This window comes from Luteibacter sp. 621, assembly GCF_050435445.1.
Taxonomy (GTDB): domain Bacteria; phylum Pseudomonadota; class Gammaproteobacteria; order Xanthomonadales; family Rhodanobacteraceae; genus Luteibacter.
The window spans coordinates 55,993-112,020 of sequence record NZ_JBNDKI010000017.1 but is presented as its reverse complement, the minus strand read 5'-3'; the positions used below and the strand labels follow the sequence as shown (position 1 = coordinate 112,020).

The window sequence follows — 56,028 nt, the reverse complement described above, 5'->3', positions numbered from 1 at the left end:
GAGCGTGCTTGCACGCGATGGGCCTTGCCGCGAGCACCCATCGCGCGCAAGCGCGCTCCTACAGGTAACGCAGCCGCTTATTCCGGCTTGCCGATGAAATCGGACTTGCCCAGCACCACGCCGACGCCGCGCAGGATCGCGTACGCGGTGGTGCAGTGGAAATACACGTTGGGCAGCACGAAGCCGAGCAGGTAAGCCTGGCCTTTGAAGTGCATCTCGCCCGAGCGCATCTTCAGCACGATGTCGCGGGTTTCGCTGCCGTCGATCTGCTCCGGCGTGAAGCCCTTCAGCATGTCGATCACCTTGGTGATGCGCGCCTGCAGCTGTTCGAACGTGGTTTCGTCGTCGGCCATGGCCGGCGCTTCCTGGCCGGCCAGGCGGAAGCCTGCGCCCTTGGCCATGTCGGTGGCGATCTGCACCTGGCGGATCAGCGGGAACATATCCGGGGTGATGCGGGTATTCAGCAGCACCTCTTCGGCGATGTTGCGTTCCTTCGCATGGTCGGCACCCTTCTTCAGCACGCCGGAAAGGTTGGTCAGCGCGCGGACGAGGACGGGGACGGTGGTCTGGTACATCGTGATGGACATGGAGGTCGGGCTCTTTGGGGTGGGCCGGCCGGCGGCCGGGGCGCGCGTATTGTGCTTGTGTGTTGGCGGCCCGTCGACGGCGTGGGAAGCTACGATGCAGCCATGACCGAACCTGAAGCCCACAAGCCCCCCGAAGAGGAGACCCGCGCGCTACGGCGGGTACGGCGGGCCCAGCGCCTGCTCGACCAGCTCTTTCGCGGCCTCCCGCTCGCATCACGCATGCGCGTGGGCGCCTTCATGGCCTTCAAGGCGGTGCTCGCTTCCACGTTCGCCTATGGCGTCGGCTTCCTGCTGAACCCGGAGGAGGCGTTCTGGGCGGCGATCAGTGCGATCGCCGTGACCCAGCCGCATTACGGCGATACCCAGCATTCCGGGCGCGACCGCGTGCTGGGCACCACGTTTGGCGGCATCGCCGGCATGCTGGGCCTGTGGATCGGCGGCGATGGCGACCTGCTTTCGTTCGCGGTCGCGCTGGGCCTGGTGACACTGGCCTGCTGGACCGCCAACGCGGGCGCGGCCGCGCGCATCGGCGGCATCACCTCGGCCATCGTGCTGCTCGTACCGGCGGCGGGCCCACGCTGGGAGGTGGCTGCGTGGCGCCTGGGTGAGGTGATCTGCGGCACGGCCTGCGCGCTGGCGGTAGGCTGGCTGGTATCGCGCCTGGAACACCGCGTGGAAGAAAAGGCAGAAGGGGAACCCGGTTGAGCCGCAAACATTCCGAACACCACCGGCTGGACCGCCTGGGCTGGCTGCGTGCTGCCGTGCTGGGCGCTAACGACGGCATTCTTTCCACGGCCAGCCTGCTCGTGGGCGTCGCCTCGGCGGAGGCGGCGGCGTCGAACGTCATGATCGCCGGCGTGGCGGGTCTCGTCGCCGGTGCCATGTCGATGGGCGCGGGCGAATACGTGTCCGTGAGTTCGCAAGCGGATAGCGAACGCGCCGAACTGGCGGTCGAGCAGCGTGAACTGCACGAAGACCCCACCGGCGAGCACAAGGAACTCACCGAGATTTACGTGCACCGTGGCCTGGATCGTGAGTTGGCGCACCAGGTGGCGGAGCAGCTGATGGCGCACAACGCGCTGGAAGCGCATGCGCGCGATGAACTGGGCTTGTCGTCGGCGACGGCGGCACGGCCGTTGCAGGCCGCCGCGGCGTCAGCGGTCAGTTTCGCCGTGGGCGCCATCGTGCCGATCATCGCGACCGCGGTGTCACCGCGTGAGCATATGGCGCGGGTGACCGTGGTCGTTTCGTTGCTGGCGCTGGCGGTGTTGGGCGCGGTGTCAGCGCGCCTGGCGGGTGCCGCAGTGTGGCGCGGGGTGGCGCGCATCGTGTTCTGGGGTGCGGCGGCCATGGCGCTTACGGCGCTGGTGGGGCGGGTGTTCGGGGTTGCCGCGTAAGAGCATCGCGCGCAAGCGCGCTCCTACAAGGGCCTGCGCCGGTTGGGTGGGGATCGCTACCCGGCCACGCAGCGGTTGCGCCCACCGTTCTTCGCGGTATACAGCGCCAGGTCGGCGCGCTCAAACACCGCCTGTGGCGTATCGCCGGCACGGAACTGCGCCACGCCGATCGAGGCGGTCACGCGTACCGGCTGGCGGCTGGCGTGAAAGGCAAGGTGCTGGATCTTGCCACGCAGGCGCTCGCACACCTGTAGCGATTCGGCTTCATCGGCGCCATCGAAGATGACGATGAATTCCTCGCCGCCGTAGCGGGCCACGAAATCCACCGGGCGCACGTGCTTCAGCAGCGCCTGTCCAATCACGCGCAACACCGCATCGCCGGCTGTGTGGCCGTAGGTATCGTTCACGCTCTTGAAGTGATCGATATCGATGGCGGCGATGGAAAGCGGACGCGAGGTCGTCAGCCAGCTCTCGTACGCGGCTTCGATCCGCTTCTCATAGGCAAGCCGATTGGGCATGCCGATCATGGTGTCGGTCTGGGCCAGCTCGTGCTCGCGCTCCAGCGAACGCTGCAGCGCATTGCGCTCGGTTTCAAGCTGTTCCACGCGCTGGCGCATCTTCTCGGCGCGCTCGCGGTAGGCGGTAAGGCGCGAGCCCTCGCGGCCGCGGAAATCGCGGAAACACGCCGCGATGGTTTCCAGGCTGGCGTTCACTCGCTCACGCAGCTCATGGGCATCTTCGGCTTCGAGGATCGCCTCGCCGAGCAGGCGCATCTCGTGCGCCACGGAGGCGTCCAGCGCCTGCCCATTGGCCTCGCCGGTGGACTGGTCCGCCAGCTCGCGGGCCATGTACTGGGTCATCTCATCGAGACGGCTGGCCACGTGGCGCAGTACCGCCTGCAGCGCATCGATCTCGCGCTGCATGCCGATCCGCTGCTCGTTGATCATGTCGGCCAGGCGATCGCCGCAGGTCGCCAGGGCGACCAGGTCGCTGGCATCGGCCACGTCGCGGCGCAGGTCGTTGGCGCGGTCGGCCAGCTTCGGCTGGACCACGATACGGTCGACCAGGCGGTGCAGGGCGGATTGCACGGAGGAACCGTACTCGCCCCGCTGCGGTCGGGTGATCGGGATGGCGCGTTCTTCGGGGCTGCGCAACGGCCGCGTCGCCAGGCCCTCCAGGGCATCGCGCAGGCTGTTCGAAAGGGTTTCCAGCACCATGGCATCGGCCTGCCCGGCCGACAGGGCCGCCGTCAGGCGCTCGATGTGCGGATCGACCTGATCGTGCGCGCCATGCGCGGCGCGGGTAAGGCTTGCTACCAGCTGGCGAAGCACGGACTCCACGGCCCGCCACTGGGCTTCTTCGCGGGTAAGCCGGTCAACGGCCTCGCGGTATTTGCTTTCCCAGAGCTGGTTGTCCAAACGCACGCCCCAACCGTCGCGTGAAGTTTCTCAAGTACGTCGCGCATCATACGATGAAACTTGGATATTTCGATCTGCCTTATGGCGGATCCGCCGGTGCCGCCATCCAGCGGGTTGCCCGCGCCGCGACCACCGCCCCGGCGGCGATCAGCACGGCGGCGAGCAGGAACGCGATGCCCGGGACGTGGACCTGGCGCTCCGGGGCGATCGAGAAGGCGAAGATTTGCGCGAACAGGTAGGGCCCGAAGATCCCGGCGAAGCTGCCCAGGCTGGTAATGGCGCCCTGCAGCCGGCCCTGTTGGTCGGCCGAGACGCACCGGGTCATGATCGATTGCATCGGCGGCCCGGCCAGGCCCCATAGCGACATCAAGGGAATACCGATCAGGAAGACCCAGCCCGTGCTGGCCAGGCCCATCACGGCGAACGCCAGCGTGCCGAAGACCAGGCCGGTGATCAGGATCGGCCGTTCACCGAAGCGGGTGGTGAGCTTGCCGGTCAGGAAGGCCTGCACCGAGCCATCACAGGCCCCGACCAGGGCCAGCACGAAGCCCACCGCCTGCGCCCCCCAGTGGTAGCGGTAATCCGCGTAGAGCACAAAGGTGGTCTGGAGCACGTAGTGCGCCAGATAGAACAGGAACACGACGATGGCCAGGCCGAATACCGTGGGGCTGCACCGCAGCAAGCGCAGCGCACCCAGGGGGTGGGCGGTATGCGGTTCGAAGCGGGCGGCCCGGCGTTCCGGCGGCAGCGATTCGGGCAGGATGAAAAAGCCATACATGAAGTTGGCCAGCGCCAGCCCGGCCGCGACCCAGAACGGCAGGCGCAGGTCGATGCCGCCCAGGAACCCACCCAGGGCCGGCCCGATGATGAAGCCGATGCCGAAGGCGCCGCCGAGCAGGCCGAACGCACCGGCGCGTTTCTCGGGTGGCGTGACATCCGCGATGTAGGCGTTCGCGGTGGTGAAGCTCGCCGCCGTCATGCCGGAAATGATCCGGCCCACGAACAGCAGCCAGAGCGACGGCGCGAGCGCCATCAGCACGAAATCCAGGCCAAGGCCCAGGTTGGAAAGCAGGATGACCGGCCGGCGCCCGAACCGGTCCGACAGGGCACCCTGGATCGGCGACGAGAAAAACTGCACGGCGGCGAACACCGTGCCGAATACACCCACCCACCACGCCGCGTTGCTCAGCGTGCCGCCGGTCATCGTTTCGATGAGGTGCGGCAGCACGGGAATGATGATGCCGAAGGCGAGGATATCGATCAGCACCGTGACGAACACGAACGCCACGGCCGCCCGCCGCACGGGCTGCGGCAAAGGCGTGTGCACACCATCAGACATAGCCAAGCGCCTTCAACCTTGGCGCCACGATTGGCACGGTCATCATGGTGCTGGCGACCGCCATCAGCAGCAGGGCGGTGAATGTTTCGCTGGTGATCATGTGCTTATCGAGAAGTACGTTGACGAAAATGATCATGATGAGTGCCTTGGTCTGCAACAGCCAACCGACCAGCCATGCATCACCACGCTTCCAGCCGAGGAGCTTGCCCGCGATGCCCACGCCAGCGAGCTTGCCGAGCACCGAGGCCACCAGCAGCACGGCAGCCGCGACGAACACGGCGGTGCCACCGATGTTCCAGTTCGTGCGCAGGCCAGTCGAGAGAAAATAGATCGGCATGATCACAAGCAGGACGTTGTGGCGCAGCCCATCCAGCCGTTCCAGGTTGAACCAGTCGCGTTCCATTACCGCACCGGCAAGGAACGCACCCACCATGAAGTGCAGGCCGCACCAGTCGGCGCCGTAAGCAACCGCGGCAAGCCACACCAGGCTGACGTAGTAGCGATCGGATTCCTTTAGCCGTTCCATCAAGGCGCGGAACGCCCATGCGGCTATCGCGAAAATGGCGAGGAAGGCAGCCTGATGGCCAACCCGTTTCCAGTCCAGCAGCAGGATGGCCAGCACGGCCCAGATCGCGATGTCGTCGAGGCTCGCATAGCGCAGCACGCGCTGCCCTAGCGGTGAGCGCAGGATATCGAGCTTTTCCATCAGAAGGATAAGGATGGGCAACGCGGTAACCGCGCATGCCATGCCGATACCGAGCACGAACTGCCACGGTTGCGTGCTCTCGCCCATCCACCCGCCACGCCACGCCATGAGCCCCAGCGCCGCGAGGCAGCCGGCGGCCAGTGGTACGCCCAGTGCGAGCGCGGCCGTGGTGCCGCACTCCTTACGCTGGCGCCACACCTCGCGCAGGTCGAGTTCAATGCCGGCGATCATGACAAACAACATGACAGCCCACCACGCGATGCCGTTCAGCGCGCCGATGACCGGCGGCGCGAACACCGTGGCGTAATAATCGGGAAACGCTTTGCCGAGCACGCCCGGCCCGAGCAGGATGCCGGTGAGAATCTGGACCACCACCAGCGGTGCCCAGTAATCGGTGCGGAACACGCGCCAGATGAGGTACGGCACGCCAAGGATGATCACCATCGCGATCAGGAATAGTTCGGTCGTGCTCATTGGTCCTCCCCAGGATCGGGTGAGGGTAGCGGACCGTGGCCCGCGCGCCAATCGGGCCTAGCGTGGCGGCTGGGCGAGCTCGCGGGCGTTGAGGAAGCCGTCATGGTTGGCGTCCAGCTTATGGAACTGCTGGATCAGGTTGCGCTGGAACTCGTCCAGGTGGATGGGACGCGCCCCCGGGCGCATCGGCCCGTCGTTCGCATCGATCACGCCATCGCCGTTGACGTCCATGCGCATGAAGCCCTGGCTCATGTAGCGGACGTACTCGGCTTCATCCACCTTGCCGTCGCCGTTGGTGTCCATGCGCTGCAGGTATTCCTTCGGCGTGCGGGGGAAATCCTGCGCAGCGGCGCTCATGGCGGTAACTAGCGCGAGGGCGGCCAGCAGGCCGGGGTAGCGTCGAAACATCTATGCCTTCCGGGGTGTTTGTCGCGGTGGGTGGAGCGGCGTACTCTCGGAGAACTGTGTCCAGCCTGGGAAACTTCCATGATCTACGAGAGCATTCTCGACACGATTGGCCGCACGCCGATCGTGCGCCTGCACCGCGTGGCCCCGCCGCACGTGAGTCTGTACGCCAAGGTCGAATCGTTCAATCCCGGTGGCTCGGTGAAGGACCGCCTGGCCATCGCCGTGATCCTGGATGCCGAGCAGAAGCGGCTGCTGAAGCCCGGTGATACCGTGATCGAGGCTACCTCGGGCAACACCGGCGTCGCGCTGGCCATGGTTTGCGCCGCCAAGGGTTACAAGTTCGTGGCAACGATGGCCGACTCGTTCTCCATCGAACGGCGCAAGCTGATGCGCGCTTACGGTGCCAAGGTGATCCTCACCCCGGCCGCCGAGCGTGGCAGTGGCATGGTCCGCAAGGCCGAGGAACTGGCCGCGAAGCACGGCTGGTTCCTGCCCCGTCAGTTCGAAAACCCGGCCAACCCCGCCTACCACCGCAGCACCACCGCCGCCGAGATCCTCCAGGACTTCGCCGGCCGCCGGCTCGATGCGTTCGTGACCGGCTGGGGCACGGGCGGGACCCTCACCGGTGTGGGCGAGGTACTGAAGGTGGCACGGCCCGAGGTCAAGATCGTGACCTGCGAGCCCACCGCCGCGCCGCTCCTGCAGGATAAGCCGTGGTCGCCGCACAAGATCCAGGGCTGGACCCCGGATTTCGTGCCCGGCGTGCTGAACCGGAAGATCTTCGACCATGACATCCCGGTGGACGAGACCGTGGCCCGCGATACCGCGCGCCGCCTCGCCGCGGAAGAGGGCCTGTTCGTGGGCGTATCGGCCGGCGCCACCGTGGCCGCGGCATTGGAATTCGCCAAGGGCGCGGCCGAAGGCAGCGTCATCCTGGCCATGCTCCCGGATACCGGCGAGCGCTACCTCTCCACGTTCCTGTTCGAGGGCGTGAACGAGGGCACCGACGAGGAGTGGCTCAATAGCCTGGGCTAGGCCGCATGTCCCGCTACCGCGCGCATGCCCTGCACTTGTAGGAGCGGGGGGGGGGGGGGGGGGGGGGGGGGGGGGGGGCGCCGCGCCCCCCCCCCCCCCCCCCCCCCCCCCCCCCCCCCCCCCGCTCCTACATGGCGTTAGCTGAACCGGTGACGGCAAACGAACATCCCGCACGCACCACCATCACATCGTTTTCGGCACGGTGGATTCCTCAGCAAGCCCAAGGAGACCACCCCCATGACCCTATTCCGCAAAAGCCTCACGGCGGAACTTGGTGGCCGCGCCCAGCGCCTGGCAGGCGCCATCACCCATGACCGCACCCGGGAGCTCACCGGTGCGGCGCGGCAGTATGCCGGACACGCTGGCATCGTCGCGTCACGCGTGGGCACGCAGGCATCAAAAGCGGTGTCTCGCGCAGGTACGCAAGCCTCGGGTGCTGTTTCACGTGCCGGTAAGCAGGCCAGCCGCGCTGCGTTGCTCGCAGGTAAGCAGGTGCGCAACCACCCCCGGACATCGATTGCCATCGGCGCCGGCCTGGGCGTGGCAGCGTTAACCGCAGCATGGCTGCTGCGCCGCCACGATCTGAAACAGCGCGCGTCGCTGGAACACGACGAACACGACCCCACGCGCTACCGCGCAACGAATACGTCAGGCGATGCGCTGGACGGATCGGGTGAAGACAACCCGGTACCGGGTGAAACCGGCCTGTACTGACGACGACTTCCTTTGTAGAGGGATTCCTACACGACATCGGGTAGTTGTCTGATTCGGTCGCATGCGCGTAGTCCTTACGATACGCGCATGAAAACCTTTGAACCCCGCCCTTTTCCCTTTGGTCTCGGCATCTATTCGTTCTGGGATGCCGCGCGCTATATCGGCGCAACACCGCGCGATCTTCGCCGGTGGATTCGAGCCTATACCCCACAGCCGAAGGAAGGCGGCCCCGTGCCACTGTGGAATTCCGAGCTGCTCACGTGGCGTCGAAAAGGTCTTAGCTTCCGCGACCTGGTCGAGCTTCGGTTCGTTCGCGCCATGCGTAGTGCAGGGGCCACGTTGCCGGTCATACGTCGCACGCTGGAATTGGGGCGTGCGCAATTACGGGTGCCATATCCGCTTTCATGTGATGGCTTCCGAAGTCTCGGAAAGCAAATCTTCCGCGAAGCGCTCGCTGTCGAAGGCGTCAGCCTCACACGATTGGACGAAGATGCCCGGCGGCGCGTCCTCAGCCTGGTATCAGGAGCAACGCTTCGCCGAGGCCTGGAAGTGGGTGGCGATGGCCAGATCACGCGTTGGTTTCCCGTGGCGCGCAGCCAGGTCATCGTGCTGGATCCTAATAGGCGCGCCGGGGATCCCATCCTTACGGAATCCGGTGTCCCGACCATCGCCATTGCCACAGCGTTTAAGGCGGACAAGGAAGACGCCAAGTTCGTTGCGTGGCAGTACGAGATCACTGAGGCGGAGGTGCGTGCGGCCGTGCGCTTCGAGAAACGGGCCTGTGCGTTGTGAAGGCTCAGATTGACGAGAACATCGCGCCAGCACTCGCTCGCGCCCTGGATTGCCTCGTTGAGGACATCGGACACCAGGTTGTCCATGTCACGAGCATGCACGAGCGAGGGACCGCCGATACGTGGATTCTCTCGAAGGCGTGCTTGTTCGGCGTCGATGTTCATGTGTCCCACGACTACCATCACAAAAGCCAGGACGAGCGAGACGCCATCACGGAAGGCAATCTAATCGTTTTCGTGCTTTCAAAAAGTTGGTCGCCACACACGTTCTTCGAGAAGGCTTCGCGCCTTGTCCACTGGTGGCCCAGGTTGATAAATGCGTGCTCTACGCTCCGTAGGCCCGGCATCTATATCGTGCCATGGCGCTCGGAGAGCCGGCGATTTGAGCGCGTGGGCTAGGGCCCAGTCGCCTCACCGCCCGGCTCTCCGATGCCCCATCAGGCGACCTCAGCCCGCCGGCGCAGCACGGCCAACGGCTGTGCCCAAACCGCACCGGGGCGGCGCTTGCTGGTCACAAGCGTCAGTTCCGAAGGCTGGAACACGTTGACGTTATGCGTGGCCGGCGTGGTCAGGATGTACTGGGCGCGGGTGCTCTTGAGGAACGCGCCGACCTTGTCGATGTTGAAGATATCGAGGTGGGCGAACGGTTCATCGATAAACACGAAGCCGCCGGGGCGGTCTTCGTCGCGCATGAGCGCCACGAGCAACAGCAGTGACTTCATCACCTGCTGGCCGCCCGAGGCCTCGCCATCGTCCATGCCGATCCAGCCCTTCTTGTCGAACTCGAAACGCACGGTGAGCGCGGCCGAGGCGAGGGCGAGATCGTCGTTGTTGAGTTCGGGCAGGTCCACGTCCACGCCGATACCGGCCAGGTCGGCCAGTACCTTCAGGTTCCTGGCGTAACGCTTGACCGTGTTGCGGAGCACCTGGATGTAGGCGCCGCGTGCTTCGTGGGTGATGCGGCTGGCGCGTTCCAGGTGCAGGCGGCGCTTTTCGAGGTCACGCTTGAGGCCATCGTGATCCGTACCCAGCTTCTCGCGCAGCGCCAGCACGCTGGCATCCTGTTCCCAGTGGCCTTCTTCCAGGCGGCGCTCCACGCGATCAAGCTCACGGCGCACGGCGGCCGGTGATTCGAAGCGCTCGCGCAAGGCAGCGATGGCGGCCCGCGTCCGGTGGGCGAGCGCCACGTGTTTGCGCTTGGCGCGAAACGCCTTCAACCGATCGACCTGTTCGCCGCGCGACTGATGATACTGGCGCACCGCATCGGCTAGCTGGTTCTGCACGCTGCGCTGTTCGCGCGCGGCATTGTCGCGGCCGTTCGAGGTCTTCAGGCGTTTCTCGCGCACGCCTTCGTAGTACTGCTCGGCGGCGGCGTGGCTATCGGCGGTGCGCTGCACATCTTCCTGCAGGCGCGGCTGTTGCTCGCGGGCCTCGTTGAATTCTTCCGCACGGTCGGCCAGCTGGCTGCTGGCGTTGGCGCCACGCAGGATGCTTTCGGCATCGCCCGCCTGGGCGGAGGATGTCTTGCGCTCATCGGCGATGTCGCGCAGGCGGCCTTCGATCTCGCGCAGCTTGGCCTCGCCATCGCGTAGCTGGCGCTCGCGTGCGGAAGCGCCGAAGTACATGTCATCCACGCCAAGGTGGCGGCCGCCGCGGCGCTCGCGGAAGTAGCCCTGCGGCGTGATCCAGTCCTGGTCGCGGGCGAGCTTCGAGCCTTCCGGCACGTCTTCCACGCGCTGGATGCGATCGAGGTTGCGCAGCAGCCAGTCCGGCGCGGCGGCAGAGAAGGTGACCACCTCATGCAGCGAGCCAGCGACGGGCTTTTCGGCCGGCGCGCGGTCGGCGACCACGAAGTGCTTGTAGCGCATCGATTCGCCAAGCTTCCACGCTTTCTCACGATCGCGCGGATCATCCAGCAGCACCACGTGGCGGTAACCGGCGAGCACGGCCTCCACGGCCGGTTGCCAGCGCGCCTGGGTGATCTCGACGATCTCACTGAGCATGCTGTGGCGAATGCCGGCCTCATCGAGCGCGCGGCGGAAGCCTGCTTCGAATTCGGGTGTATAGCGGCGGCCGCTGCGCCACGCGGAAAGCTTGTTGGTGAGCGTGCCCAGTTCCTGGCGCAGGCCCGCTTCTTCGTTCTGCAACGCGTGCAGGCGGGCGCGAGCGTCACGGGCGATATCCGCCAGGCGCTCGTGGTCGGTGCCATTTTGGGCAGCCACCATTTCGCGCAGGCGATTCTCCTGGCGGATAACCAGATCATTCTGGGCCAGCGCCGCGCGTGCGGCATCGAGGCTCTTCTGCGTGGACTGGCGGGCGATATCCGCCTCATGCTGTTCACCACGCAGTTGTTCGCCACCGGCGTCGAAGTCGGCCAGCTGGCGGTTGAGCTCCGCATCGCGCTGTTCGAGTTCGCTGACACGGCGTTTCACGCCGTTCAGGGCAGGGCGGGCGCCACGAACGCTGGCGGCCAGTTCGGCGAACTCCGTGCGCGGCAGCACTTCGGCCACGAGCGACACGCGGTCGTCTTTCAGGTGATTCCATTCCTGGTAGGAGCGGGCGCGTGCTTCGGCTTCCTGCAGGCTCACGCCGATCAGTGAGAGCTGGTGTTCCAGGCCGTGCTGTTCGCGGTCGGCCTCGGCCTGGTCGTTGCGGGCGCGCTGGTAATCATCGAGCACGGCCTTGTCGCCGAACACGTCGAACACCAGGTCGAGCAGGGCTTTCGGGGGCAACTGGCACAACTTGTCCGTCGCGCCCTGTTCCAGGGTGAGCACGCGGCGGATCGCCTGCGACAGGCCGGCGCCTTCCAGGCGTACGCGGTACTCGCGCAGGCCCAGGAAATCGTTGCGCGCTTCGATCTCCTCCACGCTCACGTCGCCGCCGAGCACGGCGTACTGGCGGGTCCACTCGCCACCCTTTTTCTGGATGCGGCAGGCCAGGGTGACCTCGCGATCCATCAGCGGGAAGAACGGGCGCTCGCCGTTCGGGCCGGGAATGTTGCCGACGCGGGCGCGCAGCCACGCAAACGGCTTGCCGTTGTGGCGCAGGTAGCTCTTGTAGTCGCGGTTGCCCGCGCAATCGATCGTCAGCAGCGTGCGCAAGGCATCGAGCAGCGTGGTCTTGCCCGAGCCGTTCGGGCCCACCACGGTGACGATGTTGGTATCGAGCGGCAGGCTAAAGCGCTGCCAGTAATCCCAGTGGACGACTTCGAGGCTGCGGAAATCAAACATCGGCGGTGCCCTCGGCATCGGATTCGGCGTCGGTGTCGTAGAGCGGCTCGTCGTCGGCGGCATTCGCGGGCGCGTTAGCGGCGCGCGTGGCGGCATCGGCAAGCAGATCGCCAAGCGCGCCATCCAGGATGCGTCGCGCGGTGCGTTCGTAATCGAACGCCAGGTCGAGCAGCGGGCCTTCGGCCACTTCACCCTTGCGGCGCACGATGAAGCCCAGGCGGTTGAGTGTGCCCAGGTTGAAGTTCACGCGGGTCTTGCCGCCCAGCTTCTCGGCGAAATCCGCCAGCAGCGTGCGCTCGGCGATCACCGGCGAAAGGGTCGGGTCGCGCGGGATGGGCTTTTCCTCGGCGAACATCTGGCCCTGCGACGCCTTGGCCTCGACCTCCTGGCGTTCGACCTGGCGCTGGCGCTTGGGCAGCACGATCAGCGCCCAGATGACCACCAGCAGCGCGACGCCATCGCGATCGAGCTGCATGGTGTTGGAGATCCAGCTATCGCTGCCGCCGAACACGGCGCGCTCGCTGCGCCGGGTCACGGCCAGGCCGATGTACGCGGCGTAGGGGTGCTCGCGCAGTTCCAGGCCCACCGCTTCAAGGCGGCGATCCAGGTCTTCGCGGAAAGCCTCGTCGAGCAGCGCCTTGCGCGCCTGCGCGTCATCGCGCGGCAGCCAGCGTTGCGCGAGCAGGCGGGTCACCAGGCTGGCGGTTTCATCATGCATCGGGGGTGTCCTTCGCGAGTTCGCGCGGGCGCAGGCGGCCGGCGCTCACCAGGGCGATCTGGGGCAATTCGGGGTCGATCAGCACGGGCTCGATCTCGAGCGCGAGCGGCAGGCGGGCGAGGTCGGCGGTGCCGCCCTCCAGCGCCGCGGATTCGGGGTCGCCAAGCAGGCCCAGTAGCGAGAGGCGGTAAGCCGAGAGTGCGTAGTCGGTGCCGATCAGCGTTTCGGCCAGTTCGCGTGGCGCGGTGATCGCTGCCAGCTCGGCGTGCCAGTCTTCAAGGAACCGCAGGTCTTCCTCGCCCATGGGCAGGTCGGCCGTTTCGGGCGGCTCCTCGGCGCCGGGCAGCGTGGTGACCTCGGCGGCCAGCCGCTCGCGTTCCAGCAATTCGTATTCGGCCACATCCAGCGCGATCTGGTCGTGCAGGAATGGTGCGGGCAGGGGGAGTGAAAGCTGGCCGTCCTCGAAGGCGGCGAGCGTGTCGATATCCTGCGCGCGCAGCCAGCCGACAAGGTCGGACGACGACAGCCCGGTCCGGCCCAGGTGCACGCGGTGCTGGTCGATTTTGTTCAGTTCGCGCTGGAACACGCCGGCCTGGCGCAACAGGCCGCTTTGCGCGCGGCCCACGGCCTGGGCCAGGCGGTGGGCGACCGGCTCCAGTTCATCGCCTTCGGTGATGGCGGCGACGATCTCGGTGCCTTTTTCCACCCACGTCCATACCGAATCCAGGCGCTCGGCAGCGCGGCGGATGCGATGCTCGGAGCCGGACAGCACGGCGCGGTCGAAGTCTTCCTTCAGCTCGGTCAGGCGCGACAGCAGGTGGCCCAGTTCATCGACCGATACGCGGCCCACGGCCTGGCCTGCCGCGAGCTGCGCGGTGAGGTAGCCCAGGCCATCATCGTCGTCGTTCTCGAACTCCAGCATGGTGGCCAGCGCACCCAGCGCCTTGCGGCCGACCGGGCCCACGCGGTAGCGCAGGGTTTCCGTGTCGTACACGAGCAGGTCGTGGTCTTTCAGGCGCTGGACGACGGTCTCGAGTTTGACCGGATCGACGAACGTGAGGTGGTCGCGGATCTCCTGCGGCGTCCACTCCGTGGCGTGCGTACGCGCGCCGAGTGTGCGCAGGACCAGCAGGCGCAGCAGTACCTGCGCCTCGCTGCCGTGGAACAGGGCGGAAAACGCGCGCAGCAACCCGCGGCCGCGAAGCAGCGGGAAGACAGTGGGAAGGTCCTCGGCGACGACGCCGTCGCGGAAGAGATCCTGCAGGCGTTCGTCGTGGACGGTGGTATCGACTGGCCCGTTCAAGGTCAGCGACGGTCGACGCCAACGAAACGGAGGAATTCGCCGCGAGTACGCGGATCCTCTCGGAAGCTGCCGAGCATCTGGCTGGTCACCATCGAGACGCCGCGCTTGTGCACGCCACGCGTGGTCATGCATTCGTGGCTGGCATCGATCACCACGCCGACACCGCGCGGGCGCAGCGTGTCTTCAATGCAGTGGGCGATCTGAGCGGTGAGCTTTTCCTGCACCTGGAAGCGGCGGGCGAAGCCATCGACCACGCGGGCCAGCTTGCTAATACCCACGACGCGATCGGTCGGCACGTAGCCCACGTGGGCGCGGCCGATGATCGGGGCCATGTGGTGCTCGCAATGGCTCTCAAACTCGATATCGCGCAGCACGATCATCTCGTCGTAGCCTTCCACTTCCTTGAAGGTGCGGCGCAGGTACTCGGCCGGATCCTCGTCGTAGCCCTTGAACCAATCCGAGTAGGCCTTGACCACGCGCTTGGGCGTATCGAGCAGGCCTTCTCGCTTCGGGTCTTCACCGGCCCACAGCAACAGGGTACGAACGGCCTCCTCGGCCTGCTCGCGGCTGACCGGACGGGACTGGGAATCGTCGCTCATCGGGGCGGGTTCCTTAATGCGGGTACAAACCGCCATTGTAACGTGCCGCAGGCCCCCGGTGCCCCTGTAGGAGCGCGCTTGCGCGCGATCCAGGCCGCCTCAGTCTTCGGTCTCGCCCTCAGCTTCACCTTCATCGGCCCCAGGCGCCAGATCAAGCAGGCGCTGGGTCTCATCGCCGCCCAGGGTCTCCACGCCGCGCAGCTTGCGCTCGATGGCCCGGGTGCGGATGCCGGCGCTATCGATGCTGTTGCGCACGGTATCCAGCTGTTTGCGGGTCTTTTCCAGCACCACGCCGAACTTGCCGAACTCGTTCTTCACCGCCCCCAGCACCTGCCAGACCTCGGATGAGCGCTTCTCGATGGCGAGCGTACGGAAGCCCATCTGCAGGCTGTTGAGCAGGGCGGTAAGGGTGGTCGGCCCGGCCACGGTAACGCGGTGGTCGCGCTGGAGCTGGTCGGACAGGCCAGGGCGGCGGATCACCTCGGCGTACAGGCCTTCGGTGGGCAGGAACAGGATGGCGAAATCGGTGGTGTGCGGCGGCGCCACGTACTTGCTGCGGATGCGCTTGGCTTCCTCGCGCACGCGCAGTTCAAGCGCCTTGCCGGCGCTGATCACGCCTTCGGCATCCGCGGCGTCCTGGGCTTCCAGCAGGCGCTGGTAATCCTCCACCGGGTACTTGGCATCGATGGGCAGCCACACGGGCGTGCCATCCTCGGCGCCCGGCAGGCGGATCGCGAACTCCACACGCTCGGCCGAGCCGGGCACGGTGGCCACGTTCGAGTCGTACTGTTCGGCCACCAGGATCTGCTCAAGCAGGGCGCCCAGTTGCACTTCGCCGAAGGTGCCGCGGGTCTTCACGTTGGTGAGGACGCGCTTGAGGTCGCCCACGCCGGCGGCGAGTGCCTGCATTTCACCCAGGCCGCGCTGCACCGCCTCCAGCCGTTCGGAAACCAGCTGGAAGGACTGGCCCAGGCGCGTTTCCAGCGTGGACTGGAGCTTCTCATCGACCGTGGCGCGCATCTGCTCAAGCTTGGCGGCGTTGTCCTGCTGGATCGCGGCCAGGCGTGTTTCCAGCGTGCCGCGCATGTCGGCCATGCGCTTTTCGTTGTCGGCGGTGAGCGCAGTGAAGCGCTGGTCGAGCAGTTCGCCGAAGTGCTTGAGGGCGAGCGCGGATTCCTCGCGGGTCTTGCGGGCATCGTCGGCCATGCCCTGGCGCAGTGACTGCAGGCCCAGGTCGGTGCGCTCGGTGAGCTGGTCCAGGCGGCGGCCAAAGCCTTCGATGCGCTCGTGCTGGTGCGTGGCGGCCGCCTGCAGCTGATCCTGCACGTGGCCACGGAACTGGCCGAAGCTTTCGCCCAGTTCGCCGCGGCCGGCGCGCTGTTCATCGCGCAGCACGCCCTCAAGGCGGCGGGTGTCCTCGCGCAGCGCGTCCAGCTTCGCGGCGCTGCCGTCATCGCGCGGCTTGGCGCGGGAGAGCAGGGTGAACAACAGGGCGAGGCAGGCGATGCCCACCACGAGCAGCGCGAAGAGAAGGATGGTTTCCAGATTCATACCGGGAGATTACCTGTAGGAGCGCGCTTGCGCGCGATCGGGCAGGGCGACGCGGCTGGGGATCGCGTGCAAGCACGCTCTTACCACGAGCCTGCCCCGTAGGAAGGATCCCGTGGGGTGATCTCAGAATTCGCGATTGCCGACGATGACGACATCGGCGCGGCGTTTGGCGAACAGGCCCACGCAGACGATGCCGGTGATCTGGTTGAGCTGGGCTTCGAGCGTGAGCGGATCGGTGATGCGCCAGTTATGCACATCGATGATCCAGTTGCCGTTATCGGTGGTGACGCCATCGCGCCACACCGGGGTGCCGCCCATGGCGGTGATTTCGCGGGCCACCAGGCTGCGCGCCATCGGGATCACCTCGATGGGCAGCGGGAACGTGCCCAGCACGTCCACCTGTTTGGTGGCATCGATGATGCAGACGAACTTGTCGGACGCGGCGGCGACGATCTTTTCGCGGGTGAGCGCGGCACCGCCGCCTTTGATCAGGCACTTGTTGCCATCGCACTCGTCGGCGCCATCCACGTACAGATCCAGGCGGCCAGCAGCGTTAAGGTCCATCACATCGAAGCCCAGCTTGCGCAGGCGATCGCTGGAAGCCTCGGAACTCGATACACACGCCTTGATGACATCGCGGTACTGCGGCAACTCATCAATGAAGAAGTTCACCGTAGAGCCGGTACCCACGCCGATGATCCGGCCCTTGGGGCCGTTGCCGACGTACTTGAACGCGGCAGTCTCGGCGGCAAGGCGCTTCTCGTTGTCCTGGCTCATGCTTTTTCCAGCTTCAGGATGACATCCCAGTCGTGCTTGGCGACGGGCATCACGGATAGACGGTTGCCCTTGCGCACCAGCGGCATATCCGCCAGTTCATCAAGGTTCTTCATTTCATCCAGCGAGATCGTGCGCTTGAGTTTCCGTTCGAACTTTACGTCGACCAGCATCCAGCGCGGTTCTTCGCGCTTGCTCTTCTCGTCGTAGTACTTCGATTTCGGATTGAACTGGCTTTCATCCGGATACGCGGGCGAGGCCACGGTGGCAATACCTACGATGCCGGGGACATCGGTGTTCGAGTGATAGAAGAAGATCTTGTCGCCGACCTTCATGCCATCGCGCATGAAGTTCCGTGCCTGGTAGTTACGCACCCCATCCCAGGGTTCAACGCCCTTGCGTTGCAAGTCGTCGATGGAAAACGCGTCCGGCTCGGACTTCATAAGCCAATACTTCATTCCGCGCCTTCGGTGCAGTCGATCAGTTCTTTTTCGGTGGCGATGTAATCGAGCTTGATATCCCATTCCGCCGTTTCGATGCCAGGCAGCTCCTGGAAGGAGTAGCCGACACCGATCAGCAGCGGCTGCGCGGGGCGCTTTTGCCCGCGCAGGAACTCGAAGCTGCGATCGTAGTAGCCGCCGCCAAAGCCCAGGCGGTTGCCCTTGCGGTCGAAACCCAGCAGCGGCACCAGCACCAGGTCGAGCTTGTCGGCCTCGATGATGTGCGACGCGGCTTTGGGTTCCGGGATGCCCAATTCGTTCGATTCCACATCCTCGCCCGTGGTCCACGGGGCGAAGGTCAGGCGCTTCTTGCCTGCTGTCTTGGTGACAATGGGCAGGTAGAAGGTCTGCCCACGGTCGCCCAGCGGCCCAATGGCCACATTCAGCGGCAACTCGCCGCCCGTGGCCCAGTAGCCGGCCACGTGCTTGTCGGTAAGGAATTCGGGGAGTTGTTCCAGCGAATGGCGCAGGCCAGCCGCCGCAGCGACCCGCTCGGCGGGCTTCAGCTCGCGGCGGCGCTGGACAAGATCGGCCCGCAGTTCACGTCTCTCGGGGAGCTTTGACATGGTCGTTCAGCCGAACGGCACGGTCCTGGGCGCCCGTGAGCCGCCACGCCCGGTGCCGCGGGCAAGGCGCTGACCGGCCCCTGGGGGCCGGCCGGCAAAAGAAAGAGGCGTTCTCCGCGATGCCGCTGCGCACCAAACGACCTTGATCCAAAGGATCAGGTGGGAGAGCCACACGGTCTCAAGGCTTTCCGTACGAAGGCGGACATGCGCAACAACCGTGTAAGGCCGACCCGGGGTCGTATGTAGGAACAAGGCAAATGTAAAGTGCGCTGGCGAACATCGCAGGGAACGCCCACGCCTATTTTACCGATGCGTCGAGCAGACCATCAAGTTTTTTGCGAAGCGCGGCCAGCCCGTCGGTCAGGGACTGTTCCTGCGTGTTGTGCTGCCCACGCAAGGTGAGCAGTTCGTGGGCGATGCTCACGGCGGCCAGGACGGCGATGCGGTCGAAACCAGGCACCTTCGCACTGGACTTGAGTGCACGCATCTTGTCGTCCAGGTAGCGCCCGGCCGCCAGCAGGCCTTCACGCTCGTCGGGCGCGCAGGCAATGTGGAATTCACGGTCGAGGAACCGCAGGGCAACGGGTTCGGAGGCGGGTGCGTTCATACTTGGATTCAACCCGTGTTCTCCAGCGCCTTCAGGCGCTGGATCATGGCTTCGACGCGGCTGCGGGCCTGCTCGTTACGCGCCATGAGGCTGGCACGCTCGTTCGCCAGTTGCTCCTGGCTGTGACGCAGGCTGCGGTTTTCTTCCGTCAGGCGACGGACAGTATCGACGAGCCGGTCGAGCGTGGCGCTCAGGGCTTCCAATTCAGTCTTGAAGGCATCCGGGTTCGTCATGCGCGGACTATAACAGGGCTTCGCGGGTTGTCAGCAGGCCGTGAAGGTGAATTCGGCCACGACCCCACTGGCCGGGTGCATTAGACTTAAAGCCGATCCTTGAGGAGTACCCGCCATGTCGGCTAACCAGACCGTTGACCCCGAAGACATCGCCGAGTTGATCGGGCGCTGCAAGCTCGCCACCACGGTCAGCGAGTTCCACGGTTCGCTGGTGGGTTACATCAGCGCGGGTGGCAGCTTCCCTGCCGGTAACGTGCTGGATGCACTGCAGATCGAGCCGGATCCGGCGCCGAATGCCGATGAGCTGGCCATGCTGGGCCGGCTGCGCCACCAGACCGAAGAGTGGATGGCGGATACCGACCTGAGCTTCATGCCGTGGGTGCCCGATGACGAGTCGCCGCTGCACGAGCGCGTGGAAGGCCTGGCCGACTGGACCCGCGGCTTCCTGGGCGGCTTTGGCCTGGGTGGCACGCCCGAGGCCGCCAAGGGCCTGAGTGAAGATGCCCGCGAGATCCTCCGCGATATGGCGACCATCGCTTCGACCGAAGTCACCCTCGACGATGATGTGGATGGCGACGAAGATTCGCTGATTGAATTGGAAGAATACGTGCGGGTGGGCGCACTTACGCTGCATGCGGAGATGGCTGCCCGCCAGGAACCGGCGAGCGATACCCGGCATTGATCTCGGCGGCTGAATACGCCCGGCGTCGCCGGGAACTCATGCGCATGGCGGGCGAGGATGCGGTGCTTATCCTCGCCGCGGCCCCAGAACGCATGCGCAACGCCGATGCGCCCTGGCCGTACCGGCAGGATTCCGATTTCCATTACCTCACCGGCTTCGACGAGCCCGAGGCCGTGCTGGCCCTGCTGCCCGGCCGCGCCCACGGCGAAACCGTGTTGTTCTGCCGTGAACGCGATGCGGAGCGCGAACGTTGGGATGGCGAGCGCATGGGCACGGATCGTGCTGCGCGCGAACTAAAGCTGGATGACGCGTTTCCGATCGATGACATCGACGACATCCTGCCCGGCATGATCGAGGGCAGGGCACGGGTGTACTGCCATTTCGGCCAGGAGCCGGATTTCGATTCCCGCCTGCTCGGCTGGATGCGCCGCCTGCGCACCGCGCGTGGCGGTGGCGTCGTGCCGAAGGACCTGGTCGCGCTGAGCCACCTGCTGCACGACTTGCGCCTGTTCAAGTCACGCGATGAGCTGGCGTTGATGCGCCGCTCGGCTGAAGTGGCCGGCGCCGCGCATGTGGCCGCCATGGCCATGGCGCGCCCGGGCGTGGCTGAATATGAGATCGAAGGCGAGATCCTGCGCACCATCCGCAGCCGCGGCGCGGTGCCGGCGTTCCCGCCCACCATCGCCGGCGGCGCGAACGCCTGCATCATGCATTACCAGGCGAACCGGGCCACGCTGAAGGCGGGCGACCTGTTGCTGGTCGATGCCGGCGCGGAGGTGGATTGCTACGCCTCGGATATCACCCGTACCTACCCGGTGGATGGCACGTTCCGGCCCGAGCAGCGGGCGCTTTATGACATCGTCCACGAGGCCCAGCTTGCCGCGATCGATGCCGTGCGGCCGGGCCGCGCCTTTGCCGATTCCCACCGCGAGGCCGTGCGGGTGATCGCCACCGGGCTATGCGCCCTTGGCCTGCTCAAGGGGGGTGTGGAACGGGTGATCGCCGATGGCACCTACAAGGCTTACTTTCCCAGCAAGACCGGCCACTGGCTGGGCCTGGACGTGCACGACGTGGGCGATTACCGCATCGACGGCGAGCCGCGTGTGCTGGAAGAGGGCATGGTGCTGACCGTGGAACCGGGCGTGTACATCCCGCCCAACGATAAATCCGTACCCGAGCGCTGGCGCGGCATCGGCATCCGCATCGAGGATGACATCGCGGTGACCAAGGGCGCCCCCGAGGTCATGACCGCGATGGTGCCCAAGACCTTCCCCTAAGTAGCCCATGCCCCGTAGGAGCGCGCTTGCGCGCGAAAAGCCGACGGAGCGGTGACGCCGAGCCGCGAGGCAGTGTGCATCGCGCGCAAGCGCGCTCCTACAGTTGCGGGTGCTGGTCTTTCTGGTAGTGCGCTTCGTCATCGGCATGCACCTCGAACCACATGGCATTGAGGATGGCGAAGGTGCAGGCGAGGCCGAGGCCAAGGATCCACGCGAAATACCACATGGCTGGTTATCCCCTTAGTACATGTTGTGCGACTTGCGCACGTGGTCGAGGCTGACACGGCCGCGCATGACGCGGAACACCCACGTCGTGTACAGGATGATGATCGGCAGGAACACGATGGCCAGGCACATCATGAGGAACAAGGTGCCCTGGCTCGATGACGCATCCCACACCGTGAGGCTTGAGCGCGGATCCACCGAGGATGGCATCAGGAACGGGAACAGGGCGAAGCCCGCCGCCGCGATGGTGCCGGCCACGGAAAGGCAACTGCTGAAGAAGCCCAGGAAGCCCTGGCGGGCGACGAACAGTTGCACGCCCAGCGCACCGACGAATGCCACGACCGGTGCAATCCAGAAAGCCGGATGGGCCATGTACCCGGCGAACCACGACGCCCCCACGGCCACCTGCTTCGCCATGGGGTTCGAGACGCCGTCGGTCACCACCGGCCCCGCGACCGCGTAGCCGGGCAGGCCGTAGGCCAGCCAGATGCCGGCCAGCACGAACAGCACCACATAGATGAGTGACGTGATCCGCGCCACCGTGACCGCACGCGCCGCAATCGATTCATCGGCCTTCATCGCTACCCAGGCCGCGCCGTGGGTGAGCAGCATGCTCAGGCTCACCAGACCACACAACAGCGCGAACGGCCGGAACAGTTCGAAGAACGTGCCTTCCCAGGTCATCCGCAGGTCGGCGTCGTAGTGGAACGGCAGGCCAAGGAACAGATTGCCGAAGGCCACGCCGCAAACCGTCATCACGATCACACCCGAGGCGACCAGTCCGTAATCCCAGGCGCGAGTCCACGTAGGGTTCTCTACCTTCTCGCGGAAGTTGAAACCCACAGGGCGGATGATGAAGGCCAGCAGCAGCACGAACATCGCGACGTACAGTCCTGAGAACGATGCCGCGTAAAGCAAGGGCCACGCGGCGAACACGGCACCACCGCCCAGGATGAACCACACCTGGTTGCCTTCCCACGTGGGCTCGATCGTCTCCAGCAGGACATGGCGTTCGTGCTCGTCGCGGCCCAGCACACGCAGCAACGCAGCCACGCCGAAGTCGAACCCATCCATGATGGCGAACGCCGCAAGCAGCACGCCGATCAGGGCCCACCAGATAACGCGAAGGATCTCGTAATCAAGCATGACACGTGCTCCTTCAGGCGGTCTGGGTGGTCGTGGGAAGCGGAGCAGGCGAGGGCGGCCACATGCCCAGGCCGTCAGGGCCCTTCTTTGCAAACTTCACCATCAGGTAGCCATCGATCACCGCCAGCGCGGTATAGAACAGCACGAAGCCGCCGAGTGATATCCACACCTGGCCCGGCGTAAGCGACGACGCACCCAGTGCGGTGGGCAGCACGCCTTCGATCGCCCACGGCTGGCGGCCGTACTCGGCGACGATCCAGCCCAGTTCCGCGGCGACCCAGGGCAAGGGCAAGCTCCACAACGCCACGCGCAGGAAGTTCTTTCCTTCGAGCCGGCGCTTGCTTGCGCGCAAGAACGCATAGGCGAACAACCCGATGAACCAGAACCCGCACGCCACCATCAGCCGGAACGACCAGAACAGCACAGGCACGTTGGGGATCGTGCTCTCCGCCGCGCGTTCGATATCTGCCGGCGTGGCTTTGCGCGGGTCATCCATAAACCGCTTCAGCAGCAGCGCGTAGCCCATGTCCTTATCGTGCGCGGCAAGGATCGCCTTGGCCTGCGCATCGTCCTTGTTTTCGCGCAACACCAACATCGCGTCGTAGGCCTTGATGCCATCGGCAATACGTACCTTGGCATCATCCACCAGCGAGTCGATGCCGAGGATCGGTTCATCGATCGAGCGCGTGCCGATCAGGCCCATGAGCCAGGGTACCCGGATGGCCGCATGGGTTTCGCGTTTGGCTACATCGGGAAAGCCCACCAGGGTGAACGACGCGGGCGCGGGTTCGGTTTCCCACATGGCCTCGATCGCGGCCATCTTCATCTTCTGGTTCTCTGACACGGTGTAGCCGGATTCATCGCCCAGCACGACCACCGACAGCGAGGCGGCCAGGCCAAAGCTGGCAGCCACGGTCATCGAGCGCTTGGCGAACTCCACGTTGCGCCCACGCAGCAGGTACCAGGCGCTGATGGAGAGCACGAACATCGCGCCCATCGTGTAGCCGGCGCTTACCGTATGCACGAACTTCGCCTGGGCTACCGGGTTCAGCACCACATCGCTGAACTTCGTGACCTCCATGCGCATGGTCTGCGCGTTGAACGCTGCGCCTACCGGGTTCTGCATCCAGCCGTTGGCGATCAGGATCCATAGTGCCGAAAGCGACGTGCCAAGCGCCATGAACCACGTGGCAATCATGTGTTTCAGCGGCGTGGTGCGTTCCCAGCCGAAGAAGAACACGCCCACCAGCGTGGATTCGAGGAAGAACGCCATCATCCCTTCGATCGCCAGCGGCGCGCCGAAGATATCGCCCACGTAATGCGAGTAGTACGCCCAGTTCGTACCGAACTGGAACTCCATGGTGACGCCGGTGGCGACACCCATGGCGAAGTTGATGCCGAACAACACGCCCCAGAACTGGGTCATGCGTTTCCATATTTCGCGCCGGGTCATCACGTACACGCTCTCCATGATGGCGAGCATGAAGGCCATGCCTAGCGTGAGCGGTACGAACAGGAAGTGGTAAAGCGCCGTCAGCGCGAACTGCAGGCGTGACAGGCCGACGACTTCGGGGTCGACGATCATGGCGGGGTTTCCTGGGTGGATGCGGAAGCGGGGGCCAGTACGCGGCCAACGCCGTCGGGCGAGACATCGGCGCGGGGCAGGGGGCGGATGGCGATGTACCAGATGAGCATCAGCAGGGCGAGCTTGGCGACGACGATGACCGACAGCTCAAGGGCGAGCCTTGGCAGTGGCTTGTCGCGCCATCGGGGGCGCCTTGGTGGAACGTCGACATCCATGGGTGCGACTCCAGCGATAGCGTTGGAACATCTGCCGGCAGCTTATGCCTGGGCATTCGTTCGCGATCGATGGCCGATTGTCGCAGCGGCCTGACCGCGCTTACTTCGCTTGCTTCCCCTGTGTACAGCATACGCCAGGTTGGGCGTGGATAAAGGGCGCCCGGGCGCGTTTACCGCCGTCTGGCAGGCGGCGGCCGCTCCAGATGCACCGCTTCGGCATGCGGCCATGTGCCGCGCCGTGGGTTGCCGGTTTAGTGGGGGGTGATGCGTGTCCTATCGCGTGCAAGCACGCTCCTACCAAGGCAGCGGGATGGCTGTCTGTAGGAGCGGGCTTGCTCGCGATAGGCCCTACGGCAGCTGCGCGAACGCGTCGCGGGTCATGTTTTCCGGCTCGCCCGTGGTGCACACCACGTCATCCTCAATGCGGATGCCGCCGTACTTGCGGAACGCATCGACCTTGTCCCAGTTGATGTCAGCCGCGACAGGCTTGTTCTTCAGTTCGGCCAGGAGCATGTCGATGAAATACAGGCCCGGTTCGATCGTCACGACCATGCCCGGTTCGAGGTTGCGGGTGAGGCGCAGGTACGGGTGGCCTTCCGGCTTGGCGATGGTGCCGCCGGCATCGGAGGCGTGGAAACCCGCCACATCGTGCACCTGCATGCCGATGCCATGGCCCAGGCCATGCGGGAAGAACGCCGAGGAAACACCCGATTCCACCGCGCTTTCCGCGCTCATGCGGATGAAGCCGTGTTCGCGCAGCACGCCGGCAATGACGTGATGGGCGTGCACATGCAGCTCGGGATAGTTCTGCCCCGCACGCACCTTCGCCACGAACGAGCGTTCCGCGGCGTCCATCGAATCGACGAGCGCCTGGAACTCACCGGCGTCCTTGCCCGCATAGGTGCGCGTGATATCGCTGGCATACCCGGAGGCGCTGGCGCCCGCATCGATCAGGAACGAACGGTGCTCGGCCGGTGGCACACGGCCGAAATGCGTGTAATGCAGGATGGCCGCATGCTCGTTGAGGCACACGATACTCGCGTAAGGCAGCTCGGCATCGGTCTGGCCCACCGCAGCCAGGTAGGCCTGGTGGATGCCCAGTTCGCTCGCGCCGTCGCGGAACGCCTTCTCGGCCGCGCGGTGGCCACGCACGCCACGGCGGCTGGCTTCGCGCATCAGTTCCAGTTCGTACGGTGTCTTGTAGGCGCGGTGGTAGTGCAGGTAATCGGTCACGGCCGACGGGTTGTTCGGCTGCACCTCGTTCACGCCGCAATATTGGTCGCCGATGATCGCGCTACGCGACTGCAGCGGCAGTTCGGCGATGGCATCGGCCGCCTTGCGCACGGTGACGATATCGAAGTGGTCCACCCAGTATCCGGTCGGTGCTTCCGGCACCACATGCCAGTAATCGTGCGGCTGCAGGAACACCAGCTTGGGCTTCTGGCCCGGGGTGTACACCAGCCAGCTACCCGGGGCATCGATCAGCGGAAGCCAGTGCTTGAAGTGCGGGTTCACCGTGAACGGGTAGTCCAGGTCATCCATGAACTTGGTGATCGGGCGGCCGGCCGGGACAACGAGGTGGTCGAAACCGCCGCGGGCGAGCGCGACATCGGTGCGTTCACGCAGGGTGGCAAGGTGCTGCGGATAGAGCGCGGCCAGCGCGTCGTTCATCGTGGATCTCCGGCGATTGTGGGGTGGGGCAACCACGTATGGTGCGCCTCCCGGCGCCACTAGCCAACCCCATGGGTTCGCCACGCCCGGGTGGTTCAGGCGGCGGAGTACACCACCGTGTAATCGCTGGCCAGGTCACCCAGTCGCAGGCGCAGGGCCAGCGCGGGGTGGCTGCCCCCATCGATCAGCGAGCGCATGTGTACGCCGTGCAGGCTGATCGCGAAATGGCCCACCGCGAAGTCGTGCGTGGGGGATGCCCAGTGGGTCAGCGGCGTCCAGGTCGAGCAGGCAGGGCAGGCGACGAAGGCCGAGTCGGGCGAATCGCACCACACGGCGAGCGCCTCTTCGAGCGCGTCGCTGCCCTCGCTACCCGGCGAAAGCAGCTCGCGGCAGTGCGGGCAGCGGATGGTGAAGCTGCCATCGTAGCGGCAGAAAATGCCGTTCTCCGGGCCGCCATCCACCATCAATGCGCGCTGGCCATCGTCTATCCAGTGGTGGCCGCTGGCGTGCAGGCCAATCGCAAAAACGCCGGTATCGGCCATGAGCTGGTGGTCCACCACCTTGAATGGCGTGTCCATGCCCGGGTCTACCACCGGGGAAATGGTGCCGTCGCCGATCAGCTTCAGGTACAGGCTAGTGGCGGCCGCGGCGGCATCGTCGCGTTCGAGCGTGGTATCAACAAGCAGGGTCGTCGGGTGGTTCATCGTGGCGATGGTGACCCCTTGCGGGCATGGCGGTAAAGCGCCACCGATGGCCGCCGTTCAGTCGGCCGGCGGCCCGATCCATTCATCGATGGCACGCACGTCATCCTCGCTGCCGGAGATGATGCGGTAGCCCGACCAGAACTGGCCGGCCGAAGCCGCCGGCTCGTGCCACTGTTCCTGGATGCCGATCACTACCGCGTGCTCGCGATGCTGGGCATCGGGCAGGTTGAACGTGACCTGGTGCACCGCGCCGGCACGCGGCTCACGCGTGCCGAGCAGCATCATGCCGGTGGCCGAAAGGTTGCCCAGCTGGCCCAGCACCGCATCGTTCATCACATCGACCACGGGCATGGGCGAGGTGGCGCGCTTGCGCGGGGCGCGGCGCTGTTCGAATTCACTCTTCATGCGTGGCCCGCCATCCGTTCATTCATGCGCTCGCGGCGCAGGGCCCGTGCGACGGCCTGCCACGCGCGATCGATCAGCGGTACGCGTTCATCGCGCCATTCGCGCGCTTCACCGGCGGACACCATGCGGGCCAGGCGGGTCAGGTCGATATCATCGGTACGGGTGCCCCGCTGGTTCACGAACAGGCAGCGCCCGGTGGCGGGCGAGAACCACGCAAGTTTGCGCCGCACGATCTCGCCATCGGCCTGGGTGAATTCAAACCAGGTGCCAAAGCGCAGGCTGGCAAAGCTGTCGTAGACGGCGCGCGCGGCGGCATCCAGCGGCGTCGGCTCCACCGGTGCCACAGGTTCACCATGGGCGGTACCTTCGCCCAGGCGCGGGCGCTGCTTCAGGCGCATGGCCACGTCGGTCGCGGTCGGCGTATCGTCGCTCTGGCGTTCCTGGGTGGGCTCGAACAGGCCGGCGGCCACCTGCGCAGCCTCCGAGGGGTGCATGCCCAGGTGCTCGAGGCCGCGCTCCACTTCCTGGCGCAGCTTCTGTTTGTCAGCGACCGGGCGGCGGCCCAGCAACTGGTCGGTCACGCCCAGGCAATGCAGGTAAGCCTCACCGGTCTCACCGCCACGCAGGATGTGCAGCGCCAGCACGTCGGCCCAGGTGCGCTCGAGCAGGATGCGCAGCACGCCGCGCGGGGTGCTTCCAGCCACCATGCGCTCGCTCATCACTTCGCTGGCGCGCTGGCGAGCGCGCTCCAGCCGGTCACGGCCTTCCATCGCCTCGATCTGCCGGCGTTCGGCCACGTGGGCCTTGCGGGTCAGCTGGGCGATCTGGGTTTCGATATCGGCGCGCCATGCCGGGTCAATCACCTGCGCCGCGCTGGCATCCACCACCAGGCGTTCAAGGCGATCGAGCAGGGCGGTATCGGGCTCGCCCTCGGCCGGATCCAGCCAGTGGTGCGCGGCCTCGCTAACGGTGTTGAGCAACTGGCGCGCGGGGTGTTCAGGCTGGTCGAAGAAGCCGCGATCGTTCACGGCGGCGCGCAGCATGGGCCATTGCAGGCCACCCAGCACGCGGCGGCCGGCGCTGGCAGCGCCCATCTGCTGGCCCAGGTTCTGGAACAGCATGGCGGTGAGTTCCACCGTATCGCCTTGCTCGATGGTCAGCTCGGCCAGCGGGGAGCCTGCGGGGCGGCCGCGGTTGAGCTGGGTCAGCAATTCATCGCGCAGGGCGCCGGCGGTGCGGATCTCCCGCTGCGCGGCATCGGTCACGTCGCTGACGTGGCCTTGCAGGGCGAGCAGCGCGGTTTGCAACTCGTCATCGGACGCCAGGCGGCCTGGGGCAAACCCGGCGCCACGGCCGGTCTGGGCCCGCTGGGACAGCAACTGGCGCAGGCTTTCGAGCACGCCGATGTTGCCTTCGGGTGTCGCGCCACCGCTGCCGGCTCCGCCGCTGCCGCCACCGGTACCGGTGGTGCCTGCGCCCATGCCCGCCTCGCCGGTACCGCCTTCGCCAGGCCGTGCGCGACGATCGCCAGCCGGTGCGCTGCTAACGCGCACGTTCGGGTAAACCCGGAAACCCGGCAGGATGCCGCGCGTCCGGTAATGTTCGTTGAGTGCCCCGTAAAACGCTTCGCTATGGCCGAGCACGCGGGTATCCACGGCCTGGAACAGGATGAGCCGGTGCTGAGGGGTCAGCGGCATGTTTTCCATGGCCGCCTGCAAGGCAGCGGTCAACGCCCGTGGCCCAGCCGGCAAGGCCTCGCCCTCGAGCGGGGGCGTACCTGCGAGTACCGCCAGGCGGTAACCCAGTTCGAACAGGCTGCTGGCGCTGCGTGCCTCGGCGCGCGCGGCCATGCTGGCCAGCGCATCGCTCTGTTCCTGTTCTTCCGGATCCACCAGGCTGAGGTTAAGCCCGGTGTAATCACTGGTGGCCGTCTGCCCCGTGGGCTCGCCCAGGTGGCGAAAGCGCTCGGAAAGGTGGGATGCAAAGCGGTTGCGGAATGCCGGGCCTTCACGCTGGACGATGCCGCGGCTTTCGAAGCAATCCTGCTGTTCCAGGTGGTTACGGCTGCTTTCCGCCACGGCGAACATGCGCTGGTCGAAATCACGCAGGGCTTCGCGCAGCGGCATATCCAGCCACGTCAGGCACAGGGACAGGCCCTGCTGCGCCTCGCGTTCGGCACGCGGCGAAAGGGCGACGGGATGCGGTCCCGTCCGGCCGAACGGCGGCGTGCCAGGATTCATGAGATAGGCCCCTCCCCGGCCTTGGCCGCAAGTTTAGACGGCCGTCTGCCCCGGGCGCCAGCGGGCGTGGGGCGGCATAAGACCTAAGGCGAACGGTGTAGGTCTCAACCTACGTGAGCGGCCGATCAGGCCATGAAGGCTTCGATCACGTCATTAAGGAAGCGCTGGCCCAGCGCCGTGGTGCGCAGGGCGGCCGGGTCGTTATCGATCCAGCCGCGGCGGCGGCATTCGGCCAGGCGCGTGGCGATCGTTTCCAGCGGCAGGCCGGTGCGCTCGGCGAAGTCCGTGAGGGGCACCCCATCGATCAGGCGCAAGGCGTTGAGCATGTATTCGAAGGGCAGGTCATCGCCTGCCACCATGCTATCGCCCCCGATCCGCGTGGGGCCGCCTGCGGCCGAAAGGTAGGCCGCGGGCAGGCGCGATTTCCAGCGGCGGCGTACGCCTTCGGTGCCGCTCACCTTGCCGTGGGCACCGGCACCGATCCCCAGGTAATCGCCAAAGCGCCAGTAATTGAGGTTATGCGCGCAGCGGCGGCCTGGCCGGGCATACGCCGATACCTCGTACTGGCCGTAACCGCCCGCGGCCAGCCGGTCCTGGCAGGCTTCCTGGATCGCCCAGGCGGCGTCGTCATCGGGCAACGGCGGCGGGTTGGCGGCGAAGGCCGTGTTCGGCTCGAGGGTGAGCTGGTAGTGCGAGATATGGGTGGGCCCGAGGGCCATGGCTTTGTCGACGTCATCCAGTGCACCGGCCAGGTCCTGGTCGGGCAGGGCGTACATCAGGTCGATATTGATGTTATCGATGCCGGCATCCTGGGCCTGGCGCACCGCATCGGCCGCCTCGTGCGCCGAGTGGATGCGGCCCAGGCGGTGGAGCTTGTCGTTGTCGAAGCTCTGCACGCCGAACGAAATGCGGTTCACCCCGGCGGCCAGGTAACCATCGAAACGGCCATGCTCCACGGTGCCCGGGTTCGTCTCCAGGGTCACTTCGGCGTCCTCGACGAACGGCAAGCGTTTGCGCGCGCCATCGAGGAAGCGGCCGATCAGTTCCGGGGTGAACAGGCTGGGTGTGCCGCCGCCGAAAAACACCGTTTCGATCCGGCGGCCGGCGATCGCCGCCTCGAAGTCGCGCAGGTCTGCGTCCATGTCCGCCAGCAAGGTATCCACGTAGGTGGCGTACTCGGGCGTGCCACGCACGCCATGCGAGTTAAAATCGCAGTACGGGCATTTGCGCACGCACCACGGCATGTGCACATACAGGGACAGCGGCGGCGACAGCGTGCTCATGCGAGTTCGGCGAAGCGCGCCTTCAGCACGTCCAGCGCCTGGCCACGGTGGCTGAGGCGGTTCTTCAGGGCCGGCTCGATCTCGGCGGCGCCCAGGTCCGAGCCATCGGGAAGGAACAGCGGGTCGTAGCCGAAGCCGCCCGCGCCGCGCGGCGCCTCGAGAATGCGCCCGTGCCAGCGGCCTTCGGCGATCAGCGGCGCCGGATCGTCCGCGTGGCGTAGCAGCACCAGTACGGCGATGAAGTACGCCGTACGCTTTTCCATCGGCACGCTATCCAGTTCGCGCAGGAGCTTGGCGTTATTCGCCGCGCTATCGCCGTGCACGCCCGAATAACGGGCGGCATACAGGCCCGGTGCGCCGTTCAGCGCATCCACGCAGATGCCCGAATCGTCAGCCAGCGCGGGCAGGCCCGTGGCACGCGCCGCGTGGCGCGCTTTGATCAGCGCGTTCTCGACGAAGGTAAGGCCCGTTTCATCGGCATCGCTCACGCCCAGCGTGGTTTGCGGCACCAGTTGCACGCCAGTACCCGCGAGCAGTTGTTCCAGCTCCACCACCTTGCCGGCGTTACCCGAGGCCAGGACGATGCGCATTACAGGCCTTCCGAGAACGCGGGTGCGTAATTCACGCGGCCGGCATAACCCGCCAGGCCATCGATGGTGAGCGGCAGCACCTGGAAGGCGTTGCCGCCCTCGAAGGCATCGTGCAGCGCGTGCGCCGAGGCCTTGGTGAAGCCGAACTTGGCGTAATACGCCGGCGAGCCCAGCACGAACACGGCGCGGGCATCGGCCACGAAGCAGGCGCCGATGCCTTCTTCGATCAGGGCATGCCCGACACCCTGGCGCTGGTGATCCGGGTGCACGGCGATGGGGGCGAGACCAAGGGCCTTGCCGTCGTCACCGGTCTCGACCGTAAGCGGCGAGAACAGGACATGGCCGATCACGGCATCGTCTGCATCCACGGCGACCAGCGAGATCGTGGCGTGGCCAGCCTCGACCAGGCGGCGCACGAGGTCACCCTCGTTGGGCCGGCCGAAGGCCGCGTGGTGCACGGCGACGATCGCGTCCAGGTCGCCGGCGGTCGCCGCACGGACGTCGGCGGTCACGGCGTGGACTCCAGCGCGGCACGCTGTGCCAGCACCAGCTCGTTGATGCCCTTGGTGGCCAGGTCGAGCAGGGCGTTCATTTCGTCGCGGCGGAAGGCGTGGCCTTCGGCCGTGCCCTGTACCTCGATGAAACCGCCACCGTCGTTCATCACCACGTTCATGTCGGTATCGCAGTTGGAATCTTCAGCGTAATCAAGATCCAGCACCGGCACACCCTTGTAGACGCCCACCGAAACGGCGGCGATGGCGCCCATGATCGGGTCGCGCTTGATCGCGTTGCGCTTGAGCAGGGTGCCCACGGCATCGACCAGGGCCACGTAGGCGCCGGTGATCGCGGCGGTACGGGTGCCGCCATCGGCCTGGATCACGTCGCAATCCAGGGTGATCACGCGCTCACCCAGGGCGGCGCGGTCCACGCAGGCACGCAGCGAGCGGCCGATCAGGCGCTGGATTTCCATGGTGCGGCCACCCTGGCCGCCGCGCGCGGCTTCGCGCTGGGTGCGGTCGGTGGTAGCGCGGGGCAGCATGCCGTACTCGGCCGTGACCCAGCCTTCGCCCTTGCCGCGCAGCCACGGTGGCACGCGTTCTTCCACCGAGGCGGTGCACAGCACCTTGGTATCGCCAAAGCTTACGAGCACGGAGCCCTCGGCATGGCGGGTGTAGTGGCGCTCGATGGTGACGGGTCGCAGCTGGTCGGCAGCGCGGCCGCTCGGTCGGGAAAAGGTCATGGAAAGGCCTGGGTTGGGCGCGGGCGGTGGGTCAGTTTACCATTGCCACCTTTCCTTCACGCGCGAGCGAGCCCCCATGATCCGTAGCATGACCGCCTACGCCTCCGCCGAGAGCGCGGGCCCGTCCGGCACGCTCACCTGCGAGCTGCGCACCGTGAACCACCGCTACCTCGAGATCAGCCCCCGCCTGCCCGAGGATCTGCGCAGCTTTGAAAGCGCCCTGCGTGAGCGCATCGCCGGCCGCCTTTCCCGCGGCAAGGTGGATGTGACCGTGCGCTTGCGCACCGAGCAGGGCAGTGCCGAAGGCCTGCGCATCAACGGCCAGATCCTGTCCCGGCTCTCCGAGCTGGCGCTGGACCTGGAGCACCGCTTTCCGCGGATGAACATTGAGTTCACCGAACTGCTGCGTTTCCCGGGCGTGCTGCAGCAGCCCGAAGCCGATGCCGATGCCCTGCAGGCGGCGCTGCTCGATGTGGTCGACCGCGCGCTGGATGCGCTTTCCGATACGCGTGGCCGCGAAGGCACCAAGCTGGGCGAGATCCTGCGCGAGCGCCTGGATGGCATCGAGAAGATCGTCGGCGATGTACGTGGCTGGCTGCCGGAAATCCGCACGGCGCTCCGCGCCCGCCTGGAAACCCGCCTGGCCGATGTGCGCCAGCCGGTGGAGCCGGGCCGCCTGGAGCAGGAACTGGTCCTTCAGATCACCCGCATCGACGTGGATGAAGAGCTCGACCGCCTCACCACCCACATCAGCGAAGCCCGCCGCGTGCTGGCGCTGAAGGAACCGGTGGGCCGCCGCCTCGATTTCCTCATGCAGGAATTCAACCGCGAGGCAAACACGCTGGGCTCGAAGTCCGTGGATTCGCGGACGACCAATGCTGCCGTTGAGCTCAAGGTGTTGATCGAGCAGATGCGCGAGCAGGTGCAGAACATCGAATAACAGGCAAGGGAGTTCCGGATGTCCCGCTACCACTGTGCAATCGTCGTGGCTGCAGCCATGGCGGCTATGTCCGCGATGGCGTCACCACAGGGTGATGATACGAAGCAAGCGGTGCTGACCCAGCAAGCGCTGGAGCGCACCGTTACCGCGTTGGATACCCGGTTCTTCGGCGCGTTCAATACGTGCGACCAGCCCGGCCAGCTCGACGAACACGCCGCAATGATCGATCCGAACCTCGAGTTCTATCACGACAACGGCGGCGTGACCTGGACCCGCAAGGAGTACATGGAGCGAACCCGCCAGAATGTATGCGGCCATTTCCGCCGCAAGCTGGTGCCCGGCACGTTGCAGGTTTATCCGATCAAGGATTTTGGCGCGATCGAAGAGGGCGAGCAGGATTTCTGCGACTTGAAGACCGATGAATGTTTCGGTGCGGCACACTTCATGCTCGTCTGGCACCGGACGGCAAGTGGCTGGCAGGTCACGCGCGCGTTTAGTTATGGGCATCACGCGCTTGGGAAATAGCCGCGCCTGGCGTCAGCCCCCTCGAATGCGTTTGCCGACGATCCCATAAAGTGCCTCGGACAATGCGACCGGATCGGCATGGTCCGCGAGCAGGTGCACGTCCGCCTGCTCCGGCGGTTCGTAGGGTGAATCAATGCCAGTGAAGTTCTTGATGTCCCCCGCGCGAGCCTTCCTGTAGAGGCCCTTCGGATCGCGGGCCTCGCACGTATCGAGCGAGGCATCGACGAACACCTCCAGGAATTCCCCTTCACCGAAGCGTTCGCGGGCGAACTGGCGTTCGTTGCGGAACGGTGAGATGGCGCAGACCAGCACGATGAGCCCGGCATCGGTCATAAGGTGGGCGACCTCGGCGAGGCGGCGGATGTTCTCCACGCGCGCCTCGGGCGTAAAGCCAAGGTCGCTGTTCAGGCCGTGGCGGACGTTGTCGCCATCGAGCATGTACGTGTGGAAGCCGGCATCGGCCAGCCGGCGTTCCACCAGGTTGGCGATGGTGGACTTGCCGGAGCCGGAAAGGCCCGTCAGCCATATACACAGCGGGCGCTGCCCCTTGGCGGCGGAACGCAGCTGTTTGTCCACATCCACCTGCTGCCAGTGGACGTTGGCGGAGCGGCGCAGGCCGAACTGGATCATGCCGCAGCCAACGGTCGCGTTCGTCGCACGGTCGATCAGGATGAACCCGCCCAGTGTGCGGTTGGTCTCGAACGGTTCGAAGGCCAGTGGCGCATCGGTTTCCAGATTGCAGTAAGCGATCTCGTTGAGCTCGAGTCGCGTGGCGGCCAGCTGCGCCTGTGTATCGACATCCACCTTGTGCTTGATGTTGGTCACGCGCGCGTTGACGGTGCTCGCGCCGAGCTTCAGCAAATAGGTGCGGTGGGGGAGAAGGGCTTCCTCGCCCATCCACACCACGTGGCAGGCGAAATGCGACGAGACCTCACAGGGTGCGTTGGCGGCAGCAAGGACATCACCGCGGGAGATGTCCAGCTCGCGGTCGATCGCGACCGTGACGGCCTGGCCGGCTTGCGCGGCCTGGGCAGGTTCACCGGCCACGCAGATGCCCGACACGCGCGCGGTGCGTGTGCCGGGAAGCAGTACGAGGTCGTCGCCGATGGCGAGGGTGCCGCTGGCCACTGTTCCGGCGTAGCCACGTGACTGTGGCCCGGGGCGGCTTACCCACTGCACGGGCATGCGGAATGCGCAGGTCCCGGGGGTGGGTACTGGCGCGGATTCCAGAAGCCTGAGCAGCGGGGGGCCGAGGTACCACGGCATCCGCGATGACGATGATCCGATGTTGTCGCCGTCGATCGCCACGACCGGGAGCGCGTCGATCTGGGTGATGCCCAGGCTTTCCGCCAGGGGAAGGTAGGCCTCGACGATCGCGCCGTACGCGTCGGCCGAAAAGTCCACCAGGTCCATCTTGTTCACGGCCAGGATGACCTTGCGGATCCCCATCAGGGCACACAGGTAGGTATGGCGCCGCGTTTGCGGCAGCAGTCCCTTGCGCGCATCGACGAGAAGCACGGCGAGATCGGCGGTGGAAGCACCGGTTGCCATGTTTCGTGTGTACTGCTCGTGCCCCGGGCAGTCGGCCACGATGAATCCGCGTTTCGGGGTATGGAAATAACGGTACGCAACGTCGATCGTGATGCCCTGCTGGCGCTCGGCGTCCAGTCCATCGGTCAGCAGCGCGAAATCGATGGCGCCACCAGGTACCGATCCGCTCACGGCGCTATCGCGCACAAGGGCAGCCAGCTGGTCATCGGGAACCATGCCGGCATCGAACAACAGGCGGCCGAGCAGGGTGCTCTTCCCGTCATCCACGCTACCGCAGGTGATGAAGCGAAGCAGTCCTCCCGGTGACTGCGTTGCGCCGTTCGCATCCGTCATCAGAAATAGCCTTCCTGTTTCTTGCGCTCCATCGACGCGGCGGGATCGTGGTCGATGATGCGGCCCTGGCGCTCCGACGTGCGCGATACCTGCAATTCGCTGATGATGTCGTCGAGGGTGGCTGCCGTTGACTCCATGGCGCCCGTTAGCGGGTAGTCGCCCAACGTGCGGAACCGGACCATGCGCTCGGTGACGACCTCGCCCTCGCGAAGGGTGAGGCGGTCGTCGTCCACCATGATCAAGGCGCCATCGCGTGCCACGGTGGGGCGCATGCGGGCGAAGTAAAGCGGCACCACGTCGATCCGTTCCCTGCGGATGTACTGCCACACATCCAGCTCGGTCCAGTTGGAGAGCGGGAACACGCGAACGCTCTCACCCTTATGGATCTTGGTGTTGTACAGGTTCCACAATTCGGGGCGCTGGTTGCGCGGATCCCAGCGGTGCTGCGCGGTCCGGAATGAAAACACCCGCTCCTTCGCCCGGGCCTTCTCCTCATCCCGCCGCGCGCCGCCCAGGGCGGCGTCGAAGCCGAAGGTGCCCAGCGCCTGCTTGAGCGCCTCGGTTTTCATGATGTCCGTATGTACCGTGGCACCGTGTGTCAGCGGTGAAATGCCCTGTCGCACGCCATCCTGGTTGATGTGGACGTGCATGTGCACATCAACCTGCGCGGCCACCCGATCGCGGAACGAAATCATCTCGGCGAACTTCCACGTGGTATCGATATGGAGCAGCGGAATGGGTGGAGGCGCTGGCGAAAAGGCCTTACGCATCAGGTGGAGAAGGACCGTCGAATCCTTGCCGATCGAATAGAGCATCACCGGCCGCTGGAACGATGCCGCCACCTCGCGAATGATGTGGATGCCCTCAGCCTCCAGGGCGTCGAGTCGATCGGATCGGGCAGGAGCTATGTCGGGCATGCGAGGGACCGGCTCGGCTGGTGGCCGATCTTAGCACCCGCTCCCGGGAGCGCCATGGGCGGGCGCGATCGCCTCGTGCCCCGGCGGCCGGCGCGGCGCAGCGTGCCGGAGGAGCAATTCTACCTACGCCCATTGCGTAGATCTTCGCTTATCTACGGAGCCCGGCCAGCGGAGCATAAGCGGCCCATCCCACAGGAACATCGCGGCGGCGGTGTCGAGGCGAAGCGTCATGGCAACGAAGGCGGCTAAGAGCGGGCGACCCAATATCCTCGTCATCTGGGGCGATGACATCGGCTGGCAGAATGTCAGCGCGTACGGCATGGGGACCATGGGTTACACCACGCCCAACCTTGATCGCATCGGCCTGGAGGGCATCCGCTTTACCGACCATTACGGCCAGCCATCGTGCACCGCAGGGCGTGCGGCTTTCATTACCGGCCAGTACCCGATTCGCTCGGGCATGGTCACCGTCGGCCAGCCCGGCGATCCCCTGGGCCTGCAACCGCAGTCGCCGTGCCTGGCCGAGGTGTTGCTCGAGGCCGGTTACGCCACGGGGCACTTCGGCAAGAGCCACCTTGGCGACCGCAACGAGCACCTGCCCACCAACCATGGCTTCCAGGAGTTCTTCGGCAACCTCTACCACCTGAATGTCTCGGAGCAGGAAGAGCAGCGCGACTATCAACAGTTTGCGAAGGCCTATGCGGGCAGCGAGGCAGCATACGCAAAGAAGTTCGGCGCCCGCGGCGTGATCCATTCCGTCGCGACGGACAAGGATGACACCAAGGAAGATCCGCGGTTCGGTCGGATCGGCAAACAAAAGATCACCGATACCGGACGCCTGCACAAAGAGCGCATGGAAGACTTCGACGCGGCGGAAGTGATCCCGCGCGCGTTCGAATTCATGAAACATGCGAAGGGCGAGGACAAGCCGTTCTTCGTCTGGCTCAACACCAGCCGCATGCACCTCTATACGCGGCTCAATGATAAGTGGCGCTACGCGGCCGAAACCTTCACCTCCGAAGCTGACCTGCACGGCTCAGGCATGCTGCAGCACGATCACGATATCGGCCTGGTGCTGGACTTTCTCAAGGAGAACGGCCTGGAGGAGAACACCATCGTCTGGTACTCCACCGATAACGGGCCGGAGCACTCGTCGTGGCGCACGGCGCAACCACGCCGTTCCGGGGCGAGAAGATGACGACCTATGAAGGCGGCGTCCGCGTCATTTCCATGCTGCGCTGGCCGGGACAGATTCCGGCCGGCCAGATCCTCAACGGCATCCAGTGTCACCAGGACATGTTCACCGGCCTGGCGGTCGCTGCCGGTGTCACGGATGTCAACGAGAAAGTGAAGCGCGAGAAGAAGCAGTACATCGATGGTGTGGACAATGTCGATTACTGGACGGGCAAGGCGAAGAGCTCCCGGCGAAATCACATCTTCCACTACAACGAAAGCAAGCTCACCGCGATGCGCATGGGGCCATGGAAATGGCATTTCTCCCTCACCGAAGACTACTACGGCAATATTTCGGGGCGCAGCAAGCCGCTGGTGTTCAATATCCGCATGGATCCCTTCGAGTCATACGACAGCACGGATTCCTACGGCCATCTGCTGCAGAAGATCTCCTGGCAGACCGGTCCACTAGGCGAGTTGATGCAGGAGCATCTGAAGACCCTTACGGAATTCCCGCCCGTGCAGGGTGGCAAATCGTTCGATATGTCGAATGTCGTGGAGCAATTCATGAGCCACGGTCACGACTAGGCCCCGAGCTGCCGCGCGCGATGCGCGCGCGTAACGGCAGCGACTGCCCACGGCATGTGTCCCAGGTCATGCCGTGGGCCGTCTGCCCATCCACGTACCCGGAAGTGTTAGCCACGTCACCTTCCTGGAAATTCCCGTAGTTTTCGCAGGCTCGCGCAGCGTGCCTGTAAGCGCAGTGTCATCGACTCTCGCGAAATTAGATCGATTGAAACCGCTGCGAGAATGAAAAGATGCGATTTGCTCGTATGCCTTCCCGCGCCCCGGGAACGGCCCTGCTTGCCTTGGCGATCAGCCTGGCCCTCACCACGCCACACGCCCGGGCGGGTGACACGGAACCGGCAGCACATGCCGACACGATGGACGCGAGCACGCGTGCGGCACGCAAGAAGCCGGCTAACGAGACCACAACGCTGGATGGCGTAAGCGTTGCCGCGACCACGGCGGTGACCGACACGGAACTGGCGAAGAAAAGGAACGCGAGCGTCCTGGTTGATTCGATTGATCGGGACAGCATCCAGGTCCACGCCCAGGACGATTCGGTCGCCCAGCGCCTGCTGCTCGCACCAGGTATCAGCGTCACCCGCGATGAGGACCAGCCGCGCTATATCACCGTGCGCGGAATCGAATCCAACCTCAACAGCACGACGCTGGACGGGCTGACCATGGCGTCGGTGGGCGATGAGGGCGGTGGCGCCCGCTCGATCAACCTGCAGCTGATCCCTAGTGATATCGCCGATCGGATCGACGTCTACAAGACGTTCTCCGCCGAGCAGAACCCCGATGGCATCGGTGGCGCGATCAACCTGGTGAGTAACAGCGCGTTCGATTTCGCGAAGAACACGCTGCACGTGGATGCCAACGTGAACCACCATGATCTGGAGAACGATGGCGGCCACAATGCGCAGCCGAAGACCCGTTCGCTGTTCGGCGATGGCGTGAATGCGAAGTACTCCACCATCTTCGGTTCCGACGATGAGTTTGGTATCACCGTCTCGGCACGCCACCAGGAATACAACGCGAACCAGAACAAGCTCTTCCAGACCTCGCAGTACTTCTATAACGAAGCGGGTGCCAACATCTCCGGCCCCAACGTGGCCAGCGGCTGGAACGGGCTTGCCGCGCCGTACAACATCGCGTACTACGCCGATAACCGCCGGGTGAAGACCTACGGCGGCTCGGTCAAGCTCGAGTGGTGGCCGGCGAACGGCCCGGTGAAAGCCTCGCTCATGGCCTATGGCTACGGCATGGAGGAGCAGCGCACCGAGAACGGCTACGAATTCGATGCCGCCAAGTCGGTGTCAGGCCAGACCGCGACAGCGGGAAGCTCGCCGTTGCAGAGCCTCAACGTCATCTTCGGCAACAAGAACTGGGCCCGCAATAACCGCGGCCTCATCGGCAACGTGGAATGGCGCGGGGACGATTCGATCCTGCGCTTTACGGCTGGCTATACCCGCGACCGGGTGAACGTGGACCAGTCCAATATGAAGCTGACGGCCACGCCCAGCGGCGATCCGACCATGTACTACGGCTCGGACAGCAAGGGCGAGATCTTCAACATGACCTCGCTGGCCGACCCCTCGATCATCACGAACTCACCGTACAAGGTCAGCAGCGCCAACCAGCAGCAGACCACGGGTACCGCCGGCCTCGGCGACGTGCGCCTGGACTTTGCAAAGAACATTGACGCAGGCGCGCAAGGATTCGGCCTCGCCGCGGGTGCAGAGTACAAGCTGATGAACGTGGCGACCGACTACACCCAGCAGATCTACGCCACGGGAAGCACGCTCACCGGTGGCCTGTACAACCCTGGCTGGAACTACCCGAAGGCCATGTACGCGCTCCCGTTCTTCGACCTGCCTGCGTTCCTGGCCAACGGCGGTTGGTCCACCTTGCCGGTGAACCAGGCCTCCTCGCTCTACAGCAGCCAGGCATCCGACTTTGGCTATAAGGAAAAGGTGAAGGACGCTTACCTGTCGCTGCACTACGCCACGCCGGTGGTGGAAGCGGTGCTCGGGGTGCGCTACGACGATACGACCTATGTTGCCGATACCCCAACGATCAATAACGGCGTGGTATCCGGCAAGACGAAGAACGACGGCAGCTACCACTACCCGCTTCCGTCGTTGAACATCACCACGCACATCACCGATGACACCAACGTGCGCGTCAGCCTGAGCCGCACGATCGGCCGGCCCGTGCCCTCGAACATCGCCCAGGCCGAGGTGGAAACGTGCGGTGACGACGCCGAGTGCACCATCTCCCGCGGTAACCCGGGCCTGAAGCCCGAGAAGTCCTTCAATATGGACGCCTCGATCGAGCACTACTTCAACGATGGCAACGCCTACGCGTCGCTGGCATGGTTCAAGAAAAAGATCCAGTCCGATATCGTCAGCGTGAGCGATGAATCGACCGACACCCTTGGGCGCCTGGTCACGATCGTCACGCCGGAAAATGTCGACAAGTCGCAGGTGCAGGGCCTGGAATTTTCACTGGTGAGTCGCGACATGGCCTTCGTCGGCCAGAAGTTCGACGTGCTGTTCAACGCCACCCACATGGATGGCCAGATGAACTACACGAGCGCCAATGGCACGCGCACCCTCTACCAGTTGCTGAACCAGCCGCGAAATATCGCGAACCTGGGCGTAACCTGGCAGGTCCCCGCGCTGCGCAGCCGCCTGACCGTCACCGAGAACTTCACCGATCGCTACCTGATTACCATCGGCGCCAGTCCGTGGCAGGATCGCGGCTTCCGCCAGCGCTACGTTACCGATGCCTCGTGGGACACCACGTTCGACGACCATTGGTCGGCATCGCTCAGCGCCGCCAACCTGTTCGGCAAGGATCAGTACGAAACCGTTGGCGACCACTACCAGTACATGCGCAACCTGAATAACTACGGCCGCACGTACTACCTCCACGTGAAGTACGACCTCAACTGACAGGGCTGCCGATGAACCTCTCACCCCGCCGTGCCCGTGGCCTCGCCGCCGCGATTGCCATGGCCATCACCCTTGCCGCCGGCCCCGCACTGGGCTGGGGCCACCGTGGCCACGCCGTGATCGATCGTACGGCGGTGGAGAGCCTGCCGGCCGATGGCCCGGTGTTCCTGCGCAACTACATCGGCCTGATTGAAGACTCGGCCACGCTGCCCGATGACTGGCGCGACGACGCCACGCCGTTCTCGAAGATGGAAGAAGACCCGAACCACGGCTGGTTCCAGGAGCAGTTCGCCTTCATGAAGCCGATCCCGCGTTCGCGGTTCGAGTTCATCCTGGCGCTGGACAAGGAGCAGAAACGGCTGGCTGCCGAGCATTCGCCCGAGGCGGTGCGCACCAACGTGCGCTGGACCGGCACGCTGCCGTACGCGCTGGTGGAGGTGTATGGCCACCTCGTCACGGGCTTCCGTTCGTACCGCGAGGGCCAGGCCCACGGCGAGGACACCGCGCACATCGAGACCGCCTGCGCCATGTATGTCGCATGGATGGGTCACTACGTGGGCGATGGCGCGCAGCCGCTCCACGTCACCATCCATCACAACGGCTGGCAGGGTCCCGACCCGAAAGACTACACGCGCGACCCGAAAATCCACGGGCGCATGGAAAGCGGCTTCGTCGATGCCATCAACCTCACCGACCAGGACCTGCTCCGCCGCGTACCCGCGGCCAACCCGATCGATGGCGATGTGTTCGATGCGGTGCTCGCGTACCTGTCGAAATCCGGCGACAGCGTGGAGAAGGTGTACCAGCTGGACAAGCGCGGCGCGTGGACTGACCCGAAGGATACCGAGGCGCGCGCACTCATCTACCAGCGCACCGCCGCCGGCGCCACGATGCTGCGCGACCTCGTTGTCCGCGCCTGGCGTGAAAGCGCGCTGCCGCGCGTACCGCATGTGCCCGGCCCCACCGACAGCGCTAACCCGGCCTACAACCCGGAGACGGGCTCGGCACAGGCCGACAGATCTCCGGCATTGCGCTAGGCCGGCGCCTTGCCAATATCCAGCTTGCCCAGCGTGATCGTCACCTGGTTGATCTTGCCGGTATAGGTGAAGGGCAGTGGGTAGGTGAAATCCACGGGCGAGCCGACGTCCATGCCGATGTCGAGCCCTTCGCCCAGCGAGAACTGGATGGGGATGGAGCGTTCGATACGGCGGGTGGCGAGGACCTTGCCACCCGCCTTAAGCGTGAACTCGCCGCCCTTGCCCATGCCGCCGCCGTCGTACGTGAATTCGACGGAGAGCGTCGTGTGCCCGGCGGGTAGCGCCGTCTCGCCGGTGATCGTCGTGCGGTCTATGCTGAGGAAGTTGTAGACGAACGTGGGCGTGCCATCGCGCAGGTACAGCCCGTAGCCGCCTTCCAGGCCGCCGTGGGTCACGATCATGCCGTTCGCATCCTTCGCCGGAACCTCGATATCGGCGGTGATCGTCCACGAGCGGTTGCACATGCGCGGGGACGCCGCATCCGGCAAGCCGATCGTGCCCGGGTAATACGTCATTTCCGTGCGGTGCCCGGTCAGGCTGGGGCGGCCCATCAGCTCGGCGTTCATGCGGATCGTCGCGCGCCAGTCGAGCGGCAGCACGCTGTACTTCGCGGCCTCTACCCACCACATGTCCTGCAACTGCCGCAGTTTCTCCGGGTGTTTCTGCGCCAGGTCGTTGGCCTGGGAGAAATCCTCATCAATGTTGTACAACTCCCACACCGCCTTGTCCGGGTCCCACTCCTGGCGGTTCGGGTCCCACGGCACGAACGACGGGGAAGAGGCCATCCAGCCATCGTGGTACAGGCCGCGGTTGCAGCCCAGTTCGAAGTACTGCGTGCTGCGCGGTGCGGATGCCTTGCCATCCTGCAGCGCGCTGGCGAAGCTCTTGCCTTCGATCGGTTTCTGCGCAATGCCGTTGAGGATCGTCGGCGCCGTGATGCCGCACAGCTCATACAACGTGGGCACGATATCGATTGTGTGCAGGAACTGATCGCGCAATGCGCCTTTCTCAGCGATCTGCGCCGGCCATGAGATGATCATGGGGTTGCGCGTGCCGCCGAAGTGGCTGGCCACCTGCTTGGTCCACTGGAACGGCGTATTCATCGCGTGCGCCCACGCCGAGGGGAAGTGGTTGAAATGGCGCGGGCCGCCCAGTTCGTCGATGGCCTTGATGTTGTCTTCCCATTTTTCCGGAAAGCCATTGAAGAACATGTTCTCGCACAGCGATCCTTCGATGCCGCCTTCGGCACTGGATCCGTTATCGCCGGCAATGTAGATGATGAGGGTGTTGTCGGCGCCAGGCAGTGCCTTGCACGCATCAACCACGCGGCCCATCTCGGCGTCGCAGTGCGCGCCGTAGCCGGCGAACACTTCCATCATGCGCGCGTACAGCCGCTTCTGGTCGGCGTTGAGCGACTCCCACGCGGGCAGCCCCTTCGAACGCGTGGTGAGCTTCGTATCGGCCGGAACTACGCCAAGCTTCTTCTGCCGCTCCAGAGTCTTTTCGCGGTAAGCGTCCCAGCCGTCATCGAACTGGCCTTTGAACTTCTCGATCCATTCCTTAGGCGTGTGGTGCGGCGCGTGCGTGGCACCCGTCGCTACATAAAGAAAGTACGGCTGGTCGGGTGCGATGCTCTTGGCCTGGCGCACCCACGAGATCGCCTTGTCAGCGATATCGGTGGTGAGGTGGTAGTCGGGGTCCGTGGAAGCAGGGACCAGGTCGCGGTTCTGGTAGAGGATCGGGTTCCAGTGGTTCATGTCGCCACCGTTGAACCCGTAGAAGTAATCGAAGCCCAGGCCGTTGGCCCAGCGGTCGAACGGCCCGGCGGCGCTGGTTTCCCATGTCGGCGTGTTGTGGTTCTTGCCGATCCACGCGGTCATGTAGCCGTTCTGGCGCAGGACCTCGCCCACCGTGCCGCAGCTGCGCGGAAGAATGCAGGTATAGCCGTCGTAACCGGTGGCCAGCTCGGTGATGCCGGCGAAGGCGGCGGAGTGGTGGTTGCGCCCGGTGATAAGGGCAGCGCGCGTAGGGCTGCAAAGCGCCGTGGTGTGGAACCGGTTGAAGCGCAGGCCCTCTTTGGCCAGCCGGTCCATGGTGGGCGAGGGCACGGCTCCGCCAAACGTACTGAACTGGCCGAACCCCGCATCGTCAAGAAGGATAAGGAGGATGTTCGGTGCACCCTGTGGCGCCGCGACCGGCTTGGGGAATTGCGCCGGGTCCGATTCCAGGTACGTACGGCCGACTTCGCCAGGGAAATGGAAATCCGGTCGCGGAAGCACATCCGGCGTGAGTTCCGGGGCAGCAGGCTTTGCAGCGGTCTTGCTGGCCATGTTGGCATCTCCAGGGAGGGCGCAGGCTGGCAATGTGGCCCGGCACCGCAGCGCGCGCGTCCGTAGGACCGCCCATGGCGGCTCCGTAGATTTTCGGTGCACGCATTGACGGGCAGGTCGGGCCGCCGGAAAGTAGCGGCTCGCGGCAAGGGAGCCGCGCAGGGGGAAAACGTGGAAGACAAGATCTGGATTGGCCGGGGCGGGGAGAAGTACGGCCCGTACGAAGAGGCTGTGTTGCGCCGCTGGGTGCATGAGGGCAAGGTCGAGCCTGATGTGCTGGCCTGGCGTACGGGTATGGCCGAGTGGGTCCCGCTGGCCACCTTGCTACCTGGCACGGATGTGCCGCCGCCGATGCCGCCGCCTTCCGCGGGGTGGGCGCCGCGAGGCTTCAGCGCACGCGAGGATGGCGGCTTCGCGCCCGATCCCCGCGCCACTTTCCAGACACCGCCCTCATTGCACTGGTTCGTCGTGCTGCTGCTCACCATGGTGACCGGTGGCATCTTCGGTTGGATCTGGATGTTCGTGCAGGCCAGCTGGGTCGGCAAGATCGATAAGCGCAGCAAGGCCATCGCACTCTTCATACTGGCCCTGGTCAGCTACCTGATCGGCTTCTCGCTTACCACGCAGAAGACCCCGGCAGCCTCGCTGGCGGCGTTGCTGATCATGCTTGGCGCCATCATCGTGATCTACGTCGGCATCTTTTCGATGGCCGATTCGATCAAGCGCGAGACCGCCAGGCGTGGGCTCAACCTGCGCATCGGCGGCGTGACGCTGTTCTTCCTCAACATGTATTACCTGCAGGGCATCATGACCTGGCTGGCCCGGTGGAAAGAAACCGGGCAGACCGAGCCGGAGCCGCCCAAAGCCGTGGTCTGGTGCGTCATGATTCTTCCGGTCGTGGCGATTTTTGCTGCCATCGCTATCCCGGCCTACCAGAGCTACATCATCCGTACAGAAGTCATGCAGAGCGTGGTCGCGGCCGAGCCGGCCAAGGCCGCCGTGCTGAACTACTACAACAGCCACGGCCAGATGCCGCACGACAACGCGCAGGCAGGCATCAACGCGACGGCGGGGTCGCCATCGCGTTTCGTCTCCGGCGTCACGATCGAGGATGGGCGTATCGCAGTTGCCTTCAGCGGCGCCGCGCACCGTCAAATCAGTAGTGGTTCGCTCGTGTTCACCCCGGTCGTGGCGCAGGGCGAAATGCGCTTCAACTGCGCATCAGCTGACATCCCGGCGCAGTACCTACCGCAATTCTGCCGATGAGATGAACCATCACGCGGGCGAGTCTTGTGCCCGCGTGATGGCACCTTTGTGGTGGTAAACGGCGGCCATGCCACCTAGCGTGAGCCCGAGCGCGACGACGCCACTCCAGCCAAACCGGCCCATCAACCAGCCACTGACGACCGTGCCGAGCGCACCGCCCAGGAACGTCGCCGTCATGTACAAGCTGTTGATGCGGCCTTGCGCCTTCGGATCCACGGCGAACGCGCGGGTCTGGTTCGACACCAGGCCGGCCTGCACGCCGATATCGAGCACGATCACGCCAGCCACCAGCAGCGTCAGCGAGCTGTTCGCGCCAGCGAGCAAGAGGTAGGCAAGCGCGACGATGCCGATGCTCACGCCCACCACGTAGCGCGTGCCCTTGCGATCGGAGATGCGGCCACCGAGCGACGCGGCGAACGCTCCCGCGGCGCCAATGATGCCGAAGCCGCCCGCCCACGCACTGCCCAGGTGCCATGGCCCATTCGCGAGCAACGCCGCCAGGTTCACCCAGAAGGCGTTGAAGCACGCCCAGAGCAGGGCCTGCACCATCATCGATTCACGGATAGGGCGGTTATCGCGCATGAGCGGCCACAACGAAGCGAGCAGCCGGCCATAGCTGAGATGGGTGGAAGGCACGCCTTTAGGCAGCATGGACAGCGCGACCATGCCCGAAGGAATCATCAGCGCCGCTTCCACCCCATATACGGCACGCCAGCCATAGGCCTGGCCAACGGCCCCGGCGAGCGTGCGCCCAACCAGGATACCGACCATGATGCCGCTGACCACCGTGCCGACATTGCGGCCGCGCTCGGCGGGCAGCGACATCGCGCCGGCAAAAGGCACCAGTTGCTGGGGAACACAGCTCACCATGCCGATGCCGAACGACACCGCGGCCAGTGCCCAGATATCCGGCACGAGCACCGCCACAAGATCCAGCAGGAACGCGATCACGATCTGGGCGAGCACCAGCGTGCGCCGGTCGAAGCGATCGCCCAGCGGGAGCAGCAGCGCCAGGCCCGTGGAAAAGCCCAGCAGCGCCGCACCCGCCACAAGATCCACCGCGGTCAGGCTGGCGTGGAAGCCGGTGGCGATCAACGGCAGGATCGGCTGCACGCAGTACAGGTTGGTGATCACCGCGCCGGCGATCACCGCCATCATGAAAATCTTCCCGCGCGACGCGGTCGCCGCCGGGGCCATGGGTGCAACGACTGGGGATGGGCCGCTCACGGCACGCTCCTGGGTAGGGATGCCGGGAAAGATAGGGACACGCGCGGAATAAGATAATCTGGCGGGATCGGGAATCATCCTTCCAGAAATTGATAGGGCGCCATGAACCAGCTCGAAGCCATGGCCATCCTGGTGGCTGTCGTAGATGCGGGAAGCCTCTCCGCGGCGTCTCGTGAGCTCGGTTTACCGCTGGCGACCGTGAGCCGGAAGATCGGGGCCCTGGAAACCCACCTGCACACCCGGCTGCTCCACCGCACCACCCGCCAGCTCTCCCTCACCGAGGCCGGCGCCTCCTACGTGGCGGCCTGCCGAAAGATTCTTGAAGAAGTGGGCGAGGCGGAACGGGCCGCCATGGGTGAGTACCTGCAGCCGCGTGGCGAGCTCACCGTGACCGCGCCAGCGGTGTTCGGCCGCCTGCATGTGGTGCCGGTCGTTGCTGAGTTTCTCGCCCAATACCCGGAGATCGGTATCAACCTGGTGCTGACCGACCGGGTGGTGCACCTCATGGAAGAACCGGTGGACGCCGCGATCCGGATCGGCGACTTGCCCGATAGCAGCTTCATGGCGACCGGCGTGGGCGCGGTACGCCGGGTGGTGTGCGGCAGCCCGGCGTATCTGAAAGCGCACGGCACGCCGTCTGTCCCTGCCGACCTGGCCGGGCATGAGTGCGTGAGTTTCGAAGTGCTCGAATCAAAACGTGCCTGGGTATTCGGCACCGGAAAATCCGAGGTATCCATACCGGTCCCATCGCGCCTCGCGGTCAACACGGCGGAGGCGGCGATCGATGCTGCTGTGCTCGGGGTGGGGTTGATTCGCGTGCTGTCGTACCAGGTCGCCGGTGCGCTGAGCGAAGGCCGCCTCCGCGTGGTGCTCGAACCGTATGAAACGGCATCCCTGCCGATCCATCTGGTGCATAAAGGGCAGGCGCCGCTCCCGTTGAAGCTGCGCGCATTCCTCGATTTCGCGGCACCACGGTTGCGCATGCGCCTGCCCGCTGGCACTTGACGCCAAAGCGTCCCGGCACGCTAGCATCGACGATCCGTCAGGGGTTACCAACGATGCATGGATTGAATCGCAAGGCGCTTGCGCTGCTCGTCATGTCGCTTGCCACCGCAGGCGTCCACGCCGGCGACGCCGAACGCACGCGCTGGCAGCGCGAAGCCGCTGCTACTTCAATTACCCGCGACGACTGGGGTATCGCCCATGTCCACGGCACCACCGATGCGGATGCCGTGTTCGGCATGGCGTATGCGCAGGCCGAGGATGACTTCAACCGGGTGGAGACCAACTACCTCGTCTCACTGGGCCGGCTGGCCGAGGCGGAAGGTGAATCGGCGGTCTGGAAGGACCTGCGCCAGAAGCTGTTCATCGACGAGACCCAGCTCAGGGCAATGTACGGCCGCAGCCCTGCATGGCTGAAGGCCTTGATGGATGGCTGGGCCGATGGCCTGAACTATTACCTGGCGACGCATCCGGACACGCATCCACGCGTCATCACGCACTTCGAGCCGTGGATGGCGCTGAGCTTCTCGGAAGGCAGCATTGGCGGCGATATTGAGCGTGTGAAAACATCGGATCTGCAGGCGTTCTACGGTAAGGACCCGGCGGGCGCGCTGGCCCAGTTCACCCCGCCGGGCAGCTGGTGGGAGCCTACCGGTTCCAACGGCATCGCCATCGCCCCCAAGCTCACCGCCGATGGCCATGCACTGCTGTTGATTAACCCACACACGTCGTTCTTCTTTCGCGCCGAGTTGCAGATGTCGAGCGACCAGGGCCTGGATGCCTACGGCGCGGTGACCTGGGGCCAGTTCTTTATCTACCAGGGCTTCAATAAACACATCGGCTGGATGCACACGTCATCAGGTATCGATGTGGTGGATGAGTTCGCCGAAACGATCGTGAAGCAGGATGGCAAGCTTTCCTATCGCTACGGCAAGGCGCTACGGCCGGTGACTACACGCGATATCGTCGTGCGCGTGAAAGGGCAGGGCGATCGCCGCTTCACTACCTATGCCACGCACCACGGCCCCATCGTGCGCACACAAGGTGATAAATGGATCGCCTTCGCGCTGATGAACAAGCCGCTGGAAGCCTTGCAGCAGAGTTGGTTGCGTACGAAGGCCAACGACTACGCCGCGTACATGAAGGTGGCCGAGCTGAAGGCGAACTCCTCGAACAACACGATCTATGCGGACGACAAGGGCAACATCGCGTACCTGCACCCGCAGTTCATCCCCAAGCGCGACGATCGCTTCGACTACACCAAGCCGGTGGATGGCAGCGACCCCACGACCGACTGGCAGGGCCTGCTTCCCCTGGACAAGGCGCCGCACCTGTTCAACCCGAACACCGGCTGGATCTTCAACACCAATAATTGGCCGTACTCCGCGGCGGGCCCGGATAGCCAGAAGCAGGCCGACTTCCCGAAATATATGGATTCCGTCGGTGAGAACCCGCGCGGCGTCCACGCGACGCGCGTGCTTACCGGCCAGCGTGACTTCACCCAGGCGTCGCTGCTCAGTGCCGCGTTCGATTCGTATCTGCCGGCGTTCGAGCGGCAGCTTCCCGTGCTGATCAAGGATTACGACGCGCTGCCGGCCGGCGATCCGCTGAAGGCAAAGCTGCGTGGCCCGGTTGGCTTATTGCGTGCCTGGGATTACCGCTGGGGCATCACTTCCATGCCCACCACGCTGGCCGTGTTCTGGGGCGACATCCTCTGGGACAAGGTGAGTAAGGAAGATACCCAGGAAGGCCTGACCCTCTATGACGTGATGGCCGAGAAGGCGGGCCCGCAGGCACGCCTGCAGGCACTCGCCGATGCGGTCGATCGCCTGGAGAAGGATTTCGGCAGCTGGGGCGTGCCGTGGGGCGAGGTCAACCGCTACCAGCGTAACGACGATGCCATTGCCCAGGTGTTCGACGACGCGAAGCCAAGCCTCCCCGTACCGTTCACTTCATCACGTTGGGGTTCGCTGGCGTCGTTCGGTGCCCATCGCTGGCCCGGCACGAAGCGCTACTACGGTACGAGCGGTAATAGTTTTGTCGCGGTCGTGGAGTTCGGGCCGAAGGTCAGCGCGCGGGCGATTACCGCGGGTGGCGAAAGCGGTCATCCAGGCTCGAAGCATTTCAACGACGAAGCCGAGCGCTACACCACCGGCAACCTGCGCAAGGTGTATTTCTGGCCCGAAGATCTCGAAGGCCATATCGAACGCCAGTACCACCCGGGTGACAAGGAACCCATGCCATGACCAACAAACGTCTCGCCCTTGCCGCCGGCCTTGCCTTCGCGGCTGGCCTTGCCTTTGCCTTCTCGGCGAACGCCGAAGACCTGCCGAAGCCCGCCGACCATCCCGTTCTGCTGAAGGCCGATCGCGTCTTCGATGCGCGCGACGAGCAAGCGCACACCGGCTGGGTCGTGCTCGTGCAAGGCGACAAGATCGCCGCCGTGGGACCGGAGGGCCAGGTCGCCGCGCCGGCCGGTACCGAGACGCTGTCCTTCCCGGGCATGACCCTGCTCCCGGGCCTGATCGATGCGCACTCGCACATCTTCCTGCACCCGTACAACGAAACGCTATGGAACGATCAGGTGTTGAAGGAGACACTCGCCTTCCGCACCGTGGAAGCGGTGAAGCACGCGCGCGATACGCTGATGGCCGGTTACACCGCGTTGCGCGATCTCGGCACCGAAGGCGCCGGATACGCGGATGTGGATGTGCAGCGCGCGATCGACAAGGGGCTTATACCGGGCCCGCACCTGTTCGTCGCGACGCGGGCCACGGTGGCCGCGCACTGCTACGGGCCCGGTCCGCTCGGCTTCCGCGAGGATATGGACCTGCCGCAGGGCGCCATTCCCGTGAGCGGTGTTGCGCAGATGGTGGATGCCGTGCGCGATCAGGCGGCGCACGGCGCGGATTGGATCAAGCTCTACGCCGATTACCACTGCGGCAAGGCGAAAGGCTCATCGCCCACGCTGACGCAGGATGAGTTGAATGCCGCCGTGGAGGTGGCGCATTCGCTCAACCTGCCGGTGGCCGTGCACTCGAGCACGGCCGAAGGCATGCGCCGTTCAGTCATGGCAGGCGTGGATACGATCGAGCACGGCTACGACGGCACGCCAGAAGTGTTCGCGCTGATGAAGAAGCACAACGTCGCCTACATGCCTACGCTTGAGGCCAGCGCCGCGTACGCCGAGTACTTCGGTGGCTGGAAGCCGGGTGCGCCACCGACCGAAGCGATGCAGACCTCCGCGCAGGCGTTCAAGCGTGCCATGGATGCGGGCGTGACCATCGGCGCCGGCAGTGACGTGGGCGTGTTTACCCACGGCACCAACTACAAGGAACTGGAGTGGATGGTGCGCGACGGAATGACTCCAGCGAAAGCCCTGCTGGCGGCCACGGCGGTCGACGCGAAGGTACTTCGCCAGCAGGATCACATTGGCCAGCTCAAGGCCGGCCTCGAGGCCGACATCATTGCCGTGCCGGGCGACCCGACGAAGGACATCTCGGTACTGTCGAACGTGCCGTTCGTGATGAAAGGCGGCGCCATCTACAAGAAGCCCTAACTCTGATGTAGGAGCGGGGGGGGGGGGGGGGGGGGGGGGGGGGGGGGGGGGGCCGCCCCCCCCCCCCCCCCCCCCCCCCCCCCCCCCCCCCCCGCTCCTACAGGGGCAATTAACCTAACCGTACGCCGGTCTGCAGTTCGCTCAGCTCCCACAACGCATCGGCCGCATCGGGATCGATCGCATAGGGCCGCACACCATGCAGGTGGCGCAGATCGGCGGCTTCGACGGTAGCATCGTCCAGGATCGGTGCGATGTCGCAGTCTTCCAGGTATTCACCGCCCTTGCTGTTGAGCATCGGGCTGGTGGCGGCCCACACGCTCGTCGCCGCGCCCTGCGGCACGCTCTTCATCCCGGCATTCAGATCGACCACCGGCTTGCCGTCGTCGTCGATCGCACCGAACTTGCGCATGTCGTCGACGCTCATGTAGCGGGCGAGGTCGGTCACGATCGCGCCAGGGTGTAGCGAGAACGAACGGATGCCATCGGCCTTGCCACGCTTATCGACACCGATGGCGAACAAAATGTTAGCGGTCTTCGACTGCCCGTAGCTAAGCCACGGATCGTAGGCGCGGCGCTCGAAGTGCGGATCGTCGAACACCACGGGCGAGTAGCGGTGACCGCGCGATGAAACAGAGATAACGCGGGCACCGTTCGCGCGGCGCAGCGCAGGCCACAGCCGCGCAGTGAGCTGGTAATGGCCCAGGTGGTTCGTGGCGAACTGGCGCTCGTAACCGCGTGCGTCGCGTTCCAGCGGGCAGGCCATGACGCCGGCGTTGTTGATCAGCAGGTGTAGTGGTTCACCGCGGTCAAGCACTTGCTGGGCGAAGGCATCGATCGAAGAAGGGTCGGCCAGGTCCATCGGCATTACATGGATATCGGCTTCACCTTCGAGGGCCTTGCGCGCCTTGGCCATGTCACGGGCCGGGACGATCACGCGGGCCCCGGCATCGCGCAGGGTGCGGGCGGTCTCCAGGCCCAGGCCGGCGTAGCCGCCGGTCACGATGGCGTGCTTGCCGGTCAGGTCGATGCCGGCGATCGCTTCGGCGGCCGTGGTGGCCGCGCCAAATCCAGAGGGGAGGGGGGATTGCATCGGGTGGCTCCTTGGTGGGTACCCAACCAAGGTAAGGGCGCGTGGCCGGACGATGAATGCTTGAAAGTGCGCCATGCATGCGCCATCGTACTGAAATGAGCGATGACCCCATTACCGCCATTCTCCGCTTGGCCGAGATCGAATCGGTGATGTCCGGCGGCTTCACGGCCGGCGGCGACTGGGCCGTGCGCTTTCCGCCACCCGACAAGCTGAAGTTCTTCGCCGTGGCCCGGGGCCACTGCGTGCTGCGAATCGATGGCGAGTCCACCGATATCCGGCTCGCCGAGGGCGATGTCGTGCTCCTGGCCGCGCCGCGCGGCTTTGTCCTGGCCAGCGATGCCGACCTGCCGGCGCGTGATGCCCACGATTTCGAATGGCGCGGCCCTGAGCGCCTGGTTTCGATCAACGACGGCATGGATACCTTGCAGATTGGCGGCCATGTCCGCGTCCACCCCGCCTATGAACCGATGCTCGCGGCGGCCCTGCCGTCGTGGTTGCACATCGGGGCGGGTGCTCCGGAAGCGGAGGCCATGCGTTGGCTCATCGATCGCATGGTCCGGGAGAGCCGCGATGATCTTCCCGGTGCCGGCCTTGCCCAGGCACAGCTCGCCCACCTGCTGTTCGTACAGATCCTCCGCACCCAGATGGCCTCGGGCGATGTGTTGCCCCCGGGCTGGCTGCGTGCCGTGGCCGATCCCCGCCTTGGGCCCGTGCTCCGCCAGATCCACGCCGATCCGGGCCGCCACTGGCGCCTGGAGGAGCTGGCGCGCGTGGCGGCCATGTCGCGCACGGTGTTCGCTGCGCACTTCCGGCGCGTCGCCGGCACGGCACCGCTGGCCTACCTCACCGAATGGCGCATGCGCCTCGCGTGCCAGCTACTGCACCGTGGCGCCGTGCCGGTCGCGACGCTGGCGAGCAACCTGGGCTACGGCTCCGAGAGCGCCTTCAGCCATGCGTTCAAGCGCGTGGTTGGGGTTTCCCCTGCGCGCTACGCTGCCGCCGCCTGATCCGTTCCGGCATACTCGCAGCGCAAGCACGCGGGGGCGGTCGCACGCCTCAGGGGAATCAGGGGAACGGACGATGGCTGAAGTACGCGCATCATGAGCGAAGAGAGCAAGATCTGGATCGGCCGCGATGGCCAGCGCTTCGGTCCGTATGACGAGGCCACGCTGCGCACGTGGATCAACGAAGGCAAGGTATCTGCGCTTTCGCTAGCCTGGCGCGAGGGCATGGCCGAATGGCGGCCGTTGCACGAGATCCTGGGCATCGCGGTGCCGCCGCCCATGGTGGGTGCCGCGGCCCCCGCGTTGCACAGCGAACTCCCGGCCCCGCCTGACCTGCACTGGGCCATCATCTTCGTGGCCGACCTGCTGGCGGGTGGCCTCATGGGCATCGTCTGGCAGTTTGTACAGGCCTCGTGGGTCAAGAAGATCGATCCATCAAGTCGCGCCACGCTGTGGCTGGTGGTATCGATCTGCCTGCTGCCGCTCACCTGGTTCGTCATGATCGGCGTGGTGCTCAATCAGTCGTATGGCGCCACACGCCCTGATCTGGGCGCCATCGCCGGGGTGTTCGCGTATTTCGGCCTGTTCTTTATCCTTGGCCTGGCCATGATCGTGTGCCGGTACATCGCCATGTTCTCCATGGCCCGTTCCATGCGCGAAAAGCTGCCCGCTTACGGCCTTATCCCGGAGATCGGCGGGGTCACCCTGTTCTTCTTTACCCACTATTACCTGCAGGCGCAGATGACCTGGGTGGCGCGCTGGCGCCGTACCGGGCAAGCCACGCCGCCAGCGCAGAAGACCGTGTTCTGGGTGGTATTTGGCGTGTGGGCAGGCCTGATGGTGCTGTTCCTCATGCTGGTGTGGGCGGCCATGTTCGCCAGCTACCACGGCGGCTAACGGCAAGGGGCGGAACCCCGGCGAAAGGCGGCGGGGCCACGATTCCGGCTACAATCCCGCTTTGCGTTTCGGGAGAGAGCCATGACCCCCCAACGAGATCCCCGCGGATGAGCGACGGCACCCTGTTCGTGGTGGCCGCGCCCTCGGGTGCCGGCAAGTCCACGCTGGTCAATGCGCTGCTCGAGCGCGAACCGCAGATCTCCTTGTCCATCTCGCACACCACGCGCCCGCCGCGCGTGGGCGAACAGTACGGCCGCCACTATTTCTTCGTGGAGCGGCCCGATTTCGAGCGCGAGATCGAGGATGGCATCTTCCTGGAGCACGCCGAGGTCCACGGCAATCTCTATGGCACCTCGCGCACGGTGGTTGAGGAGAAGCTCACTACCGGCGTGGATGTCCTGCTGGAAATCGACTGGCAGGGCGCCCGCCAGGTGCGCAAGGGCAAGGCCGATTGCGTCAGCGTGTTCATCCTGCCCCCGTCGCGCGTGGAACTTGAGCGCCGCCTGCGTGGTCGAGGATCGGATGCGCCCGATGTCATCGAGCGCCGCCTGTTCAATTCCCGCGAAGAAATCGCCCATGCGCACGAGTTCGACTACATCATCGTGAACGATCGCTTCGAGGATGCCCTGGCCGACCTGCAGGCTATCGTTCGCGCGGTGCGCCTGCGCTCGGCGTGGGCGGCAAAACGCCACGAGGCCCTGATCGAGGAACTGCTCGCACCATGACCGACGACGCCATCGTCCGCGTACGCGGCCTGACCACGGTACTCAACGGCAAGACCATCTTCGACTCGCTGGACCTGGATATCCCGCGCGGCAAGGTCACGGCCATCATGGGCCCCAGCGGCACCGGCAAGACCACCCTGCTCAAGCACATCACCGGCCAGATGCGCGGCGATGCCGGCACGGTCGAGGTGAACGGCGAGAACGTGCCCACGCTCTCGCGCGAGAAGCTGTTCGAACTGCGTGAGCGCATCGGTTATCTGTTCCAGAACTCCGCGCTGCTCACCGACTTCGATGTGTTCGAGAACGTGGCGTTCCCGCTGCGCCAGCACACGAAGTTGCCTGAAGAGCTCATCCGCAACATCGTTTTGAACAAATTGCAGGCGGTGGGCTTGCGCGGTGCCGCGCGGCTCGCGCCCACGGAGCTTTCCGGCGGCATGGCGCGCCGCGTTGCGCTTGCCCGCGCCATCGTCTTCGATCCCGCGCTCATCCTGTACGACGAGCCATTCGTGGGCCTCGATCCGATCGCACTGAACCAGGTATTGCTGCTTATCCGCACGCTCAACGAGACGCTGGGCATCACAAGCATCCTCGTCGCGCACGAACTGGCCGCGGTGCAGAAAGTCGCCGACCACGTGTTCCTCATCGCCAACGGCAAGATCGTGGCGCAGGGCGCGCCCGATACGCTGGCCAACGATGGCTCGCCGTGGACGGC

The 56,028-nt window shown here is 65.4% G+C and carries 54 protein-coding genes and 1 other RNA gene (1 of these 55 only partly in view); 22 read left to right on the top strand and 33 right to left on the bottom strand.

The annotated features are described in order from the left end of the window. Positions 1-77: 77 nt before the first annotated feature. A complete protein-coding gene (locus ABIE56_RS17000; protein WP_429244975.1) occupies positions 78-587 on the bottom strand; it encodes a DUF1993 domain-containing protein in 510 nt (169 codons plus the stop codon). Between the two features lie 102 nt (positions 588-689). On the opposite strand from ABIE56_RS17000, the gene ABIE56_RS16995 reads away from it, so the two are divergent. Both ABIE56_RS16995 and ABIE56_RS16990 read left to right on the top strand, forming a co-directional pair. Further along, positions 690-1,292, top strand: a complete 603-nt coding sequence (locus ABIE56_RS16995) for an FUSC family protein (protein WP_429244974.1) — start codon at positions 690-692, stop codon at positions 1,290-1,292. Further along, the gene (locus ABIE56_RS16990; protein ID WP_429244973.1) at positions 1,289-1,984 is read left to right on the top strand and encodes a VIT1/CCC1 transporter family protein; all 696 of its coding nucleotides are present in this window, start codon (positions 1,289-1,291) and stop codon (positions 1,982-1,984) included. Before ABIE56_RS16995 ends, ABIE56_RS16990 begins: the two co-directional genes overlap by 4 nt. 56 nt (positions 1,985-2,040) lie before the next feature. Here the strand turns inward: ABIE56_RS16990 and ABIE56_RS16985 are convergent, their stop codons facing one another. The 4 genes from ABIE56_RS16985 to ABIE56_RS16970 form a co-directional block, all read right to left on the bottom strand. Further along, on the bottom strand, positions 2,041-3,408 hold the full coding sequence (locus ABIE56_RS16985; protein ID WP_429244972.1) for a diguanylate cyclase: 1,368 nt from the start codon (positions 3,406-3,408) through the stop codon (positions 2,041-2,043). 73 nt (positions 3,409-3,481) lie between these two features. Continuing rightward, the gene (locus tag ABIE56_RS16980) at positions 3,482-4,741 is read right to left on the bottom strand and encodes a TCR/Tet family MFS transporter (protein ID WP_429244971.1); all 1,260 of its coding nucleotides are present in this window, start codon (positions 4,739-4,741) and stop codon (positions 3,482-3,484) included. Next, positions 4,734-5,921 carry a cation:proton antiporter gene (locus ABIE56_RS16975; protein ID WP_429244970.1) on the bottom strand — a complete coding sequence of 396 codons (1,188 nt, stop codon included), beginning with the start codon at positions 5,919-5,921 and terminating at the stop codon, positions 4,734-4,736. Before ABIE56_RS16975 ends, ABIE56_RS16980 begins: the two co-directional genes overlap by 8 nt. A gap of 57 nt (positions 5,922-5,978) precedes the next feature. Further along, the gene (locus tag ABIE56_RS16970) at positions 5,979-6,329 is read right to left on the bottom strand and encodes an EF-hand domain-containing protein (protein WP_429244969.1); all 351 of its coding nucleotides are present in this window, start codon (positions 6,327-6,329) and stop codon (positions 5,979-5,981) included. 78 nt (positions 6,330-6,407) lie between these two features. Here ABIE56_RS16970 and cysK point away from each other — a divergent pair, with 78 nt between their 5' ends. The 4 genes from cysK to ABIE56_RS16950 all read left to right on the top strand — a co-directional run bounded on the left by cysK (position 6,408) and on the right by ABIE56_RS16950 (position 9,268). Further along, positions 6,408-7,364, top strand: coding sequence for a cysteine synthase A (gene cysK, locus ABIE56_RS16965; RefSeq protein ID WP_429244968.1), 957 nt, complete (start codon positions 6,408-6,410; stop codon positions 7,362-7,364). A gap of 237 nt (positions 7,365-7,601) precedes the next feature. Beyond that, positions 7,602-8,078 (top strand): hypothetical protein, encoded by a 477-nt coding sequence (locus ABIE56_RS16960; RefSeq protein ID WP_429244967.1) that lies wholly within the window; start codon positions 7,602-7,604, stop codon positions 8,076-8,078. 87 nt (positions 8,079-8,165) lie between these two features. Then, positions 8,166-8,870: a hypothetical protein gene (locus ABIE56_RS16955; protein WP_429244966.1), complete on the top strand. Its 705-nt coding sequence runs from the start codon at positions 8,166-8,168 to the stop codon at positions 8,868-8,870. Then, positions 8,867-9,268: a hypothetical protein gene (locus ABIE56_RS16950; protein ID WP_429244965.1), complete on the top strand. Its 402-nt coding sequence runs from the start codon at positions 8,867-8,869 to the stop codon at positions 9,266-9,268. The genes ABIE56_RS16955 and ABIE56_RS16950 overlap by 4 nt, the downstream gene beginning before the upstream one ends. 38 nt (positions 9,269-9,306) lie before the next feature. Here the strand turns inward: ABIE56_RS16950 and ABIE56_RS16945 are convergent, their stop codons facing one another. From ABIE56_RS16945 to ABIE56_RS16895, 11 genes are all read right to left on the bottom strand, one after another. Continuing rightward, complete coding sequence (locus tag ABIE56_RS16945) at positions 9,307-12,099, bottom strand: AAA family ATPase (protein ID WP_429244964.1); 2,793 nt, start codon at positions 12,097-12,099, stop codon at positions 9,307-9,309. Then, the gene (locus ABIE56_RS16940; protein WP_429244963.1) at positions 12,092-12,817 is read right to left on the bottom strand and encodes a hypothetical protein; all 726 of its coding nucleotides are present in this window, start codon (positions 12,815-12,817) and stop codon (positions 12,092-12,094) included. Before ABIE56_RS16940 ends, ABIE56_RS16945 begins: the two co-directional genes overlap by 8 nt. Continuing rightward, positions 12,810-14,120, bottom strand: a complete 1,311-nt coding sequence (locus ABIE56_RS16935; protein ID WP_429244962.1) for a hypothetical protein — start codon at positions 14,118-14,120, stop codon at positions 12,810-12,812. Before ABIE56_RS16935 ends, ABIE56_RS16940 begins: the two co-directional genes overlap by 8 nt. 2 nt (positions 14,121-14,122) lie before the next feature. Beyond that, entirely contained in the window at positions 14,123-14,719 is a 597-nt protein-coding gene (gene folE / locus ABIE56_RS16930) for a GTP cyclohydrolase I FolE (RefSeq protein WP_429244961.1), read from the bottom strand. Between the two features lie 99 nt (positions 14,720-14,818). Next, entirely contained in the window at positions 14,819-16,270 is a 1,452-nt protein-coding gene (locus tag ABIE56_RS16925) for a DNA recombination protein RmuC (RefSeq protein WP_429244960.1), read from the bottom strand. Positions 16,271-16,393: 123 nt separating this feature from the next. Next, positions 16,394-17,047, bottom strand: coding sequence for a ribose-5-phosphate isomerase RpiA (gene rpiA, locus ABIE56_RS16920; protein WP_429244959.1), 654 nt, complete (start codon positions 17,045-17,047; stop codon positions 16,394-16,396). Continuing rightward, positions 17,044-17,502: an EVE domain-containing protein gene (locus ABIE56_RS16915; RefSeq protein WP_429244958.1), complete on the bottom strand. Its 459-nt coding sequence runs from the start codon at positions 17,500-17,502 to the stop codon at positions 17,044-17,046. Before ABIE56_RS16915 ends, rpiA begins: the two co-directional genes overlap by 4 nt. Next, positions 17,499-18,110, bottom strand: a complete 612-nt coding sequence (locus ABIE56_RS16910; RefSeq protein ID WP_429244957.1) for a 5-formyltetrahydrofolate cyclo-ligase — start codon at positions 18,108-18,110, stop codon at positions 17,499-17,501. Before ABIE56_RS16910 ends, ABIE56_RS16915 begins: the two co-directional genes overlap by 4 nt. Before the next feature lie 107 nt (positions 18,111-18,217). Further along, a non-coding RNA gene (gene ssrS / locus ABIE56_RS16905) (6S RNA) lies at positions 18,218-18,401 on the bottom strand. Positions 18,402-18,408: 7 nt separating this feature from the next. Further along, positions 18,409-18,717 carry a cell division protein ZapA gene (locus ABIE56_RS16900; RefSeq protein WP_429244956.1) on the bottom strand — a complete coding sequence of 103 codons (309 nt, stop codon included), beginning with the start codon at positions 18,715-18,717 and terminating at the stop codon, positions 18,409-18,411. Positions 18,718-18,725: 8 nt separating this feature from the next. Continuing rightward, a complete protein-coding gene (locus ABIE56_RS16895; RefSeq protein ID WP_247329781.1) occupies positions 18,726-18,950 on the bottom strand; it encodes a TIGR02449 family protein in 225 nt (74 codons plus the stop codon). 115 nt (positions 18,951-19,065) lie between these two features. On the opposite strand from ABIE56_RS16895, the gene ABIE56_RS16890 reads away from it, so the two are divergent. Together ABIE56_RS16890 and ABIE56_RS16885 are read left to right on the top strand one after the other, a co-directional pair. Next, positions 19,066-19,632: a UPF0149 family protein gene (locus ABIE56_RS16890; protein WP_429244955.1), complete on the top strand. Its 567-nt coding sequence runs from the start codon at positions 19,066-19,068 to the stop codon at positions 19,630-19,632. Next, positions 19,629-20,909: an aminopeptidase P N-terminal domain-containing protein gene (locus tag ABIE56_RS16885; protein WP_429244954.1), complete on the top strand. Its 1,281-nt coding sequence runs from the start codon at positions 19,629-19,631 to the stop codon at positions 20,907-20,909. Before ABIE56_RS16890 ends, ABIE56_RS16885 begins: the two co-directional genes overlap by 4 nt. 97 nt (positions 20,910-21,006) lie before the next feature. On the opposite strand, the gene cydX is transcribed toward ABIE56_RS16885, so the two are convergent. The 12 genes from cydX to rph form a co-directional block, all read right to left on the bottom strand. Beyond that, positions 21,007-21,135 (bottom strand): cytochrome bd-I oxidase subunit CydX, encoded by a 129-nt coding sequence (cydX, locus tag ABIE56_RS16880; RefSeq protein ID WP_429244953.1) that lies wholly within the window; start codon positions 21,133-21,135, stop codon positions 21,007-21,009. Positions 21,136-21,149: 14 nt separating this feature from the next. Beyond that, complete coding sequence (cydB, locus tag ABIE56_RS16875) at positions 21,150-22,280, bottom strand: cytochrome d ubiquinol oxidase subunit II (RefSeq protein ID WP_429244952.1); 1,131 nt, start codon at positions 22,278-22,280, stop codon at positions 21,150-21,152. A 13-nt stretch (positions 22,281-22,293) separates the two neighbouring features. Next, entirely contained in the window at positions 22,294-23,862 is a 1,569-nt protein-coding gene (locus ABIE56_RS16870) for a cytochrome ubiquinol oxidase subunit I (protein WP_429244989.1), read from the bottom strand. Further along, positions 23,862-24,080, bottom strand: coding sequence for a cytochrome oxidase putative small subunit CydP (cydP, locus tag ABIE56_RS16865; protein ID WP_429244951.1), 219 nt, complete (start codon positions 24,078-24,080; stop codon positions 23,862-23,864). Before cydP ends, ABIE56_RS16870 begins: the two co-directional genes overlap by 1 nt. A 348-nt stretch (positions 24,081-24,428) precedes the next feature. After that, the gene (pepQ, locus tag ABIE56_RS16860) at positions 24,429-25,751 is read right to left on the bottom strand and encodes a Xaa-Pro dipeptidase (RefSeq protein WP_429244950.1); all 1,323 of its coding nucleotides are present in this window, start codon (positions 25,749-25,751) and stop codon (positions 24,429-24,431) included. Between the two features lie 95 nt (positions 25,752-25,846). Beyond that, entirely contained in the window at positions 25,847-26,455 is a 609-nt protein-coding gene (locus tag ABIE56_RS16855; protein WP_429244949.1) for a hypothetical protein, read from the bottom strand. Positions 26,456-26,512: 57 nt separating this feature from the next. After that, positions 26,513-26,860, bottom strand: a complete 348-nt coding sequence (locus ABIE56_RS16850) for a PilZ domain-containing protein (protein WP_429244948.1) — start codon at positions 26,858-26,860, stop codon at positions 26,513-26,515. Beyond that, positions 26,857-29,100, bottom strand: coding sequence for a DUF1631 family protein (locus tag ABIE56_RS16845; protein WP_429244947.1), 2,244 nt, complete (start codon positions 29,098-29,100; stop codon positions 26,857-26,859). Before ABIE56_RS16845 ends, ABIE56_RS16850 begins: the two co-directional genes overlap by 4 nt. A 125-nt stretch (positions 29,101-29,225) precedes the next feature. Then, positions 29,226-30,383: a radical SAM family heme chaperone HemW gene (hemW, locus tag ABIE56_RS16840; RefSeq protein WP_429244946.1), complete on the bottom strand. Its 1,158-nt coding sequence runs from the start codon at positions 30,381-30,383 to the stop codon at positions 29,226-29,228. Next, positions 30,380-30,973 (bottom strand): RdgB/HAM1 family non-canonical purine NTP pyrophosphatase, encoded by a 594-nt coding sequence (gene rdgB, locus ABIE56_RS16835; RefSeq protein ID WP_429244945.1) that lies wholly within the window; start codon positions 30,971-30,973, stop codon positions 30,380-30,382. The genes hemW and rdgB overlap by 4 nt, the downstream gene beginning before the upstream one ends. Next, on the bottom strand, positions 30,973-31,485 hold the full coding sequence (locus ABIE56_RS16830; protein ID WP_429244944.1) for a GNAT family N-acetyltransferase: 513 nt from the start codon (positions 31,483-31,485) through the stop codon (positions 30,973-30,975). Before ABIE56_RS16830 ends, rdgB begins: the two co-directional genes overlap by 1 nt. Next, the gene (gene rph / locus ABIE56_RS16825) at positions 31,482-32,213 is read right to left on the bottom strand and encodes a ribonuclease PH (protein WP_429244943.1); all 732 of its coding nucleotides are present in this window, start codon (positions 32,211-32,213) and stop codon (positions 31,482-31,484) included. The genes ABIE56_RS16830 and rph overlap by 4 nt, the downstream gene beginning before the upstream one ends. Before the next feature lie 76 nt (positions 32,214-32,289). Between rph and ABIE56_RS16820 the strand changes: the two genes are divergently transcribed. Further along, positions 32,290-33,153: a YicC/YloC family endoribonuclease gene (locus tag ABIE56_RS16820; protein ID WP_429244942.1), complete on the top strand. Its 864-nt coding sequence runs from the start codon at positions 32,290-32,292 to the stop codon at positions 33,151-33,153. Between the two features lie 18 nt (positions 33,154-33,171). After that, positions 33,172-33,678: a nuclear transport factor 2 family protein gene (locus ABIE56_RS16815; RefSeq protein ID WP_429244941.1), complete on the top strand. Its 507-nt coding sequence runs from the start codon at positions 33,172-33,174 to the stop codon at positions 33,676-33,678. 12 nt (positions 33,679-33,690) lie between these two features. On the opposite strand, the gene cysC is transcribed toward ABIE56_RS16815, so the two are convergent. Both cysC and cysD read right to left on the bottom strand, forming a co-directional pair. Next, positions 33,691-35,562 (bottom strand): adenylyl-sulfate kinase, encoded by a 1,872-nt coding sequence (gene cysC / locus ABIE56_RS16810; RefSeq protein ID WP_429244940.1) that lies wholly within the window; start codon positions 35,560-35,562, stop codon positions 33,691-33,693. After that, positions 35,562-36,479, bottom strand: a complete 918-nt coding sequence (cysD, locus tag ABIE56_RS16805; RefSeq protein ID WP_429244939.1) for a sulfate adenylyltransferase subunit CysD — start codon at positions 36,477-36,479, stop codon at positions 35,562-35,564. Before cysD ends, cysC begins: the two co-directional genes overlap by 1 nt. A 229-nt stretch (positions 36,480-36,708) precedes the next feature. Here cysD and ABIE56_RS16800 point away from each other — a divergent pair, with 229 nt between their 5' ends. From ABIE56_RS16800 to ABIE56_RS16785, 4 genes are all read left to right on the top strand, one after another. Beyond that, positions 36,709-37,677: a sulfatase-like hydrolase/transferase gene (locus ABIE56_RS16800; RefSeq protein ID WP_429244938.1), complete on the top strand. Its 969-nt coding sequence runs from the start codon at positions 36,709-36,711 to the stop codon at positions 37,675-37,677. Further along, positions 37,674-38,240 carry a hypothetical protein gene (locus tag ABIE56_RS16795; protein WP_429244937.1) on the top strand — a complete coding sequence of 189 codons (567 nt, stop codon included), beginning with the start codon at positions 37,674-37,676 and terminating at the stop codon, positions 38,238-38,240. The genes ABIE56_RS16800 and ABIE56_RS16795 overlap by 4 nt, the downstream gene beginning before the upstream one ends. Before the next feature lie 230 nt (positions 38,241-38,470). Then, positions 38,471-41,179: a TonB-dependent receptor gene (locus ABIE56_RS16790; RefSeq protein ID WP_429244936.1), complete on the top strand. Its 2,709-nt coding sequence runs from the start codon at positions 38,471-38,473 to the stop codon at positions 41,177-41,179. 11 nt (positions 41,180-41,190) lie between these two features. Then, positions 41,191-42,216 (top strand): nuclease, encoded by a 1,026-nt coding sequence (locus ABIE56_RS16785; protein WP_429244935.1) that lies wholly within the window; start codon positions 41,191-41,193, stop codon positions 42,214-42,216. Here ABIE56_RS16785 and ABIE56_RS16780 read toward each other — a convergent pair. Beyond that, entirely contained in the window at positions 42,213-44,546 is a 2,334-nt protein-coding gene (locus ABIE56_RS16780) for an arylsulfatase (protein ID WP_429244934.1), read from the bottom strand. The two genes, ABIE56_RS16785 and ABIE56_RS16780, sit on opposite strands and share 4 nt — an antisense overlap. A gap of 171 nt (positions 44,547-44,717) precedes the next feature. On the opposite strand from ABIE56_RS16780, the gene ABIE56_RS16775 reads away from it, so the two are divergent. Continuing rightward, positions 44,718-45,812: a pilin gene (locus tag ABIE56_RS16775; RefSeq protein ID WP_429244933.1), complete on the top strand. Its 1,095-nt coding sequence runs from the start codon at positions 44,718-44,720 to the stop codon at positions 45,810-45,812. Between the two features lie 9 nt (positions 45,813-45,821). Here ABIE56_RS16775 and ABIE56_RS16770 read toward each other — a convergent pair whose 3' ends face one another. Next, the gene (locus tag ABIE56_RS16770; RefSeq protein ID WP_429244932.1) at positions 45,822-47,039 is read right to left on the bottom strand and encodes an MFS transporter; all 1,218 of its coding nucleotides are present in this window, start codon (positions 47,037-47,039) and stop codon (positions 45,822-45,824) included. Between the two features lie 102 nt (positions 47,040-47,141). On the opposite strand from ABIE56_RS16770, the gene ABIE56_RS16765 reads away from it, so the two are divergent. The 3 genes from ABIE56_RS16765 to ABIE56_RS16755 are packed head-to-tail and all read left to right on the top strand — an operon-like array spanning position 47,142 to position 51,600. Beyond that, a complete protein-coding gene (locus ABIE56_RS16765; protein ID WP_429244931.1) occupies positions 47,142-48,044 on the top strand; it encodes a LysR family transcriptional regulator in 903 nt (300 codons plus the stop codon). 53 nt (positions 48,045-48,097) lie between these two features. Beyond that, positions 48,098-50,287: a penicillin acylase family protein gene (locus ABIE56_RS16760; RefSeq protein WP_429244930.1), complete on the top strand. Its 2,190-nt coding sequence runs from the start codon at positions 48,098-48,100 to the stop codon at positions 50,285-50,287. Beyond that, positions 50,284-51,600, top strand: coding sequence for an amidohydrolase family protein (locus tag ABIE56_RS16755; protein WP_429244929.1), 1,317 nt, complete (start codon positions 50,284-50,286; stop codon positions 51,598-51,600). Before ABIE56_RS16760 ends, ABIE56_RS16755 begins: the two co-directional genes overlap by 4 nt. Before the next feature lie 109 nt (positions 51,601-51,709). On the opposite strand, the gene ABIE56_RS16750 is transcribed toward ABIE56_RS16755, so the two are convergent. Continuing rightward, positions 51,710-52,690 (bottom strand): oxidoreductase, encoded by a 981-nt coding sequence (locus tag ABIE56_RS16750; protein ID WP_429244928.1) that lies wholly within the window; start codon positions 52,688-52,690, stop codon positions 51,710-51,712. 77 nt (positions 52,691-52,767) lie between these two features. On the opposite strand from ABIE56_RS16750, the gene ABIE56_RS16745 reads away from it, so the two are divergent. The 4 genes from ABIE56_RS16745 to ABIE56_RS16730 form a co-directional block, all read left to right on the top strand. Further along, complete coding sequence (locus tag ABIE56_RS16745) at positions 52,768-53,697, top strand: AraC family transcriptional regulator (protein ID WP_429244927.1); 930 nt, start codon at positions 52,768-52,770, stop codon at positions 53,695-53,697. A gap of 93 nt (positions 53,698-53,790) precedes the next feature. Further along, positions 53,791-54,591, top strand: a complete 801-nt coding sequence (locus tag ABIE56_RS16740; RefSeq protein WP_429244926.1) for a DUF4339 domain-containing protein — start codon at positions 53,791-53,793, stop codon at positions 54,589-54,591. 107 nt (positions 54,592-54,698) lie between these two features. Next, positions 54,699-55,316, top strand: a complete 618-nt coding sequence (gene gmk / locus ABIE56_RS16735; protein WP_429244925.1) for a guanylate kinase — start codon at positions 54,699-54,701, stop codon at positions 55,314-55,316. After that, positions 55,313-56,028, top strand: the 5' portion of a protein-coding gene (locus ABIE56_RS16730; protein ID WP_429244924.1) for an ABC transporter ATP-binding protein. The gene runs 97 nt beyond the window's last position; only the first 716 of its 813 coding nucleotides appear in the window; it begins with the start codon at positions 55,313-55,315; the stop codon falls past the right edge of the window. Before gmk ends, ABIE56_RS16730 begins: the two co-directional genes overlap by 4 nt.

What these genes read in the sequence shown, in the direction of transcription:
- ABIE56_RS17000 (WP_429244975.1), bottom strand. Translation starts at nt 587, where the DNA reads ATGTCCATCACGATGTACCAGACCACCGTCCCCGTCCTCGTCCGCGCG.
- ABIE56_RS16995 (WP_429244974.1), top strand. Translation starts at nt 690, where the DNA reads ATGACCGAACCTGAAGCCCACAAGCCCCCCGAAGAGGAGACCCGCGCG.
- ABIE56_RS16980 (WP_429244971.1), bottom strand. Translation starts at nt 4,741, where the DNA reads ATGTCTGATGGTGTGCACACGCCTTTGCCGCAGCCCGTGCGGCGGGCG.
- ABIE56_RS16975 (WP_429244970.1), bottom strand. Translation starts at nt 5,921, where the DNA reads ATGAGCACGACCGAACTATTCCTGATCGCGATGGTGATCATCCTTGGC.
- ABIE56_RS16970 (WP_429244969.1), bottom strand. Translation starts at nt 6,329, where the DNA reads ATGTTTCGACGCTACCCCGGCCTGCTGGCCGCCCTCGCGCTAGTTACC.
- cysK (WP_429244968.1), top strand. Translation starts at nt 6,408, where the DNA reads ATGATCTACGAGAGCATTCTCGACACGATTGGCCGCACGCCGATCGTG.
- ABIE56_RS16960 (WP_429244967.1), top strand. Translation starts at nt 7,602, where the DNA reads ATGACCCTATTCCGCAAAAGCCTCACGGCGGAACTTGGTGGCCGCGCC.
- ABIE56_RS16955 (WP_429244966.1), top strand. Translation starts at nt 8,166, where the DNA reads ATGAAAACCTTTGAACCCCGCCCTTTTCCCTTTGGTCTCGGCATCTAT.
- ABIE56_RS16945 (WP_429244964.1), bottom strand. Translation starts at nt 12,099, where the DNA reads ATGTTTGATTTCCGCAGCCTCGAAGTCGTCCACTGGGATTACTGGCAG.
- ABIE56_RS16940 (WP_429244963.1), bottom strand. Translation starts at nt 12,817, where the DNA reads ATGCATGATGAAACCGCCAGCCTGGTGACCCGCCTGCTCGCGCAACGC.
- folE (WP_429244961.1), bottom strand. Translation starts at nt 14,719, where the DNA reads ATGAGCGACGATTCCCAGTCCCGTCCGGTCAGCCGCGAGCAGGCCGAG.
- ABIE56_RS16925 (WP_429244960.1), bottom strand. Translation starts at nt 16,270, where the DNA reads ATGAATCTGGAAACCATCCTTCTCTTCGCGCTGCTCGTGGTGGGCATC.
- rpiA (WP_429244959.1), bottom strand. Translation starts at nt 17,047, where the DNA reads ATGAGCCAGGACAACGAGAAGCGCCTTGCCGCCGAGACTGCCGCGTTC.
- ABIE56_RS16915 (WP_429244958.1), bottom strand. Translation starts at nt 17,502, where the DNA reads ATGAAGTATTGGCTTATGAAGTCCGAGCCGGACGCGTTTTCCATCGAC.
- ABIE56_RS16910 (WP_429244957.1), bottom strand. Translation starts at nt 18,110, where the DNA reads ATGTCAAAGCTCCCCGAGAGACGTGAACTGCGGGCCGATCTTGTCCAG.
- ABIE56_RS16900 (WP_429244956.1), bottom strand. Translation starts at nt 18,717, where the DNA reads ATGAACGCACCCGCCTCCGAACCCGTTGCCCTGCGGTTCCTCGACCGT.
- ABIE56_RS16895 (WP_247329781.1), bottom strand. Translation starts at nt 18,950, where the DNA reads ATGACGAACCCGGATGCCTTCAAGACTGAATTGGAAGCCCTGAGCGCC.
- ABIE56_RS16890 (WP_429244955.1), top strand. Translation starts at nt 19,066, where the DNA reads ATGTCGGCTAACCAGACCGTTGACCCCGAAGACATCGCCGAGTTGATC.
- cydX (WP_429244953.1), bottom strand. Translation starts at nt 21,135, where the DNA reads ATGTGGTATTTCGCGTGGATCCTTGGCCTCGGCCTCGCCTGCACCTTC.
- cydB (WP_429244952.1), bottom strand. Translation starts at nt 22,280, where the DNA reads ATGCTTGATTACGAGATCCTTCGCGTTATCTGGTGGGCCCTGATCGGC.
- cydP (WP_429244951.1), bottom strand. Translation starts at nt 24,080, where the DNA reads ATGGATGTCGACGTTCCACCAAGGCGCCCCCGATGGCGCGACAAGCCA.
- pepQ (WP_429244950.1), bottom strand. Translation starts at nt 25,751, where the DNA reads ATGAACGACGCGCTGGCCGCGCTCTATCCGCAGCACCTTGCCACCCTG.
- ABIE56_RS16855 (WP_429244949.1), bottom strand. Translation starts at nt 26,455, where the DNA reads ATGAACCACCCGACGACCCTGCTTGTTGATACCACGCTCGAACGCGAC.
- ABIE56_RS16850 (WP_429244948.1), bottom strand. Translation starts at nt 26,860, where the DNA reads ATGAAGAGTGAATTCGAACAGCGCCGCGCCCCGCGCAAGCGCGCCACC.
- ABIE56_RS16845 (WP_429244947.1), bottom strand. Translation starts at nt 29,100, where the DNA reads ATGAATCCTGGCACGCCGCCGTTCGGCCGGACGGGACCGCATCCCGTC.
- hemW (WP_429244946.1), bottom strand. Translation starts at nt 30,383, where the DNA reads ATGAGCACGCTGTCGCCGCCGCTGTCCCTGTATGTGCACATGCCGTGG.
- rdgB (WP_429244945.1), bottom strand. Translation starts at nt 30,973, where the DNA reads ATGCGCATCGTCCTGGCCTCGGGTAACGCCGGCAAGGTGGTGGAGCTG.
- rph (WP_429244943.1), bottom strand. Translation starts at nt 32,213, where the DNA reads ATGACCTTTTCCCGACCGAGCGGCCGCGCTGCCGACCAGCTGCGACCC.
- ABIE56_RS16820 (WP_429244942.1), top strand. Translation starts at nt 32,290, where the DNA reads ATGATCCGTAGCATGACCGCCTACGCCTCCGCCGAGAGCGCGGGCCCG.
- ABIE56_RS16815 (WP_429244941.1), top strand. Translation starts at nt 33,172, where the DNA reads ATGTCCCGCTACCACTGTGCAATCGTCGTGGCTGCAGCCATGGCGGCT.
- cysC (WP_429244940.1), bottom strand. Translation starts at nt 35,562, where the DNA reads ATGACGGATGCGAACGGCGCAACGCAGTCACCGGGAGGACTGCTTCGC.
- cysD (WP_429244939.1), bottom strand. Translation starts at nt 36,479, where the DNA reads ATGCCCGACATAGCTCCTGCCCGATCCGATCGACTCGACGCCCTGGAG.
- ABIE56_RS16800 (WP_429244938.1), top strand. Translation starts at nt 36,709, where the DNA reads ATGGCAACGAAGGCGGCTAAGAGCGGGCGACCCAATATCCTCGTCATC.
- ABIE56_RS16795 (WP_429244937.1), top strand. Translation starts at nt 37,674, where the DNA reads ATGACGACCTATGAAGGCGGCGTCCGCGTCATTTCCATGCTGCGCTGG.
- ABIE56_RS16790 (WP_429244936.1), top strand. Translation starts at nt 38,471, where the DNA reads ATGCGATTTGCTCGTATGCCTTCCCGCGCCCCGGGAACGGCCCTGCTT.
- ABIE56_RS16785 (WP_429244935.1), top strand. Translation starts at nt 41,191, where the DNA reads ATGAACCTCTCACCCCGCCGTGCCCGTGGCCTCGCCGCCGCGATTGCC.
- ABIE56_RS16780 (WP_429244934.1), bottom strand. Translation starts at nt 44,546, where the DNA reads ATGGCCAGCAAGACCGCTGCAAAGCCTGCTGCCCCGGAACTCACGCCG.
- ABIE56_RS16765 (WP_429244931.1), top strand. Translation starts at nt 47,142, where the DNA reads ATGAACCAGCTCGAAGCCATGGCCATCCTGGTGGCTGTCGTAGATGCG.
- ABIE56_RS16760 (WP_429244930.1), top strand. Translation starts at nt 48,098, where the DNA reads ATGCATGGATTGAATCGCAAGGCGCTTGCGCTGCTCGTCATGTCGCTT.
- ABIE56_RS16755 (WP_429244929.1), top strand. Translation starts at nt 50,284, where the DNA reads ATGACCAACAAACGTCTCGCCCTTGCCGCCGGCCTTGCCTTCGCGGCT.
- ABIE56_RS16750 (WP_429244928.1), bottom strand. Translation starts at nt 52,690, where the DNA reads ATGCAATCCCCCCTCCCCTCTGGATTTGGCGCGGCCACCACGGCCGCC.
- ABIE56_RS16745 (WP_429244927.1), top strand. Translation starts at nt 52,768, where the DNA reads ATGCGCCATCGTACTGAAATGAGCGATGACCCCATTACCGCCATTCTC.
- ABIE56_RS16740 (WP_429244926.1), top strand. Translation starts at nt 53,791, where the DNA reads ATGAGCGAAGAGAGCAAGATCTGGATCGGCCGCGATGGCCAGCGCTTC.
- gmk (WP_429244925.1), top strand. Translation starts at nt 54,699, where the DNA reads ATGAGCGACGGCACCCTGTTCGTGGTGGCCGCGCCCTCGGGTGCCGGC.